This is a genomic window from Bacillus cereus group sp. MYBK108-1 (assembly GCF_051917185.1).
Lineage (GTDB): Bacteria > Bacillota > Bacilli > Bacillales > Bacillaceae_G > Bacillus_A > Bacillus_A cereus.
Window position 1 is genome coordinate 1 of sequence record NZ_JBQAHZ010000035.1, and the last position, 47,650, is coordinate 47,650.

Sequence of the window (47,650 nt, forward strand, 5' to 3'; positions counted from 1 at the left end):
GTATTAGGCACGCCGCCAGCGTTCATCCTGAGCCAGGATCAAACTCTCCAATAAAGTTAGTTTGTCTAGCATCTAAAATAAAAATTGACGTTTCACGTTGTTTGTTTCGTTTAGTTTTCAAAGTTCAACATCGCGTTTTAGCGACTTTTATAATATATCATACTATATTATTTTGGTCAACAAGTTTTTTTTGATAAGTTGTATCTCTCATTTGCTGACTCTGCCTATTATATAGGCTTTCTCTTCCCTATGCAAGTATTATTATAAAAAAATAAAGAGAGGGAAAATCCCCTCTCTTATTCTTCTGAAGAAACCTCGTCACTCGTTTCTTCCTCTTCATCTTTTTGTGCTTTTGCTACCGTCGCTACCTCTTGGTCTTCCTCTAATCGAATTAGACGAACACCTTGTGTATTACGTCCCATTTGAGAGATTTGATCAACTGGCATACGAATAATAACGCCTGCCGCTGTAATTAACATAATATCTTCTTCACCTGTAACAGACTTAACAGCTACTAATTTACCGTTCTTATCTGTAATGTTACAAGTTTTCAGACCTTTACCACCGCGACTTTGCAGACGGTATTCATCAATCGGTGTACGCTTTCCGTAACCATTTTTCGTTACAATTAGAACATTTACATCCTCTTCGACAATTTCCATACCTACAACTTGGTCTTCATCGCCCAACGTAATAGCTTTAACACCTGCAGCATTACGTCCCATAGAACGAACATCTTGTTCATTGAAACGAATTAGCATACCGTTACTTGTCCCGACAATAATATCCTTATCACCCGATGTTAAACGTACAGATATTACTTCATCCTCTTCACGAAGAGAAATTGCAATTAAACCATTTGTACGTATATTTGCAAATGATGAAAGTGGCGTTCTCTTAGAAACCCCTTGTTTTGTCGTAAAGAATAAGAACTGATCGTCACCAAATTCACGAATCGGAATAATAGCGTTAATCCACTCACCCTTATCTACCCCTAATAGGTTAATAATTGGTAGTCCTTTTGCAGTACGACTATACTCTGGAATTTCATATCCTTTCGTACGGTATACTTTACCCTTGTTTGTAAAGAATAAAATATGATCATGAGTAGACGTTGTTAATAAATGTTCAACAAAGTCATCATCATTCGTACCCATTCCTTGCACACCACGTCCCCCACGGTTCTGTGTTTTGTACGTAGAAGCTGGTAACCTCTTAATATAACCGTTATGAGTTAACGTAATCGCAATGTTTTGTTCAGGAATTAAATCTTCATCTTCAATAAATTCCATACCGCCAATTGTAATTTCTGTTCGTCTCTTATCATTGAAACGCTCTTTTACTTCTGTTAATTCTTCACGAATAATCTCAAGAACTTTTTCTTCATCTGCTAAAATCGCTTTTAATTCAGCAATTAACTTCATTAAGTCTTGATATTCTTGCTCAATTTTTTCACGTTCTAATCCAGTTAAGCGTTGCAGACGCATATCTAAAATCGCTTGCGCTTGTTTCTCACTTAAACCAAAACGTTCCATTAAGCCTTGCTTTGCAATATCTGCCGTTTTTGAACTACGAATTAACGTAATAACTTCATCAAGATGATCTAAAGCAATTCGTAATCCTTCTAAAATATGAGCACGTGCTTCTGCTTTTTCTAATTCATAAGCAGTACGTCTACGAATTACTACCTTCTGATGCTCTAAATAATGATATAGATTTTGTTTTAAATTTAGTACTTGTGGCTCCCCATTTACAAGAGACAACATATTAATACCGAAACTTGTTTGAAGCGCTGTATGTTTATATAGATTGTTTAATAGTACGTTTGCATTAGCATCACGACGTACTTCCATGACAATACGCATACCATTACGATCTGATTCATCACGTAAATCTGTAATACCTTCAATTTTCTTATCGCGAACTAATTCTGCGATTTTTTCAATTAATCGCGCCTTATTAACTTGATAAGGTAGTTCAGTTACGATAATAGATTGTTTACCGTTTGACTTCTCTTCAATTTCAACCTTAGCACGAAGCATAATGGAACCGCGACCTGTTTCATAAGCTCTTCGAATTCCACTTCTTCCTAAAATTAAACCTGCCGTCGGAAAGTCTGGACCAGGAATATATTCCATCAATTCTGCGATAGTAATATCAGGATTATGACTTAATGCCAGCACACCATCAATTACTTCGCCAAGCTGATGCGGCGGTATATTTGTTGCCATACCAACAGCAATACCTGTTGTACCATTTACTAATAAATTAGGGAAACGCGCTGGTAGTACTATCGGTTCTCTTTCGGAACCATCATAGTTATCTTGATAATCAATTGTATTTTTTGAAATATCACGTATTAATTCCATAGAAATCTTAGACATTCTTGCCTCTGTATAACGCATTGCTGCTGCTGAATCTCCATCTACAGAACCGAAGTTACCATGCCCATCTACAAGCATATAACGTTGACTAAAATCTTGCGCCATACGTACCATTGTTTCATAAACGGCTGAATCACCATGAGGGTGATACTTACCGATTACTTCACCGACAATACGTGCTGATTTCTTATACGCTTTATCAGCTGTAATTCCTAAATCATTCATCGCATATAAAACCCTACGATGCACAGGTTTTAATCCATCACGAACATCTGGTAATGCACGAGATACGATAACACTCATTGCGTAATCTAAAAATGAGGTACGCATTTCATGACTAATATTAATTTCTCGAATTCGTGCTTGTTGTTGATTGTCTGACATCAACGAGCACCTCCTCTTACATTTCCGTTACACATACATTGATTTATATGTAGAAGACAGGAATACTTAGATTCCTGTCATTACTCATTTAAATATCAAGGTTCTTCACGTATTTTGCATTCTCTTGGATAAAGTTACGACGCGGTTCTACTTTATCACCCATTAAAATTTCAAACGTTTCGTCTGCTTCTATTGCATCTTGAAGAGAAACTTGAAGTAACGAACGTACTTCTGGATCCATTGTCGTCTCCCATAGCTGAGTTGGATTCATCTCCCCAAGACCTTTATAACGTTGAATTCCTGGTTTCGGCTGGGCTGGTAGCTCAGCTAAGATTTTTTCAAGTTCCTTATCGTTGTAAGCATATTGAATTTTTTTACCTTGTTGTATTTTAAACAATGGCGGCTGTGCAATATAGATATAACCACACTCAATTATTTGACGCATATAACGATAGAAGAACGTTAATAATAGGGTACGAATATGTGCACCATCAACATCGGCATCGGTCATAATAATAACTTTATGATAGCGTGCTTTTTCAATATCGAAGTCTCCACCAATATTTGTACCGATTGCCGTAATAATTGTACGAACTTCATCATTTGATAAAATCTTATCTAAGCGCGCCTTTTCCACATTAATAATTTTACCCTTCAGCGGTAAAATCGCTTGGAAATGACGATCGCGTCCTTGTTTTGCAGATCCACCCGCAGAGTCACCCTCTACGATGTAAATTTCACTAATTGCTGGATCTTTCGAAGAGCAATCAGCTAATTTACCAGGTAAACTGGAAACTTCTAACGCACTCTTTCGACGTGTCAATTCACGCGCTTTTTTCGCAGCTACACGTGCACGTGCAGCCATCGTACCTTTTTCTACAATTTTTCGCGCTACATTAGGATTTTCTAGTAAGAACTTTTCAAATGCCTCTGAGAATACAGACTCTGTAATTGTTCTCGCTTCACTATTCCCAAGTTTTGTCTTCGTTTGTCCTTCAAATTGTGGATTTGGATGCTTGATTGATACAATTGCTGTTAAACCTTCACGAACATCCTCACCAGTTAAATTACTGTCCGCATCTTTTAAAATGCTATTTTTACGACCATAGTCGTTGATTACACGAGTTAAAGCTGTTTTAAAACCTACCTCATGTGTACCACCTTCATACGTATGGATGTTATTCGTAAATGAGTAAATATTATTTGTGTATCCTTCGTTATATTGAAGAGAAACCTCAACCTGAATACCATCTTTTGAACCTTCTACGTACACAGGCTCTTCATGAATCGGTTGTTTTGAGCGATTTAAATGCTCAACGTATGATTTAATTCCACCTTCGTAATGGAATTCTTTCTTTTGCTTATGTTCACGTTTATCTTCAATTGTTAATTTAATATTACGATTTAAAAACGCTAATTCACGCATACGAGTTGCTAGCGTATCAAAATCGTATACTGTTGTTTCTTGGAAAATTTCCGGATCTGGTTTAAATCGAGTTATTGTTCCTGTTTGATCGGTGTTACCAATGACTTTTAAATCCGCAACCGGAATACCTCTTTCGTATTTTTGGTAATGGATTTTACCTTCACGATGTACAAATACTTCTAATTCTGTTGATAGAGCATTTACAACCGATGCCCCAACACCATGTAAACCACCAGAAACTTTATAACCGCCACCGCCAAATTTACCACCGGCGTGGAGAACAGTCATAATAACTTCTACAGCTGGACGTCCCATTTTTTCTTGTATACCAACCGGAATACCACGCCCATTATCCGTTACACGAATACTATTATCTTCTTCGATACTAACATTAATTTCATCACAATAACCTGCAAGTGCTTCATCAATACTATTATCTACGATTTCCCAAACAAGATGGTGAAGCCCTTTTCCACTTGTAGATCCAATATACATACCAGGGCGTTTCCGAACTGCCTCTAGTCCTTCAAGCACCTGTATCTGACTTTCATCATATGCATTTTCTTGCATTTGCTTTTGTTCCATTGACACAAAGATCACCTACTTTTCCATTTAAACAGGGGTTATTCCCTATCTATTTCACAATCTACAGTGCCGTTCGTTACATGAATTGTTTTCGCTTCTTTTAATGTTTCGTGTTCAATTCCGTCGACACTCGTCGTTGTAACAAATGTTTGCACTTTTCCTTGAATTGTATTTAAAAGATGTGATTGACGATAATCATCTAATTCTGATAAAACATCATCCAACAAAAGGATTGGATATTCTTTAACCTCTGAATAAATCAATTCAATTTCAGCTAATTTTAGGGATAGTGCGGTCGTTCGTTGTTGTCCTTGCGAACCAAAGACTTGAACATTTTTACTATTAACGAAGAATTGTAAATCGTCACGATGAGGACCAATTAAAGTCGTACCACGGAAAATTTCACGTTGTTTCACAGATTGAAAACTTTCATAGTATACTTCTTTTATTTTCGACAAATCCATTGATTCTGATACATCTACACTTGGTTTATAGACAATTTCTAACTCTTCTAATCCACGGCTTATACCTCGATGAATTGGAGCTGCCCATTCCTGTAGCAAATGCAAAAATTCAAAACGTTTTTGCAGTATTTTCGCACCATGCTCAATTAGTTGAAGTGTAAATACATCCAACATCGTTTCCTCATTCTTACTATTCCCTTGCATTTTTTTCAACAAGTGATTTCGTTGCGTGAGCACCTTTTGATATTGACTTAATTCATACAAATATACAGGAGCTATTTGTCCTAATTCCATATCTAAAAAGCGTCTTCTTACTTGAGGGCTTCCTTTTACAAGATTTAAATCTTCTGGGGCAAACATGACAACGTTCATCACGCCAATATATTGACTTAACTTTTGTTGTTCAAGTTGATTTAATTTTGCCTTTTTACCTTTTTTCGAAATATTTAATTCCAAAGACAAAGAACTGTTTCTTTTTTGTAATTTCCCTTTTATTTGACCAAAATCTTCATCCCAGCGGATAAGTTCGCGATCATTAGAGGTTCTATGAGATTTCGCCATCGCTAAAACATAAATAGCTTCCATCAAATTTGTTTTCCCTTGCGCATTTTCGCCGATAATTACATTTACCTTATCTTCAAAGGAAAGCTCTAATTTTTCATAATTGCGATAGTTTTTTAATTGTATTTCTGAAATAAACAAAGGGCTCCCCCTTTATGCCTGAACTTGGAAAGTTCCGCTTCCTGGAATTTCAATAACATCATTCGCATATAGTTTGCGACCTCTTCTATTTTCAAGTTCGTTGTTCACGTACACTTCATATTCTTGTAAAAACCATTTTACAGCGCCACCTGTATCAATTACATCAGCTAACTTTAAAAATTGTCCTAGTGTAATATACTCTGTTGAAATTTTAATACGTTTCATAAAATCGCTCACTTTCTGAAAGTGTTCATTCTTTCATTGTACTAAATAAACTAGCATTAGGAAAGTAATACCCAAAAATCAAATAAGGGCCACTAGCATCTTTAAACTAGCAACCCTTATTCCTTACCTAGTAAGTACGAACCGGTAAAATTAATTGAATAATTGAATCATCATTTACTGTACGAATTAAGAACGGTCTCATCGCCCCAGTAAAGCTAACTTTAATCTCTGTACTATCCAAAGCTTTCAATGCATCCATCATATATTTTGCACTAAAAGATATTTTTAACTCTTCTCCATCTACTTTTTCGCATTGTACTTCTTCGACAACTTTTCCGATTTCTGGTGAATTCGAAGAAATCTCTAGCATTTCTTGCTCTAAAGTTGATAATTTAACAACGTTATTGCGGCCATCTCTTGCTAATAGTGAAGCGCGATCAATTGCTTGTAGGAATTCTTTTGTATTCACAAAAATATCCGTTTTACTCTCTGCCGGAATTAAACGTGTCGTATCAGGATAATTCCCTTCTAACAATCTTGAGAAGAATAATAAATGTTTTGTACGGAATAATACTTGATACTCCGTAATAACGATATCTACCATTTCTTCAGACTCATCTAAAATTTTACTTAATTCATTTAAGCTCTTACCTGGGATAACAACATTAGCTTGGAATTCATCTGCAATATTATGTCCTTCAATTTTTGCTTTTCGAAGTGCCAGCCTATGACTATCTGTTGCAATACAAGTTAACTCGCTGTTATATACCTTCCAGTTTACACCTGTCAAGATCGGTCTTGTTTCAGAAGTAGAAACTGCAAATACAGTTTGTCTGATCATATGTTTAAGTAAATCTGTTGGTATCTTAAATACATGATGTTCTTCAATCTGTGGCAATAACGGATATTCTGCAGAATCTAAACCATTTAAGTTAAACTCTGATTTTCCAGATTTTATTTTTGTCATAAAATGATTTTCTACAGAAATTTCGACAGTGTCTTTAGGTAGTTTTTTTACAATCTCACTAAAATATTTTGCCTGTAAAACAATGCTTCCTGATTGAGCTATTTCTACGATTTCTTTTCCATCTTCTTCGACTGGAATAAACGATTCAATAGAAATATCAGCATCGCTTCCTGTTAATGTAACTCCTTCTTCAGTTGCTACAACTTTAATTCCCGTAAGAATTGGGATTGTTGTACGAGAAGAAACTGCCTTCATTACATCTTGTACACCTCTTACAAGATAGTCTTTTTGTATTGTAAAACGCATAAAGAAAAACCTCCGGTAAGTATAAGATTTTATTTAATTAATAAAGATAAAAAATAGTAGTAATAGTAATAGGGCTTGTGGATATGTGGATAACCCCGCTAAAGGATGTAAAAACAGTCTATCTACATGTGGATAGACTGTGCGTAAAACAAGGTAAGTTATTCACACTATTCAGCTACTACTTTAAAATACCATTAATTTCTTCAACTTGCTTTTGTAATTGCGTATCGGTTTTTAGTAGTTTAGAGATTTTTTCATGGGCATGGATAACTGTTGTATGATCACGTCCACCAAATTCTTCACCTATTTTTGGTAAAGAGGAATCTGTAAGCTCGCGCGATAAATACATTGCAATTTGGCGAGGAAACGCAACTGATTTTGTACGTTTTTTCGCTTTAAAATCTTCTAATTTCACTTGATAAACGTCCCCGACAGCTTTTTGAATATCATAAATAGAGATAATTTTCGGCTTAGAATTTGGAATAATATCTTTAAGTGCTTCAGCTGCTAAATCAGCATTAATATCTTTATTAATTAAAGATGAATAAGCTACAACTCGGATAAGTGCACCTTCTAATTCACGAATATTTGAATCAATTTGATTTGCGATATAAAGCATAACTTCATTTGGTATATCAAGCCCTTCAGCTTTTGCTTTTTTGCGTAAAATCGCAATTCGTGTCTCTAAATCTGGCGGCGTAATGTCTGTAATAAGTCCCCATTCAAAGCGGGAACGAAGACGATCTTCTAAAGTTGGAATTTCTTTTGGTGGTCGGTCACTAGAAATTACAATTTGTTTACTTTCTTCGTGTAATGCATTAAATGTATGGAAAAACTCTTCTTGAGTCTGTTCTTTTCCAGCAAGAAATTGAATATCATCTATCAATAAAACATCTACGTTACGATATTTATTACGAAAATCAACAGCTTTATTATCACGAATAGAGTTAATAAATTCATTTGTAAATTTTTCTGATGATAAATATACAACTTTTGCATTTGGATTATGTTCAATTACATAATGACCAATTGCGTGCATTAAATGTGTCTTTCCAAGTCCAACTCCCCCGTAAATAAAGAGTGGATTATACGCTTTAGCTGGCGCCTCAGCTACAGCTAATGAAGCTGCATGGGCAAAACGGTTACCAGAGCCAATAACAAATGTATCGAATGTATATTTTGGATTTAACATGCTCTGTGGTAAATGAGCTGAATCATCTTGTGCTGGATTCGGCTTAACTGGAGGCAGATCAATGTCCTCTTCAGCTTGACTTTGGGGAATAATAAAGCGAATTGCTAATTTTGCCCCTGTTAAATCGTATAGTGTTTCTGAAATTAGTTCGGAGTAATGAGATTCTAGCCAGTCACGAGCAAATTCATTCGGAGCTGTAATCGTTAATACGTCTTTCTTCAAGTTATGAGCCGTTGTGGATTTTAACCATGTCTCATAACTAGGCTTGCTTACCTTTTTTTCTAATTCTTTTAAGGCACTATTCCATAAATCAGAGATATTTTCCAAAGGTGTCCCTCCTTTACTAAGTTGGTAAAAGAATAAGGTTGCGCAACAAATGTACAACCTAATAAATATAAAATGTATATTTATACGAAACGTATTTTAAAACCTAAAAACGTCGTTTGTATATGAGATAGGGTTTTCGACAAAAAAAGCAAATGTGGACAACTATTTACCCACATGTGATTAAAACTGTCCACATGTTATACACAAATTGTGGATAAGATAAAGATGTGGAAAACTTATTCAAAGTGAAAACACAACTATAATATCAAAAAAAAGTGGCTATAGCAATGAATTTAAGAAAGTTATCCACAAAATCAATACCTTGTGGAATAAACTTGTCCACAACACGATATACTGTGTAAAAGTGCGAAAAAAGTTTGTGGATATAAAAAGCGCGAAAAAATATTTATCCACAAGGAAATATAGGTGCTGTGAAAAAGTATGTGAATAGGTTCAAAATGAATATTTGATGAAAATTTCTAGAACCATTGACATTTTCCTAGTTAATTAACTATAATTTATAGGACTGTCTTTAACAGATATTCCTCAGGGAGGTGTCATATAATGAAAAGAACTTACCAACCAAATAAACGTAAGCGCAGCAAAGTACATGGTTTCCGCAGCCGTATGAGCACAGCGAACGGACGTAAAGTGCTAGCAGCTCGTCGTCGTAAAGGAAGAAAAGTATTATCTGCGTAGACCACTGATCGTTCAGTGGTCTTTTTTTCTAATAATAGTGAATTTCCGCTGATGAAATACAGGAGTGTCAATTGATATGAAGAAAAAACATCGTATAAAGAAGAATGATGAATTCCAGGCGGTTTTTCAACAAGGAAAATCAAATGCAAATCGTCAGTTTGTTGTATACCAATTAGATAAAGAAGAACAGCCAAACTTTCGCATCGGCCTTTCTGTTAGCAAGAAAATAGGAAATGCAGTAGTTCGTAATCGAATTAAGCGCATGGTCCGTCAGGCTATTACAGAGTTAAAAGATGAGATAGCTTCTGGAAAAGATTTTGTTATAATAGCAAGGAAGCCTTGTGCAGAGATGACATATGAAGAAGTAAAGAAAAGCTTAATTCATGTCTTTAAACGCTCTGGTATGAAAAGAATAAAAAAGTAGCGTAAGGAAATGAATTACACTATATACATACCGATACAAGGAGGAGTAGGCTTTGAAAAAGAAATTAGGTTTACTAGCCATGCTTATTGCATTAATGGCGATTACTGCTGGCTGTAGTGAAGTAAATCAGCCAATTACACCAAAAAGCACTGGAATTTGGAATGAATACTTCGTATACCCGCTTTCTCAGTTAATCACGTATTTTGCAAACTTATTTAACAGTAATTATGGTTTAGCAATTGTTGTTACGACTCTTATCATTCGTTTTGCGTTATTACCATTAATGATTAAACAAACGAAGAGTACGAAAGCGATGCAAGCGTTACAACCGGAAATGGTGAAGTTAAAAGAGAAATATAGCTCTAAAGATCAAGCGACACAGCAAAAACTGCAGCAAGAAATGATGCAGTTATACCAAAAAAATGGTGTAAATCCATTAGCTGGTTGTTTACCAATCTTTATTCAAATGCCAATTCTGTTCGCTTTTTATCATGCAATTATGAGAACAGCTGAAATTAAACAACATAGTTTCTTATGGTTCGATTTAGGACATGCAGACCCGTTCTATATCTTACCAGTCGTTGCAGCAATTACGACATTTATTCAGCAAAAGCTTGCAATGGCAGGAACAGCTGGTCAAAATCCACAAATGGCAATGATGCTTTGGCTTATGCCGATTATGATTTTAATCTTTGCAATTAACTTCCCAGCTGCATTATCACTTTACTGGGTTGTTGGTAATATCTTTGGTATTGCTCAAATGTACTTTATTAAAGGACCAGAGATTAAGGCTAGTAAGGCTGGTAAGGCTGGTAAGGCTGGAGGCTCAAGCAAGTGAGTGTAATTACTGCTAAAGGACAAACAGTCGAGCTGGCAGTAGAGGATGCTTTAAGGCAATTAAATACATCAAAAGATCGAGTAGATATAAATATTGTCGATGAGGGTAAAAGGGGATTCTTAGGTTTATTTGGGAATCGCCCTGCAGTAGTAGAAGTTGTATTGAAGAAAGATCCAATTCAAGAATGTGAAGAATATTTAAGAAATGTTATTCACGATATGGGTGTGGAAGTCGAGATTAGTAAAATTGTAAAAGGACGCGAAATCGAATTTATAATTTCTGGTGATAATGTAGGTGTTTTAATTGGGAAAAGAGGTAATACATTGAACTCTTTACAGTATTTAACAAAACTTGTCGCGAATCGTAACACGAAGCAGTATATCGGTATTACACTAGATGCTGAAAATTATCGTAGTAAAAGAAAAAGTACGTTAGAATCACTTTCTTATCGATTAGCGAAACAAGTATTTAATACGAAAAAAAGAGTTATTTTAGAACCGATGCCATCTTTTGAACGAAAAATTATTCATCAGGCATTATCAAATCATCAAGGTATCAATACAACTTCTGAAGGAAATGAACCACATCGGCATGTTGTAATATCTCCTAAATGACCGGTTGCTCAAATGAGTGCCGGTTTTTTTGAGCGGAAAATAGATGTGGATAACTAAAAAACACTAAACTTATCCACTGTGAATAAGTTTAGTGTTTTTTACATGGGGATATAATAAAATGAGTTATTCTTCTTTTGTAGATAGGTTCGTTATGGTATCCTAATAATTTAGTGAAAGAAATAATCATGTTGAAATAGAGATAAATAAGCAAGTGAGGTGAAAGGACATGGAATTTGATACAATTGCTGCGATTTCCACAGCGCTTGGAGAGGGTGCAATTGCCATTGTTCGAGTAAGTGGGGATGATGCGGTTGAGAAAGTTGATCGTATTTTTAAGGGGAAGGATTTAACAGAGGTTCCTTCTCACACTATTCATTATGGTCATATTGTTGATTTAGATACAAATCAAGTTATTGAAGAAGTTATGGTGTCTATTATGCGCGCACCAAGGACCTTTACACGTGAAAATATAGTGGAAATTAACTGTCACGGTGGACTTGTTTCAGTAAATAAAGTATTGCAACTTATTCTAGCACAAGGAGTACGATTGGCAGAACCGGGCGAATTTACAAAACGTGCTTTTTTAAATGGACGTATCGACTTATCACAAGCAGAAGCTGTTATGGATTTGATTCGAGCAAAAACAGATCGTGCGATGAATGTAGCAATTAATCAAATGGAAGGGCGATTATCTAAATTAATTGGTCTTTTGCGTCAAGAAATATTAGAAACATTAGCTCATGTTGAGGTAAATATAGATTATCCAGAATACGATGATGTAGAAGAGATGACACATAATATTTTAATTGAGAAAGCGACGCATGTTCGTTCGGAAATCGAAAAAATATTAGAAACATCAAAACAGGGGAAAATTTTACGTGAAGGTATTGCTACAGCAATTATCGGTAGACCTAACGTTGGGAAATCATCGTTATTAAATAGTCTTGTTCAGGAGAAAAAGGCAATTGTAACTGATATTGCAGGAACAACTCGTGATGTTATTGAAGAGTACGTTAACGTGCGTGGTGTACCTCTTAAACTTATAGATACAGCCGGTATTCGGGAGACAGAAGATGTTGTTGAACGAATTGGTGTGGAACGTTCAAAAGAAATGATGAGCCAAGCGGATTTAGTATTAGTTGTTGTCAACTATAGCGAGGCTTTAACAAATGAGGATGAAGATCTATTCCGTGCGGTACAAGGAAAAGACTTTATTGTTATTGTGAATAAGACTGATTTACCGCAAGCGATTGATATGGAACGTGTTACAGAGTTAGCCGCGGGAAATCGTGTTATTACAACATCCTTAATTGAGGAACAAGGAATAGATGAACTCGAAAAGGCAATAGCTGATTTATTCTTTGAAGGAACAATCGATTCTGCAGATATGACATATGTTTCTAATGCGAGACATATTGGATTATTAACACAAGCAGGAAAAACAATCGGTGATGCAGTTGAGGCGATTGAAAATGGTGTACCAATTGATATGGTACAAATTGATTTAACAAGAACGTGGGAAATACTTGGTGAAATTACTGGGGACACAGTGCATGAAAGCTTAATTGACCAGTTGTTCTCTCAATTTTGTTTAGGAAAATAATATAGTGAAGTTGTAGAAAGATAGAGATTATTAGGAGGAATAAACAATGGGATACAATGCCGGTTCATACGATGTCATAGTAATCGGTGCAGGTCATGCAGGATGTGAAGCTGGTCTTGCGGCAGCACGAATGGGCTCAAAAACATTAATGTTAACAATTAACTTGGATATGGTAGCATTCATGCCATGTAACCCTTCTGTTGGTGGACCAGCAAAAGGGATTGTTGTTCGTGAAATTGATGCATTAGGCGGAGAAATGGGACGTAATATTGATAAAACTCATATTCAAATGCGTATGCTAAATACAGGTAAGGGACCAGCCGTACGTGCACTTCGAGCGCAAGCTGATAAATTCGCTTACCAACATGAATTAAAGAAAACAATTGAAGAAACACCAAACTTAACGTTGTTCCAAGGAATGGTAGAGCGTTTAATCGTTGAAGAAGGTGTATGTAAAGGGGTAGTTACACAAGCTGGTGCAGAATATACAGCAAAAACCGTTGTAATTACAACTGGAACATTTTTACGCGGCGAGATTATCATGGGCGACTTAAAATATTCAAGCGGTCCAAATAATCAGCAACCGTCTATTACATTATCTGAGCATTTAGAGGAACTTGGATTTGATCTTGTTAGATTTAAAACAGGGACACCTCCGCGTGTAAACAGTAATACAATTGACTACAGTAAAACAGAAATTCAACCAGGTGATGATAAGCCACGTGCGTTCTCTTTTGAAACAACGAAATTTATTATGGATCAAATTCCATGTTGGTTGACATATACAAGTACAGAAACACACCGTTTAATAGATGAAAATTTACATCGTTCAGCTATGTATTCTGGTATGATTAAAGGAACAGGCCCTAGATACTGTCCTTCTATTGAAGACAAAGTAGTAAGATTTAATGATAAACCACGCCATCAAATTTTCTTAGAGCCAGAAGGGCGTAATACACAAGAAGTATATGTACAAGGTTTATCCACAAGCTTACCAGAAGATGTACAACGTGACATGCTTAGAACAATTCCAGGCCTAGAAAATGTTGAAATGATGCGTACAGGTTATGCAATTGAATATGATGCAATTGTGCCAACACAACTATGGCCAACACTTGAAACGAAAAAGATTAAAAATTTATATACAGCAGGACAAATTAATGGAACTTCTGGTTACGAAGAGGCGGCAGGACAAGGGCTTATGGCTGGAATTAATGCAGCATGCCGTTCTTTAGGTAAAAAAGAAGTTGTTTTAGGTCGCGAGGATGCTTATATTGGCGTCTTAATTGATGATCTTGTAACGAAAGGTACAAATGAACCATATCGTTTATTAACGTCTCGTGCAGAATACCGTCTATTATTACGCCACGATAATGCTGATCTTCGTTTAACTGAAGTTGGTCGTGAAATTGGATTAATTAAAGAAGAGCGCTATGAGCGATTTACAAATAAAAAATTACAAATTGAACAGGAAAAGGAACGTTTAAGCAGCATTATTATTAAACCACGTCCTGAAGTTCAAGAATTAATTCGCAATATTGGCGGAAGTGAATTGAAAGATGGAATACGTGCAAGTGACTTATTACGTCGTCCAGAGATGACATATGAGCATATTCATCTTTTAGTACCAAGTGAAGTAGAATTAAGTGATGAAGTTAAAGAACAAGTTGAAATTCAGATTAAGTATGAAGGGTATATTGAAAAATCTTTACAGCAAGTAGAGCGTATGAAGAAAATGGAGAGTAAAAAAATCCCTGTAGATATTGATTATGATGCGATTTCTAGCCTTGCTTCAGAAGCTAGACAGAAATTGAAAGATGTTCGTCCACTTTCAATGGGGCAGGCTTCACGTATTTCTGGCGTAAATCCAGCGGATATTTCCATTTTACTTGTGTATATAGAACAAGGAAAAATTGCACGCGTATCGAACCAATAAATAGTAAGGAGATATTGCTAGATGAACATAGAACAATTTCAATCTATGCTAGAAGAGAAGGGAATCACCCTCTCTTCTAGACAGTTAGAGCAGTTCAAAATCTACTTTGAAACATTAGTAGAGTGGAATGAAAAAATGAACTTAACGGCTATTACAGAAAAAGAAGAAGTATATTTAAAACACTTTTTTGATTCCATTACAGCTGCTTTTTATTATGATTTTTCAAAACCATTCTCAATTTGTGATGTTGGTGCAGGGGCTGGATTCCCAAGTATTCCTTTAAAAATCTGTTTCCCGCACTTAAAAGTAACAATTGTAGATTCATTGCAAAAACGTATTAATTTCTTAAATCACTTAGCCCAAAAGTTAGAATTAAGTGATGTTGCATTTTGTCACGATCGTGCAGAAACATTTGGGAAAAAAGAAGGTGTACGTGAATCATACGATATTGTAATGGCACGTGCAGTTGCGCGTCTTTCTGTATTAAGTGAGCTATGTTTACCACTTGTAAAAGTTGGAGGAACATTCATTGCAATGAAAGGTGCAGCAGCAAACGAAGAAATTGAAAATGGCAAGTATGCTTTAGAGGTGCTAGGCGGAGAGTTGAAAGAGATGTCTACTTTCCAATTACCATTTGAAGAGAGTGAACGTAATATTTTATTAATCGAGAAAAAGCGCAAGACACCAAAGAAATATCCACGCAAACCGGGAACACCCAATAAATTACCTATTGAAAAATAAATCTTATTAGACGTAAGATTAAATTATATAAATGAAAACGTAAATGTTTCATAGGAAACATTTTATGGAGAATAGTCAATAGGCCTAAAAGGTGGTGGAATATGTATGAAAAATACGTTTTCTCGTTTATTTGGCTTTGGAGATAAAGAGAGCGAATTCGAATTACAAGACGAAAGCCATGAAGAGATAGATAAAAAGGTATATGAAGAAATACAAGAAATTCCGATAGTAAATATTACCCCTAACCGTTATCAACCAAGAACAGTTTTTGATGATGCGCGTATTGATGAGCTAGCATTAACAATTCGTACACATGGACTTATTCAACCGATTGTTGTAAGGCAATATGAGGATGATAAGTACGAGATTATTGCTGGAGAAAGACGTTTTCGCGCGGCAACAAAGTTAGGTTGGGAAAAGGTTCCTGCAATTATAAAGAATTTAAATGATACAGAGACAGCTTCTGTAGCTTTAATTGAAAACTTGCAACGTGAGGAACTAACGGCAATCGAGGAAGCTGTGGCATATCAAAAGCTGATTGAGTTACATAATTTAACACAAGAAGCATTGGCACAACGACTTGGAAAAGGACAATCTACAATCGCAAATAAGTTGCGCTTGTTAAAGTTGCCTGAAGAAATAAAAAGTGCATTATTAGAAAAAAGCATTACAGAACGTCATGCCCGCGCTCTCATTCCTTTAAAAAATGAGGAATTACAACTGAAGGTTTTACAGGAAATTGTTGAGAAACAACTAAATGTAAAGCAAACAGAAGAACGAATTGCGAAGTTACTAGAGGAAGCGAAACCGAAGCGTAAGGCAAAGCAAAAAGCAGTAAGTCGAGATACGAGGATTGCTATGAATACAATTAGACAATCTTTACAAATGGTTACTGAAAGTGGTTTGAATGTTAATTCTGAGGAAGAAGAATTTGATGAGTACTATCAAATTACAATTAAAATTCCAAAGAAAAAATAATAATGACGTGCTAGAGACCTTATCCTATTGGAGAGGTCTCTTTTACTATATTTTCTTGTTAAATGAAGAAGGAGTTTAGAAATAAATTTTGAAGTTTAATAAAGGACGTAAAAGAAAAAGTTTTATTTCATGTTACAATAAACGTAATTGTTACTAGAATAAGATAGAAAGGTTGAAAGTAGGTGACATCATGGGAAAAATCATTGCTATTGCTAATCAAAAAGGCGGTGTTGGAAAAACAACAACATCTGTTAATTTAGGGGCTGGATTGGCGCAAGTAGGTAAAAAAGTCCTTCTTGTAGATATTGATGCTCAAGGAAATGCAACGACTGGTGTGGGAATTGAAAAATCTGAATTAGATCAATGTATTTACAACGTTCTTGTGGAAGATGCAGATGTTCAAGGGGTTATACAGAAAACCGCAACTGAAAACTTAGATGTTCTACCCGCTACAATTCAATTGGCTGGTGCTGAAATTGAATTGGTACCGACTATTTCCCGGGAAGTACGTTTGCAAAGAGCATTACAGCCAGTTCGTGATGAATATGACTATATTATTATCGACTGTCCCCCATCTTTAGGGTTATTAACGATTAATGCATTAACAGCAGCAGATTCTGTTATTATTCCTGTACAGTGTGAATATTACGCACTAGAAGGGTTAAGTCAGCTATTAAATACAGTTCGACTTGTACAAAAACATTTAAATAAAAATTTAGCAATTCAAGGTGTATTGTTAACAATGTTGGATGCCCGTACAAATTTAGGGATTCAAGTTATAGATGAAGTGAAAAAGTATTTTAGGGATAAAGTATATCGCTCGATTATTCCGCGTAATGTACGCTTGAGCGAGGCTCCAAGTCATGGGAAACCTATTATGCAGTATGACGCTAAATCAAGAGGAGCAGAAGTGTATATAGATTTAGCAGAGGAAGTGATTGCAGGTGGCTAAAGGATTAGGAAGAGGAATTAATGTGTTTTTTCCTGATTTAGATGTGAAAGAAGAGGAAACAATTCAGGAGATTCTTGTAACTGAATTAAGGCCGAATCCATATCAACCGCGTAAACACTTTAATAAAGAGGCGATTCAGGAATTAGCAATTTCGATTAAGGAACACGGTATTCTACAACCATTAATTGCTAGGAAGAGTATTAAAGGATATGAAATTGTTGCAGGTGAAAGACGATTTCGTGCTGCAAAAGAGGCTGGTTTAGAAAAAGTACCTGCGGTTGTAAGACAATTAACTGAACAGCAAATGATGGAATTTGCTTTGTTAGAAAACTTACAACGAGAAGATTTAAATCCTATGGAAGAGGCAATGGCATACCAGATGTTAATGAATGAGCTAAATGTAACGCAAGAACAATTAGCGAAACGTCTTGGTAAAAGCAGACCTTACATTGCAAATTATACTCGGTTATTAAGCCTACCTTCTTTCGTACAAGATATGATTGCAAATGGTCAACTTTCAATGGCTCATGGGAGAACTTTACTTACGATAAAAGATGAAGAACAATTGAAGTCCTTATTGAAACGCATTGAAAAAGAAGGATTAAATGTTCGTCAATTAGAGAAAATCGTCCAAGAGATTAATCAACACGTTTCACGTGAAACAAAAAAAGTGAAAAAAGAGCGAAATATATTTTTCGTAGAACGTGAAACGTTCTTAAGAGAAAAGTTTGGCACAGATGTGAAAATTAAAGAGACGAAAAAAGAAAAAGGTAAAATCGAAATTGAATTTTTTAATAAAGAAGATTTAAATCGTATTTTAGAACTATTAGCACAGAAAAATTAAAAAGCAAACCATCTTATTATTTATAGATGGTTTGCTTTTTTTAATGCGGATAATTTTTGATCCGTCTCTTTTATACTTTTTGCGATTACATCAGCCATTTTCATGACTAAACTTAATCTTGTATTTTGAAGAACGAAAAACTCCATAAACCCATTTAGATTGACGATACCGTGTATGTGCAAATCACCAACTGCAGGTAATTTCTTATTCATAGCAGCTCCAGGTTTACTAGGTCCCTTTCCAGTAGTGATTGATCCGATATTTTGGGACTTTCCTAAACATGCATCAACAGCAATTATAAATGCAGTAGGATATTCTTTCTGTATATTCTGAATTTTCTCTTCTAAATTTAGCGCATGTACTGGCTCATCTAGTGTACCGAATACTTGGAGGTTTTGGATGTCTATTTGTTCAAGTTTTGTACCAACTAATGGGCCGAGTGCGTCACCTGTAGAGCGATCTGTGCCGATACAAACGAGAATGAGTGGTATATTAGTTTTAATAGGAATATGGGTAAGTAAGAAATTACTGATTATCTCAGAGGCTTCTAGATCTTGGTGCATAACGTTTTGAGTTTCTTTCTCAAAAAATGGTAAGCGAAAACTTCCAATATTCATGAAGCACCCATCCTTTTAATAAATTTTCAATATATGTTATATGGTGAGGAAAATGGAAAGTTATAAGTGCGTAATTTTTGCAAAATGTGAATGAAAACGGAAATAATAGTACTAGTATATATATATTCGTTCCATTTTATACCTGGATGTCGGGGATAAAATAGGATTAAAATCATAAAATTTTTTCAGCAATTAGGGGACTTCTGATACAATAATAAGGGTAACTAAAAAGAAATTTTAGCTAGAGAGGTAGAGGTACATGGATTTATTAGCGAAGTGGTTTAATTCTATGAAACAGTATTTATTAGATGCTGATCGTTGGGCTCATATTGGAGTTGCGACATTAAAAATATGTATTATTTTAACAATTGGTGCAGTTGTTGTGCGAATTGCAAGGGCGGTTGTACGAAATGCGTTTCGTATGGGGAGTCGTTCTCCAATTCAAATTTCAGAACGTCGTACAGTTACAGTAGCGAAATTACTTGAAAATATTGTAGCGTACGTTGTTATGTTCATTATGCTAATTGCGATTTTAGGTGTATTTGATATTAATGCATCAGGTTTATTAGCGGGTGCTGGGGTAATTGGTTTAGCAGTCGGATTTGGTGCTCAGAGTTTAGTGAAAGACGTTATTACAGGTTTATTTATTTTGTTAGAAGATCAGTTTTCAGTTGGCGATTATGTTAAAATCGGTCAATTTGAAGGAGTCGTTTTAGAAATTGGACTTCGTACAACGAAAGTAAAGAGTTGGACAGGTGAAATTCATACTTTACCAAATGGAAGTATTATTCAAGTTACTAACTACTCAGTTAGTAATAGTGTAGCGTTTGTTGATGTATCTATTTCATATGAGGCTGATATTGCGAAAGCAGAGCAAGTTATTGAAGAGTTATTAGTAGAATTACCTTCAAAGTACGAAAAAATGGTAACAACGCCTCAATTATTAGGTGTGCAAACATTAGCTGCATCAGAAGTTATATTACGTGTTATTGCTGAAGTAGAACCGATGCAACATGCAGTTATTGCAAGGGCACTTCGTAAAGAGATTAAAAATCGTCTTGATTTACATGGAATTGAAATTCCATATCCACGTATGGTTTTATATAATCGTGAAGAATTAGTTAGTGGAAAAGCAATTTAGTATGGAGAGGAGTTTGGAGAATGGAGCAAAAGGAATATAACTTGTATGATGTTGTGGAAATGAAGAAAGCCCATCCATGTGGCGAGAATCGTTGGAAAATTATTCGTATGGGAATGGATATCCGCATTAAGTGCGAGGGGTGTGACCATTCAGTAATGATTCCTCGAAGAGAGTTTGATCGTAAGGTGAAAAAAATACTTGTGAAGCACGAAGAATAGAGGGAGAGTAACAGTTACAGTAGGTAACTGTTACTTTTTTTCGTTTGGCGGAAACTTGTCATTTTTTTCGTTACTATCTATAATGATGAAAGATTGAGACATAGGAGTGAAAAATATGGGATTAACGGCTGGGATTGTTGGATTACCTAACGTAGGGAAGTCCACTTTATTTAATGCAATTACACAAGCAGGAGCAGAATCTGCGAACTATCCATTCTGTACAATTGATCCAAACGTAGGGATTGTAGAAGTACCAGATGAGCGTTTAAATAAATTAACGGAATTAGTAGAACCGAAAAAGACTGTTCCGACTGTATTCGAGTTTACTGATATTGCAGGTATCGTAAAAGGTGCTAGTAAAGGTGAAGGTTTAGGAAATAAATTCTTATCTCACATTCGTCAAGTAGATGCAATTTGCCAAGTTGTTCGTTGTTTTGAAGACGAAAATATTACGCACGTTTCAGGGAAAGTAGATCCAATTGATGATATTGAAACAATCAATTTAGAGCTAATTTTAGCGGATTTAGAGTCTGTTGATAAGCGTATCGAGCGTGTTGCGAAATTAGCAAGACAAAAAGATAAAGAAGCGGTATATGAGCATGAAATTTTAGTTCGTTTAAAAGAAGCTTTTGAAGAGGGAAAACCAGCTCGTACTGTTGAATTTACAGAAGAGCAGATGAAGATTGTTAAAGGCCTTCATTTACTTACAACAAAAGAAATGTTATACGTAGCGAATGTAAGTGAAGACGATATTATCGATCCTTCGGAAAATAAATACGTACAAATGGTAAAAGAATTTGCAGCAAATGAAAATTCTCAAGTAATCGTTGTATGTGCAAAAATTGAATCAGAAATCGCTGAATTAGACGAAGAAGAGAAAAAAGTATTCCTTGAAGAATTAGGAATTGAAGAGTCTGGTTTAGATCAATTAATTCGTGCAGCATATGACCTATTAGGACTTGCTACGTACTTTACAGCTGGCGTTCAAGAAGTACGTGCTTGGACATTTAAACAAGGAATGAAGGCACCACAATGTGCTGGTGTTATTCATACAGACTTTGAGCGTGGATTTATTCGTGCAGAAACAGTTTCTTACGATGATTTAATGACAAACGGTTCTATGACAGCTGCAAAAGAAGCTGGAAAAGTACGTTTAGAAGGAAAAGAATATATCGTAAAAGACGGAGATGTTATGCACTTCCGTTTTAACGTTTAATTTAATATTTCCTAGGAAAAATAAAGATATGAACTTGGCAAATATATTATATGTTTGCCAAGTTTTTTATGTATTGGTGAGTTGATTCATATAACTTACTATGATATAATCTAAACTCGTGAGTAATTACTATAAATTAATTGCTCCTTGCCCATTACGGGCCGTTTAGACCAAAAGGAGGTGAAAGTGTAATGAGAAAGTACGAAATTATGTACATCATTCGTCCTGGCGTTGAAGAAGAAGCTCAAAAAGCTTTAGTTGAACGTTTTGCAGGTGTTTTAACAAACAATGGTGCAGAAATCATTAACACGAAAGAGTGGGGTAAGCGTCGTTTAGCTTACGAAATCAACGACTTACGTGAAGGTTTCTACATGATCTTAAACGTGAAATCTAACGCAGAAGCGATTAACGAATTCGACCGTTTAGCTAAGATCAACGAAGACATCCTTCGTCATATCGTTGTTAAAGAAGAAGAAAAATAATTGATATATAAGGGAGAGTGGTTCGATTGATGAATCGTGTTATCCTCGTTGGTCGTTTAACTAAGGACCCTGACTTACGTTACACGCCCAATGGTGTCGCAGTAGCTACTTTTACGTTAGCTGTGAATCGCGCATTTGCCAATCAGCAAGGTGAGCGTGAAGCTGACTTTATTAATTGTGTAATATGGCGTAAACAAGCAGAAAACGTAGCAAATTATTTGAAAAAAGGTAGCTTAGCAGGCGTAGATGGGCGTCTTCAAACTCGTAATTACGAGGGACAAGATGGTAAACGTGTATACGTAACAGAAGTTCTTGCGGAAAGCGTGCAATTTTTAGAGCCGCGTAATGGCGGTGGGGAGCAACGTGGTTCATTTAATCAGCAACCATCAGGAGCTGGTTTCGGTAACCAAGGCTCTAACCCATTTGGTCAATCTAGTAATTCAGGTAACCAAGGTAACTCTGGATTTACGAAGAATGACGATCCATTTTCAAATGTAGGTCAACCGATCGACATTTCCGACGACGATTTACCGTTCTAATACAGTAAATTTGTTAGTTTTAACAAAGAATGGAGGGAAATAGACATGGCAGGACGCAAAGGTGGACGTGCGAAACGTCGTAAGGTGTGTTTCTTCACAGCTAACGGCATCACTCGCATTGACTATAAAGATGTTGATTTATTAAAACGTTTCGTTTCTGAGCGTGGTAAAATTTTACCTCGTCGTGTAACAGGAACAAGCGCAAAATACCAACGCAAACTTACAGTTGCAATTAAACGTGCTCGTCAAATGGCACTTTTACCATATGTTGGTGAATAATAGCGTATGAAATGCACAGTAGAGTCGGACTCTACTGTGCATTTTGCTATGCTTTTCTTTTTGAAAGAGAGGTTAAAATGTGAAACAAACAAAGTTTATTACAGAAGGTGCAGCATTATTAGCTATATATGCAATTTTATTGCTTATATCTATGTATGTTCCGATTTTGGGTACAGTTGTAACTTTTGCGTTGCCGTTACCATTTATACTATTAATGATAAGACATAAACTATCTAATGTGCTCGTGGTTTTTGTAGCAGCACTTTTTGTTACTATTATTGTGAGTCAACCGCTGAATTTAGTGAAGACAATTATGTTTGGATTGATAGGGATTGTTTTAGGATATATGTATAAAACAAGAAAAAAGCCAGTTGAAATCTTAATAGCGGGGACGCTTGCATACTTAATTGGTTTTGTACTTATTTATGTTGCGAGTATAAAGTTTTTCAACATAGATATAATGAAGCAAATGCAAAGTATGTTTAGTGAAAGTATGGCGAAAAGCGAAAAGATAGTAAGTGCTACAGGTATGCCGATTAGTAAGGAACAAAAAGAGCTACTTGCACAAATGAATGATATATTACAATCGTTACTTCCAAGTATACTTGTGCTAGTTTCAGTATGTTTTTCTTGGATTACAGTGATAATATCAGGTAGTGTTTTGAAAAAGTTAAAACATGAAGTTATATCTTGGCCTAAATTTAAAGATATACAATTACCAAAGAGTATCATTTGGTATTACGTTATATTTATTTTGTTAGCAACTTTTATAAAAGTAGAACCAACATCATATTTACATATGGTATTTTCTAACCTAAATGTCATATTTGCACTATTGCTTGTACTGCAAGGTCTGACATTTATCGCCTTTTTAGCGTATAGAAAAGGTTTTACTAAAGGGGTTCCTATTATTAGTTTTATTGCATGCATGTTTATTCCGATGCTGTTTCCTCTTGTGACAATCTTAGGTATAATTGACTTAGGGATTTCATTGCGTTCTAAAATAGGGGGATAAAATAATATTCCTTATACTATTTTAATCTGTTTAACTAACTGGAAGGTAAGTTAGTTTTACTTTATAGGAGTTGTATACATGCCTGAATTTGATAAGAAACAGTGGTTTTTATATCCTGTTTATGTATTGGCATTTTTTGTGTTTGTGCTCATTTCAATTCTCTGTTATTTTCATTTAATTATGGGTATAGCTGCTTTTGTCATTTTTTGTATCGTATTCTTTATCGTTATACGATTTGAACTTAATTTTCAAAGGAATTTCGAAAAGCATACGACAGATATGATTACAAGAGTAAAGAAAGTAAGTAATGAAGCATTTAACCAAATGCCGATTGGTATTTTGTTATACAATAAGGATTATGGGATTGATTGGGCAAATCCTTATTTATCTTCATGTCTGGGACAGCACGCATTAGCTGGATGGCACCTTTACGATGTATCAGAAACATTACTTCTTTTCATTAAAGGAGAAACTTCTGATGATATAGTCTCTTTAAATAATCGAAAGTTTCGCGTTTTTGTAAGGAAAGAAGAAAAGTTAATTTATTTCTTTGATGTAACGGAACAAACAGAAATTGAAAAGATGTACGAGGATCAAAGGACTGTTTTAGCTGTCATCTATTTGGATAATTATGATGAAGTTACACAAGGATTAGATGATCAATTACGTACGAATATAACAAGTCTTGTGACATCGCGACTAAATGAATGGGCACTTAAGTATGGTGCTTATTTAAAACGTGCATCTTCAGAAAGATTCTTCGTTGTGCTAAATGAAAGTATTTTGACGCAGATGGAGAAAGGGAAATTTAGCATTTTAGATCAGGTGCGTGAAGAAACATCTAAAAGGAATATACCACTTACATTAAGTGTGGGTGTCGGATCAGGTGATTTACCTTTATCAGAGCTTGGAGCAATGGCTCAATCTGGTTTAGATCTTGCGCTTGGGCGTGGGGGAGACCAAGTAGCTATTAAACAAGCGACAGGTAAAGTTAAGTTCTATGGAGGTAAGACAAATCCGGTTGAAAAACGTACCCGTGTACGCGCCAGGGTCATTTCGCATGCGTTAAAGGATTTAGTATTAGAAAGTAGTAATGTCATTATTATGGGGCATAGGGCTCCCGATATGGACGCAATTGGTGCTGCGATTGGTATTTTAAAAGTGGCTCAATTAAATGAGCGTAAAGGATATATTGTGTTAGATGAAAATGATTCCGATAAAGGAATTAAGCGTTTGATGGACAAAGTGAAACAAAATGAGGAGTTATGGTCTCATTTTATTACTCCAGAGCAAGCGATGGAATTTGCAAATGATGAGTCGTTACTTGTTGTTGTCGATACGCATAAACCTTCTATGGTGATGGAGCAAAAACTGTTACATAAAATTGAAAATGTGGTAGTTATTGATCATCATCGCCGTGGAGAAGATTTTATTGAAGACCCATTGCTAGTTTATATGGAACCATATGCTTCTTCAACGGCAGAATTGGTTACAGAATTACTTGAGTATCAACCTAAAAATTTAAAGATGACAATGTTAGAAGCGACGGCATTGTTAGCGGGTATTATTGTCGACACGAAAAGTTTCACATTCCGGACAGGGGCTCGTACATTTGATGCTGCTTCTTATTTACGCTCACATGGTGCAGATACTGTACTTGTACAAGAACTTTTAAAGGAAGATATGGATCAGTATTTACGGGTTGCAAAAGCTATAAAAAATGCGTACATTTATAAAAATGGAATTGCGATTGCTAAAGTTGATAGTGATGATTACTACGATCAAGTGCTTATTGCGCAATCGGCAGACACGTTATTAACGATGACAGGGATTATTGCATCATTTGTTGTTGCGAAACGTGGCGAGAATCTCATTGGAATTAGCAGCAGGTCTTTAGGTGAAGTAAATGTGCAGCTAATTATGGAAAACTTAGGCGGTGGCGGGCATTTGACGAATGCAGCCACACAGATGAAAAATGTTACAGTAGATGAAGCTGAGGAGAAGCTTCGATTTGTTATTGATGACTATTTACAGGGAGGCACACAATCATGAAAGTAATTTTTCTAAAAGACGTAAAAGGTAAAGGTAAAAAAGGAGAAGTAAAAAACGTACCAGATGGCTATGCAAATAACTTCTTACTAAAACAAGGATTAGCTGCTGAAGCAACAAATAGCAGTATGAAAACTTTAGAAGCTCAAAAGCGTAAAGAAGAAAAAGATGCAGCAGCAGAGCTTGAAAATGCAAAAGAGTTAAAAGAGACTTTAGAGAAATTAACTGTAGAATTAAAGGCGAAATCTGGAGAAGGTGGCCGTTTATTTGGTTCTATCACAAGCAAACAAATCGTAGATGCAATGCAAAAATCACACAAGATTAAACTTGATAAACGTAAATTTGAAATGGACGATGCAATCCGCGCGTTAGGTTATACAAACGTTACTGTGAAATTGCATCCACAAGTAACAGCAACAGTAAAAGTTCATGTTAGTGAACAATAAAAATAAATTAAGCAAGGAGGATTGCGTATGAGTGATGTACTTGCTGATCGTACCCCTCCGCATAATATAGAGGCTGAGCAGGCGGTTTTAGGGGCCATATTGATTGATCAAGATGCGTTAACTTCAGCATCAGAGTTATTGGTACCTGATTCGTTCTATCGAACGAAACATCAAAAGATTTTTGAAGTCATGCTTGGGCTATCTGATAAGGGAGAGCCGATTGACTTAGTAATGATGACATCAGCAATGGCTGATCAAGGATTACTAGAAGAGGTTGGTGGGGTTTCTTACTTAGCAGAGTTAGCAGAAGTTGTGCCAACTGCAGCTAACGTAGAATATTACGCACGCATCATCGCTGAAAAGGCGCTTTTACGTCGTTTAATTCGCACGGCGACTCATATTGTATCGGATGGATACGAGAGAGAAGATGATGTGGATGGTCTTTTAAACGAGGCTGAGAAAAAAATATTAGAAGTATCCCATCAAACGAATGCAAAAGCATTCCAAAATATTAAAGATGTTCTTGTAGATGCTTATGACAAAATTGAACTTTTGCATAATCAAAAGGGTGAAGTTACTGGGATACCAACTGGGTTTACTGAATTAGATAAGATGACAGCAGGTTTCCAACGAAATGATTTAATTATCGTGGCAGCACGTCCATCAGTAGGGAAAACGGCATTTTCATTAAATATTGCACAAAACGTAGCGACGAAAACGGATGAAAATGTAGCGATTTTTAGTTTGGAGATGGGTGCTGATCAGCTTGTTATGCGTATGCTTTGTGCAGAAGGGAATATTGATGCACAAAGACTTCGTACTGGTTCATTAACTTCCGATGATTGGGCAAAATTAACAATGGCAATGGGGAGTCTCTCAAATGCTGGTATATATATTGATGATACGCCAGGTATTAAAGTAAATGAGATTCGAGCAAAATGTCGTAGATTAAAGCAAGAACAAGGTCTTGGTATGATTTTGATTGACTATTTGCAGCTTATTCAAGGAAGTGGGAAATCAGGAGAAAACCGTCAGCAGGAAGTATCTGAGATTTCTCGTACCTTAAAAGGGATTGCGCGTGAATTGCAAGTGCCTGTTATTGCTTTATCACAGTTATCTCGTGGTGTAGAATCCCGTCAAGATAAACGCCCGATGATGTCTGATATTCGTGAATCTGGAAGTATTGAGCAGGATGCTGATATTGTAGCTTTCCTATATCGTGAAGACTACTATGATCGAGAAACGGAAAACAAAAATACAATTGAAATTATTATTGCAAAACAACGTAACGGTCCAGTAGGTTCAGTGGAACTTGCATTCGTCAAAGAGTTCAATAAGTTCGTTAACTTAGAACGTCGTTTTGAGGATGGACATGCTCCACCGGCATAAAGGCAGTATAAAAAAGAAACACATTTCTTATAATAAGATGTGTTTCTTTTTTTTTATAAGAAAGATAAGGCTTTCATAAGTTAAATATATAATTCTTACGAACGAAAATGTTTTTTTGTGAAAAAATGTTCGCTTTTCGGTTGACTTCTCTTTCGGTTTTGGTACAATTATATTGTTTGAATAGATCGTTTGAAAATTGCGGAGGTGCTTTAATAATGTCTTCAGTAGTAGTTGTAGGAACACAATGGGGCGACGAAGGAAAAGGTAAAATCACTGATTTTCTTTCTGAGCATGCGGAAGTAGTTGCAAGATATCAAGGTGGAAATAACGCGGGACATACAATTGTTTTCGGCGGAGTTAAATATAAATTACACTTAATTCCATCTGGTATTTTCTATAAAGAGAAAATTTGTGTAATCGGAAACGGATTAGTAGTAGATCCAAAAGCATTACTTGAAGAGTTAAAATACTTACACGATCGTGGTGTAAGTACTGATAATTTACGTGTAAGTAACCGTGCACATGTTATTTTACCTTACCACTTAAAACAAGATGAGTTAGAAGAAGCAAGTAAAGGTGATAACAAAATCGGTACAACGAAAAAAGGTATCGGTCCTGCATATATGGATAAAGCTGCTCGTATTGGTATTCGTATGGCTGATCTTTTAGACCGTGAAGCATTTAAAGAGAAGCTTGAGCGCAATTTAGTAGAAAAAAATCGTTTATTTGAAAAAATGTACGATACAGAAGGTTTCACTGTAGAAGAAATTTTCGAAGAGTACTTCGAGTACGGGCAACAAATCGCGCAATATGTATGTGATACGTCTGTTGTATTAAATGATGCATTAGATAATAATCACCGTGTATTATTTGAAGGTGCGCAAGGTGTTATGCTTGATATTGACCACGGTACGTACCCGTTCGTTACATCTTCTAACCCAATTGCTGGTGGTGTAACAGTTGGAACTGGAGTTGGTCCTGCGAAAGTTACTCGCGTTGTAGGTGTATGTAAAGCATATACAAGCCGCGTTGGTGATGGTCCATTCCCTACTGAGCTTCATGATGAAATTGGTCATCAAATTCGTGAAGTTGGTCGCGAGTATGGAACGACAACTGGTCGTCCACGCCGCGTAGGTTGGTTCGATAGCGTTGTTGTAAGACATGCACGTCGTGTTAGTGGTTTAACGGATCTATCATTAAATTCTATCGACGTTTTAACAGGTATTCCAACTCTTAAAATTTGTGTAGCTTACAAATACAATGGCGAAGTTATTGATGAAGTTCCAGCTAACTTAAACATTTTAGCGAAATGTGAGCCTGTATATGAAGAGCTTCCAGGTTGGGAAGAAGATATTACTGGTGTAAAATCATTAGATGAACTTCCTGAAAATGCACGAAAATACGTAGAACGTGTTTCTGAGTTAACAGGAATTCAAATATCTATGTTCTCAGTTGGACCAGATCGTAACCAAACAAATATTGTTCGTAACGTATACGAAGCTTAATTAACATTTTTTAGAAAAAACTCATGTCTGCATGAGTTTTTTCTTATTCTTTTATAAAAAACAAAAAAAGTATTGCAATAAATACAGAATACATGTTATGATACATCTTGTCGTCACGAAAATATGACGTTGGTGAGTATGAGCCATTAGCTCAGTTGGTAGAGCATCTGACTTTTAATCAGAGGGTCGAAGGTTCGAGTCCTTCATGGCTCACCATTTTATTTTTCGTGGCCCGTTGGTCAAGTGGTTAAGACACCGCCCTTTCACGGCGGTAACACGGGTTCGAATCCCGTACGGGTCATGTTTTTTTTGCTTATTTTTGGTCCCGTGGTGTAGTGGTTAACATGCCTGCCTGTCACGCAGGAGATCGCCGGTTCGACCCCGGTCGGGACCGCCACTTTTGTTTATACCACCATTAGTGGTTTTATATATAGTTTTGGCTCGGTAGCTCAGTCGGTAGAGCAGAGGACTGAAAATCCTCGTGTCGGCGGTTCGATTCCGTCCCGAGCCACTCTCAGGATATTAAGTGGGCCCACTTAATATCCTTTTTATTTATGTAATTTTACAAAACTGAGTAGTTATTTTAAAATAGAACGAGGAGCCTCTAGCAGTTGAAGCTAGAGGTTTTTCTATAGATCGTATAGGATGCCGTGTAAAAGTGGATCATACATGAGTCTATGAGAATAGAGGAGAAAATACTTAAACAAAGGATGCGGTCATATAGGACATACTATGTAAACATCAATATGTTTAGGGATTATTGACCATATTTTTATAAGGAGGAAATAGACGATGATGGGAAAGAAAATTTTAGTAGTTGATGATGAAAAGCCGATTGCAGATATTTTGAAGTTTAACCTAGAAAAAGAAGGTTTTGAAATAGTAATGGCGCATGATGGTGATGAAGCAATTGAAAAGGCTAATGAAGAGCAACCAGATATGGTTTTATTAGATATTATGCTACCAGGTAAAGATGGCTTAGAGGTTTGCCGTGAAATACGTAAAAGCTCAGAAATGCCGATTATTATGCTTACAGCAAAGGACTCTGAGATTGATAAAGTATTAGGGCTCGAGCTTGGGGCAGATGATTATGTAACGAAGCCATTTAGTACGAGGGAATTGCTTGCTCGTGTGAAGGCGAATTTACGCCGCCATCAACAAGGTGGTGCTGCGGAAAAAGAAGAAAATACAGAAATGGTTATTGGACCAATTGTGATCAATCCAAATGCATATAGTGTAACGAAGCGCGAGGAAAATATCGAGCTTACACATCGTGAATTTGAGTTGCTACATTATTTAGCGAAACATTTAGGACAAGTTATGACACGCGAACATTTATTACAAACAGTTTGGGGTTATGACTATTTTGGAGATGTGCGCACAGTAGACGTTACAGTACGTCGTTTGCGTGAAAAAATTGAAGATAATCCAAGCCATCCTACTTTAATTGTAACTAGACGTGGAGTAGGGTATTACTTGCGTGACCCAGAGCAGGAATAGTATATGAAGAAAGTTGGTTTTTTTCAATCTATTCATTTAAAATTTGTGCTTATATATATGCTATTAATATTAATAGCGATGCAAGTTATTGGAGTATATTTCGTAAGGGAATTAGAGAAGAGCTTAGTACAAGGTTTTAGGGATTCTTTAACGCAGCAAACAAACTTATTATCATATAATTTGAAGCAAGAGTTTAAAAAAAGTTATACAAAAGCAGAAACAGAGTCAACAGATGAAACGATTAAAACTTCAATTCGAAAATTTGCCTCTGATCAGAAGAAAGTTATACAAGAGGTAAGTGTATTTGATTCGCACAGAAAGTTACTGGCTATTTCAGATGAATCAAAGCAGAATAAGGTGAATCGAACATCAACTGATATAGCTGTTCAGCGAGTGTTAGTACAAAAAAAGCCGGAAGTGAAAATTGAGAAGGATGGTAGTACAGGTCATCGTGTTCAAGTTATGCTTACTCCGATTCTAGATGATAACGGTAAGGATGCGCTTGGTGTTATTTACATTGTGGCATCTATGGAAGATGTATATAAACAAATGAAGGATATAAATCAAATTTTTGCTACGGGAACAGTAATTGCTTTATTAGTAACGGCCGTACTTGGGATTTTATTGGCTCAAACAATTACAAGACCAATTTCAGATATGCGGAGACAAGCAATCGAAATGGCAAAAGGAAATTATTCGAGAAAAGTAAAAGTGCATAGCCATGATGAAATTGGACAACTGGCATTATCCTTCAATAATTTATCAAAAAAATTACAACAAGCTCGTTCTTCTACAGAAAGTGAAAGGCGTAAATTATCATCTGTTTTATCACATATGACAGATGGAGTAATTGCTACTGACCGAAAAGGGGATATTATTTTACTAAATGATCCTGCGGAAAAGATGTTAAATGTTTCTCGTGAAACAGCGCTCGATCAATCTGTTTTAGAGGTATTAGGGATACAGGAAGAATTTACGCTCGATCATTTATATGAAGAGCCAGATTCTGTTTTATTAGATTTTAGTACGAGAAACGAACCATATATTTTACGTGCTAGTTTCTCTGTTATTCAAAAAGAAACAGGGAAGGCAAACGGCTTAATTGCTGTACTATATGATGTAACAGAGCAGGAGCGTATAGAACGGGAACGCCGTGAGTTTGTGGCGAATGTCTCTCATGAATTAAGGACGCCATTAACGACGATGCGCAGTTATTTAGAGGCACTTACAGATGGAGCATGGCAGGATCCAAATATTGCACCACAATTTTTAACGGTTACACAAGAAGAAACAGAAAGAATGATTAGACTTGTAAATGCGTTGTTACAGCTATCTAAACTTGATAGTACAGAGCATCGTTTAATGAAAGAATGGGTCGACTTTACTGATTTCTTTAATAATATTATTGATCGCTTTGAAATGTCTAAAGAGCAAAATGTAAGTTTCAAACGATCTTTCTCTAAGAAATCTAGATTTATTGATATGGATACTGACAAAATTACTCAAGTGCTGTATAACATTATTTCTAACGCATTAAAGTATTCACCAGAAGGTGGAACAGTAACATATCGTTTACGTGATCGCGGTGATTTATTAGAAATTAGTGTAAGTGACCAAGGAATGGGTATTCCAAAAGAAAACGTTGATAAAATCTTTGAACGTTTTTATCGCGTAGATAAAGCTCGTTCAAGACAAATGGGTGGTACTGGGCTTGGATTAGCAATTGCAAAAGAAATGATTGAGGCACATGGTGGCTCTATTTGGGCGAAGAGTGAAGAAGGAAAAGGGACAACTATTTATTTCACGTTACCAATGGCAGCAGATGAAGAGGACGATTGGGAATGAGTATGGAAAACTTTAAAACAATAGTTTTAATTAACCTAGTTGTAATTAGCCTATTTCTTACTTTTAACCTATGGACGTATGTGCCAGATTCTACATCCATGCAAAACGCGAAATTTGTGCAGGGAAATGAAGGAATGAACCAAACTAAAATTTCCGATGTTGTCCGTCCTACTTCTATCATCGTGCATAAAGATAAAAATCATTATGGGAGCAGAAGAGAGGCAGATATAGAATCAATCTATAAGCCTCTGGAAGTAGGGGAACTACATGATTTTAAAGAGATATCAATCACTAAGGGTGATTTCCTTTCATATGTGCATGGTGAAGGGAAAGTTGAACTTGTTTTCCCTACCGATATCCCATTTGATGCAGTAAAATCCATGTTTAACATGAAAGAGAAGAGTACAGATAAGCCTAAACATTTTAATCGTATTCTCCTCGATCCTTCTCGAAGTAAGGATCAAGAAATTAAAATTAACTTTGTTTCTGATGGTGATAACTTTAAAATATACGAGGCAAAATTAAGTGGCGTGTATTTAAAAGATATTGTAAATGCCCAAAATCAATTTATAGTATCAGCAAAGCCTTATTTTGATTATCAACTTAATGATATGAAAAAGTTATTTTTACCAGATGGAACGACAGAGTTAAACAATATAACATATATTTCATCTAATTTAGCAGTTGATACGTTTAAGAATGCTCTGTTTAGTGATCCTCGTTATTTAAGTCCGATTACCGAGATGTCGAAAGAAACATTTACAGATGGTATTAGATCCATGGAAATTGAAAACGATCGTCACATGCTAAAGTATAAAAACTCTTCTGTCTTAACTGAGAAAACGATAGATAATTTAATGCTTTTACAAAAAAGCTTTGAATTCGTAAGTGGTCACAGTGGAAGTTTGGATTCATATCGTTTGGACTATATGAATAAAGGAGAGACAGTATTTCGTTTAAATGAAGATGGATATTCAGTATTCAATGAAGATGGATTAGCTGAATTGAGACAAATATGGGGATCAGAAGAAGTAATGGAATATGAAAGACCGTTGCTGTCTTTAAATACTAAAGGTATAGAACAGAAGGTTACTCTTCCGTCAGGGCATGTTGTAATAGCATCCCTAGAAAATAATCCAGAGATAAAGAAACAAGTAATTAAGGATATTGGTATTGGATACAAGTTATCACTAGATGGACAAGTAGTTCGATTACAACCAATTTGGTATGTAAAGCTTGTTGAAGATGAAACAGGTAAACAGAAAATCTATGAGTGGAGTGAGGGAGGACTAAATGGATTGGGATCGGATTAAAACCATATTTATTGTGACCTTTTTTGTTTTGGACCTCTTTCTCATTTTCCAATTCATTCAAAAGCAAGATAGTAATCAATTGGAGCTTATTGCAGAAACAAAGATAGATCAAGAATTAAAAGCAAACAAAATTACGATGGGAAATATCCCTAAAGAACCGAAAAAAGAGTCATTTATTAGAGCGGAAAATAAAGCCTTTAAAGAAGAAGATATACAGTCTTTGAAAAATCAAACGGTGCATATACAAAATATGTACAAGATAGAAAGTAAGCTAAAAGAGCCTTTTTTAAATACGAAATCATTATCAAAAGATAAGTATAATGAATTTTTGAAGAACTATGTATTGGATGGACAAAAGTATGAATTTGGAGCGGTGAAAGACTCTAAAATTTATTTCTTCCAAAAATATAAAGATAAGCCTATTTTCTATAATAATCAGGCGATGATTGTTGTGGAATTAAATGAAAAAAATGAACTTGTTTCATATACGCAGACAATGCTAACTGATTTAAAAGAAATGGGCGAAGGTGAAAAAACGAAAGAGCAAGAAATTATTACGGCTCAAACAGCTTTAGAAAATTTGTATTTAAAAAATAAAATTCATGGAAATACGCATGTTAAAGAAGCGCAAATTGGTTATGCCACTCTTACCGCATCTACTTCTAATAACCAAGTACTGGCTCCAACGTGGAATTTGAAAACGGAGCAGAAGCAGGACTTCTTTGTGAATGCAATTGAAGGACAAGTTATGGAATTAGGAGAAAAGGAAAATCAAGTGGTTGATGAACATACTGGAGTGAGAAAGAATGGGGTTGCATTTTAGCGTACTTGCAAGTGGAAGTACAGGAAATATGCTATACGTAGGAACCGATGAAAAAAAATTACTAGTCGACGCAGGTTTAAGTGGTAAAGCAACAGAGGCTTTATTTAAACAAGCAGAACTGAATATAAATGATGTATCAGGTATTCTTGTAACGCATGAGCATAGTGATCATATTAAAGGTTTAGGTGTACTGGCACGTAAATATGATTTACCTGTTTATGCGAATGAGAAAACATGGAATGCAATGGAACATTTAATAGGAAATATCCCAACTGAACAAAAGTTTATTTTCTCAGTTGGTGATGTGAAAACCTTTGGTGATATTGAAGTCGAGTCATTTGGAGTTTCTCATGATGCGGCAGAACCGATGTTTTATGCTTTCCATAACAATAATAGGAAGTTAGCGCTTATTACAGATACGGGATACGTAAGTGACCGTATGAAAGGCGTTATTAAGGGAGCTAATGCTTTCGTATTTGAAAGTAATCATGATGTAGAAATGCTTCGTATGGGACGTTATCCATGGAGCATTAAACGACGTATTTTAAGTGACGTTGGGCATGTTTGTAATGAGGATGCTGCATTAGCGATGGCAGATGTAATTACAGATGAGACAAAGCATATTTATTTAGCCCATTTAAGCTTAGATAATAACATGAAAGAACTAGCGCGTATGTCAGTATCACAAGTACTAGAGGAAAAAGGATTTGGAGTGGGTGAATCCTTTGAAATTCACGATACAGATCCAAAAATGCCTACAAAAATTCAATACGTATAATTCTTCATTTTAGTAAACAATAAAGGTGAATATAGTTGTTTTCAGGAAGATAGGTGAACAAATATGTCCTTTATTGATGAAGAAAATTATCGTATGAAACGTGCAGGAAAAAAGAAGCACAAAGGTATAGTTCTTTCTAGTATAGCGGGAACAATTGTAGGAGCTTCTTTATTCGCGTTTGGAGCGCCTTTATTTTCAAATTCTGCTGATACGCTTCCGCAAGCTGAAGCAAGCGGAAGTAATATGGCCGAAGCTCAAGGGATTAAACAGATTAGCTTTGTAGATGCTGTTGATCGTGCATCTGAAGCTGTTGTGGGTGTTATTAACATTCAACGAGATAACTTTTCAGAGGCAGATTCAGAGGCCGGTACAGGATCAGGAGTAATTTATAAAAAGACAGATGGTCAAGCTTATATTGTAACGAATAATCATGTTGTAGCTGGAGCGAATCGTATTGAAGTAAGTCTAAGTGACGGTAAGAAGGTTCCTGGAAAAGTATTAGGAACCGATGTAGTCACAGACTTAGCTGTATTAGAAATAGATGCAAAGCATGTGAAAAAAATAATTGAAATTGGCGATTCTAATACTGTTCGCAGAGGAGAGCCAGTTATTGCGATTGGAAACCCGCTTGGACTGCAATTTTCTGGAACAGTTACACAAGGTATTATTTCAGCTAATGAACGTATTGTCCCTGTAGATTTAGATCAAGATGGACATTATGATTGGCAAGTAGAAGTGTTACAAACAGATGCAGCGATTAATCCGGGGAATAGTGGCGGTGCGCTTGTAAATGCAGCAGGACAATTAATTGGTATTAATTCAATGAAAATTGCTGCAAAAGAAGTAGAAGGAATCGGCCTTGCTATTCCGGTGACTAGAGCTGTTCCGATTATGAATGAACTTGAGAAGTATGGAAAAGTAAGAAGACCATATGTTGGGATTGAACTTAGGTCATTAAATGAAATTCCAAACTATTATTGGTCAAAAACATTACATTTACCAGGTACTGTAACAGAGGGAGTTTGTATTTTGGATGTGAAAAGTCCTTCGCCAGGTGCGGATGCTGGTTTAAGAGAACATGATGTTATTGTGGCGGTAGATGGAAAACCGATTCGCGATATTATTGGATTCCGTACGGCCTTATATGATAAGGAAATTAATGATAAAATGACTCTTACGTTTTATCGTGGCACAAAAAGAGTAACAACAACAGTGAAATTAGGCATTCAAAAGTATTAAAAACAGGAGGGCCTACCTCCTGTTTTCTATTGTAGAAAAGTGAGGTGAAGAAAATGAATTTACCTTGTTGTTTAGAGCATGTTGAATTAGCGTTAGATATTATTGTGGATGAGTGTGAAGTTGCGCCAGTTATCAACAATGTGGATAACCCGGAAAAAGAGAAAAAAACATGTGAATTTTGTCAAAATGAGGCGACATATGTTGTATCGAACACAGATTCTCACACAATATGTGGGTAGTATTTGTGGATATGTGGATAAGTTTTGTGGATAACATGTTTGTAAGGTGGAGGATACGTGTGAATATCTCGATTATTTCAATTGGGAAATTAAAAGAAAAATATTTGAAACAAGGTATAGCAGAATACTTAAAACGATTATCTGCATACGCAAAAGTAGAAGTAATTGAATTGCCTGATGAAAAGGCGCCAGAAAATTTAAGTGAAGCAGAAATGTTAATTGTAAAGGAAAAAGAAGGTATACGTATACTGGATAAAATTTCGGATGACACGCATGTGATTGCATTAGCTATAGAAGGAAAGCAAAAGTCATCAGAAGAATTCGCGATAAGTCTAGATCGCCTTGCTACATACGGAAAGAGTAAAGTCGCATTTGTAATTGGTGGATCACTTGGACTAAGCTCAGAAGTGATGAAGCGTTCAAATGAATCACTCTCTTTTTCAAAGATGACATTACCACACCAATTAATGCGATTAGTGTTGCTTGAGCAAGTGTATAGAGCGTTTCGGATTAATCGTGGTGAACCGTATCATAAGTGATGTATTCTATATAAAACACTGATATTATCATATTTATTTTATTATGCCTATAACTGGAGGCTATGTGAATGGTAAGTGATCAGACGAGATATTCTAGGCTCGCGAATATAACAAAAATAATAAATACGAAATTAGAACTACGTGACGTATTGCAGCGTGTGACAATGGCGATATCAGAGGAGATTGTTAGGTGCGACGCTGTTGGAATTTATTTACCCCAGGAAGATGGAACATTTAGAGGGTTTGCAGGAAAACCAGAGACTATAAATGGTGTAACGCTCGATACTCAAGTAATTGATCCTGAAATAGACTTACTGGCAAAAGAAGTTATTGAAACGAAAAGAACCATCTATATTCCTGATACCTCAAAGGATCATCGACCAGATCCGAGACCGGTTAATGCATTCAAAATTAAGTCCTTATTAGCTCTGCCTATCTCATTTGGGCAAGAGTTATTTGGTCTGGTTTTTTTATTTGATTATGGAATTCCGATGAACTTAACAGATTCAGAAATTCAAAGTGTTGAAGCTTATGTAAATATGGCTGCGGTTGCAATTCAAAACGCAAATAATTTAAAACAAAAGGAAAACCTTATTGCTGAGAAACAACTGTTACTAAATGTTACACGTGATTTATCGATGTGTTCCTCGATACAGGAGAGTTTTGATAAATGCTTTTTTTACCTAGAACAGATTTTAGAGAGTAAAAATATGACTGCTCATCTTCTAGATCCGCTAGACAAAACAACAATTAAAACAACGAAATTAAGTAAGGACTGTCATTGGACAGAAGCGGATTGGACAGAGAAAAGCTATGAAGCCAAGATCCAAGAGGTTATTCAAACAAAAAATATAGATAGTAAGGGTCTATTGATGATTCCATTGGTTTCAATGGGAGAAGTATTAGGGGTAATCGTCGTTGGCAAAGAAGGAAAAGCTCACAATTATGATGATTCCCAACTTCAACTAGCAAAATCTATCGTTGATGCCACAGCCCCTACGTTTTCGAATTTGTTGTATATGGATCAACTAGAGAGCATAGTGGAAGAGCGAACGAGAGAGCTAGCTGCTGCTAATGAAAAAGTTACAAGTGTGATTGAATGTATTACGGATGGATTTTTTATTTTAAATAATAAATGGGAATTTACGTACGTAAATAAGCACCAATATTTTCCGAAAAGAAAAACAGCAAAAGATGTATTAGGAAAGAATATATGGAATGTTTTCCCGAGTGAAATTGAAACAGTTATGTATAAGGAATTTCATCGTGCGATGTCAGAGCGAACTACAGTTCATTTCGAATTTCTTTCTACTGCAGATGAATATTGGCACGAAGTTATTGCATACCCATATGATGATGGTATTTGTTGTATTTTTAAAAACATAACGGAAAAAAAGAAATATGAACAGGAATTGAAAAGATTATCCAATATAGATTTAATAGGGCAAATGGCAGCAGGTATCAGCCATGAAATTAGAAATCCAATGACAACAGTACTGGGATTTTTACAGTTATTAAAAGAAGAGAATACCTATGAGAAACATAATAAGTACTTTCATTTAATGATTGAAGAACTTAACCGTGCCAATTCTATTATTACTGAATTTCTCTCAATGGGTAATACAAGGAAATTGGATTTGCAGATGTTAGATTTAAATTCAATTATCCGCGATATTATTCCTTTAATAAAGATTGATACGTACAATCAAAATAAATATATTCAAGTCGATACAAATGACATTCCAGAATTACTTTTAAATCGTAATGAGATACGGCAATTATTAATGAATCTATATCGTAATGGCTTAGAAGCGATGAATACAGGGAAAGTTCTAACCATTAGCACTTACAAGGAAGGTCAAAATTGTGTGGTGCTTGCAGTGCGGGATCAAGGAAAAGGTATCAGGCCTGAAGTATTAGAGAAACTGGGTACGCCGTTTTACACGACCAAAGATAATGGAACTGGATTGGGGTTAGGTGTATGTTATGCCATTGCTGCCCGCCATAATGCAAAAATAGAAATTCAAACAGGATCGGAAGGCACTACCTTTTTTGTTAAATTTAATTATGAAAATAATAAAAAATAACCTTATTTAGAATAGTTACGATGAGCCGTATCATAAATAAATTTATTCTTTGTATATAAAAGGATAAAAAGACCATTGGACAAAAATTACCGATGGTCTTTTAAATATTATTAGATGGTGTGTAGATTTCCTAAAATAAGTATGTTTCTATTTCCATAAAAATATGCTGTAATATGAAGAGGAAAAAGTATAAGTAGTTAGAGAAGTGAGGAATTAAAGGTGAAGAAGTTTAAGAAGTTTTACTTGGAGATTACGAGTGTATGTAATCTTGCGTGTAGCTTTTGTCCGCCGACGGAAAGGCAGAAGCAATTCATTTCTGTGGAGGATTTTGCTAAAAGATTAGACCAAATTAAACCTCACACAGACTACATTTATTTGCACGTGAAGGGTGAGCCGTTGCTCCATCCGAAAATAGATCAACTATTAGACTTAAGTCATGAAAAAGGATTTAAAGTTAATATTACAACGAACGGAACGTTAATTAATAAGAGAAGACATAGGCTGTTAAATAAGCCTGCGTTAAGACAAATGAATTTTTCACTGCATAGTTTTGATGGACATCCAGGTTCGCAAGATAAAGAGGGCTATGTAAGGAGTATACTTTCCTTCATTAGGGAAGCGACAAGTCAATCAGATTTAATTGTATCGTTAAGGTTATGGAATTTAACTCAGGATAATAAAACAAATGCTGAAATCCAGAAAAATAGAGAGTTATTATCTATAATTGAAAATGAATTTGATCTAGCTTATCAAATTGAAGAGAAGCTTACACCAGGAAAAGGTATAAAAATTGCAGAACGTGTCTTTATTAATCAAGACTATGAATTCCAGTGGCCAGCATTACATGAGGAAGAGGATGATGGGAAAGGATTCTGTCATGGACTTCGTAATCAAGCGGGTATTTTAGCGAATGGAACAGTTATTCCTTGTTGTTTAGATGGTGAAGGGATTATTAACCTTGGGAATATTAATAATGATTCATTTTCTAACATTATTGAAGGTGAAAGGGCAACAAACATTGTCGATGGATTTTCGAAAAGAGTTGCGGTTGAAGAACTTTGCAGGAAATGTGGATATCGCAAACGTTTTGGGAAGTAAATATGAAATAAGCCCTCATTAAAGCGAGGGCTTATTTTTTTATTCTTGATAAGAATGCTCTAATTCATCAATTAATGAACCAACGTAAGAAACAGCTTTACGGATTGCATCTGGTTTTGACATATCTACTCCGGCATGTTTCATTAGTTCAAGTGGTTTCATTGTACCACCAGCACGAAGCACATCTAACCAGCGATCAATAGCAGGTTGTCCTTCCTCTTTAATCATTTGAGCTACTGCAGTGGATGCAGTGAGGCCTGCGGAATATGTATAAGCATATAGACCCATATAATAATGAGGCTGACGCATCCAAGTTAAGCCCGCACCTTCATCGATTTCTACAGAATCTCCCCAGAATGTCGAAAGGACATTTGTTTTAATTTCAGTTAAAGTTGTAGCTGTAAGGGCCTGTCCTTTTTCTGCTAGAGCATATACTCTACGTTGATATTCACCCTCAAGTAAATGAGTAACAAAGTTGTGATAATATGTGCCAAGTAGTTGTAGAATGACCCATCTGCGCATTCTCTTATCGTCAGTAGTCGCTAGTAAATGCTGAGCTAATAGTAATTCATTCATGGTTGATGGTGCTTCAACAAAGTACATAGATGGGCGTACGTTCATGATACGTTGGTTTTTATTTGCTAAATAGAAATGACCAGCATGTCCAAATTCATGTGCTAATGTAAAGCATCCACGCATCGTATTTTGCCATGTAATTAAAATATAGGGATGAGAGCCGTATGGACTTGAGCAAAATGCCCCTGTTGATTTGCCTACGTTATCTGCAAGATCTACCCATCTTTCTTTGAATCCTTTTTGGATTATGGAACTATATTCATCGCCTAATACTTTTAAAGAATCTTGAATGAGCGTGCCTGCTTCTTCATAAGTAATCGCCGGATTAAATTCGGGATCTAAAGGTGCATGTAAGTCACAGAAAAGCATTTGATCGAGTCCTAATACTCTCTTTTTTAAATCTGCAAAACGGCGCATATGAGGTGCTAGTTCTTTATAAATAATATCAAGTTGGTTGTTATACATTTCAAGTGGAACCTTTTGTGGTTCTAATAGCATATGAGTAACGGATTCATATTTACGTAAACGAGAAAGTGTTACTTGTTTTTTTACTTCAGTAGCATATGTTGTGGCAATTGTATTTTTATATCGTTTTAGTGTGGAAACAAATGATGAATATGCTTTTCGACGTATATATGTGCTTGGAGAAAATTCATATTTGCTTTCAAATAATGAGAATGAAACAGGAAGTTCGTTTCCTTGTTCGTCTTGTATAGAAGTGAAATCCATATCGGCCAATTTAGTCATGCCGTAAATTTTGTATGGAGAACTATGAACTTCGCCAAGTGCAGCAAGTGCTTCTTCTGTTTCAGGAGAGAGTGTGTGCTGTCTTTTTTGTAGTATTTCTAGTAAAGATTTACGGAAAGGTTCGAGTTTTGTTTCTTCAGTTAAACATCTTTCAATTGTTCCTTCGTCGAATGAGAGGATTTCATTATGAATAAAGGATAGTGCAGTATGTACTTTCGTCCATAAAGCAGAAATTTTGGAAGAGTTCGCTTGAATACTTGGATTTGTACGATCAGTAGCTTCTTTTAAATTTGCATATGAGTACAGTTTTGTTAACGTCATTAAAAGCTCTTCTTCTAAAAGTAGGCAATTTAATAAAGTGTGGGAGCTAGTATGTAAATGCCCTTTAAATGAATCAAGTTTCTGTATATCATTTTCCAATGCGTTTAATGCAGTATGCCATTCGGCATCAGAATTATACAAATCGGATAAATCCCATGTTAGTTCAGCGGGTACCTCTGCGCGATTAAGGCGATTTTCTATTACATTTTTCAAGTCGTATCTCCCCCTTATTAAGACTATCTAAACACATAATACTAGAAAATTTAGTTAAATTAAAATATTTTACATTTTCATATACAAAAAAGAAGGACAAGCATGAAAATGCTTGTCCTTCGAGTTAATTTAAGAATTAATATACTTTGTCACCATTGAAAATCGAGTTTTTCACGACAACATAATCTACAGTACGAATAGCGTCTAATTTTGTTCCGCCAGCGTAAGAGATAGAAGATTGAAGATCTTGTTCCATTTCGATTAACGTATCTTCTAAAGAACCTTTATGCTCAACGAACATTTTCTTACCTTCAACGTTTTTCTTCTCACCCTTTTGGAATTCAGAAGCAGAACCGAAGTATTCTTTATAAAGTTTTCCATCTCTTTCAATTGTTTCCCCTGGAGACTCTTCGTGACCAGCAAATAGAGAACCGATCATGACCATAGTTGCCCCAAAGCGAATAGATTTAGCTACGTCGCCGTGTGTACGAATACCACCATCAGCGATAATTGGCTTACTTGCAGCTTTTGCACACCAGCGAAGTGCAGCTAGCTGCCAACCACCAGTTCCGAAGCCTGTTTTAATTTTAGTAATACAAACTTTACCAGGTCCAATACCAACTTTTGTTGCATCGGCACCAGCATTTTCTAATTCTCTTACCGCTTCTGGAGTTCCAACGTTTCCAGCGATAACGAAGCTCTCTGGTAAATGTTTTTTAATATGTTGAATCATGTTGATCACAGCATTAGAATGACCGTGTGCGATATCAATCGTGATATATTCAGGTGTAAGTTGCTCAGCAGCTAATTGTTGTACGAATTCATATTCGTCCTCTTTTACACCAACGCTGATAGAAGCGATTAATCCACGTGATTGCATATCTCTAATGAATGAGATTCGTTTCTCTGGTTGGAAACGATGCATGATATAAAAGTAGTTGTTCTCAGCTAAATAAGTTGCAATTCTTTCATCAATAATCGTTTGCATATTTGCAGGCACGACAGGTAATTTAAATTTATGTTTTCCTAAAGTGACAGTTGTATCACATTCAGAGCGGCTATTTACAATACATTTTGCAGGAATTAATTGAATATCTTCATAGTCAAATACGTTTTCCATCATTTACACCCCTAAAATACGAATATTTTATTTTTATTAATCAAAAATGTTCGTCCATAGGATAATTTACATTATTTTTATTAAGAAGTCAAAGGATTTCTTAACATTTTTTAAAAAAGTAGATTTTACATCTGAAAAAAAACGTTAAAAACGAATTTAAAACATTTTTTTGTTTTTATTGTTCGTTTATGGGAAGGGTTGAAAAATTAAGATAATTATACAAGGTTGTATGTATTCTTTTTATTTTTTTGATTGGATGTAGGATACTATAAAAAGGTTAATGCTAACAATACGAGCAAAAGATGTTATCAAGTAGTTGAACAATATATGAAATGAAAAGGTTTATTTCTATATAAAAAGATGAATCTGGCATGATTCACCTTTTATGTGAGGTTTCAAGTATAATAAGTAGGGTGATAGTAACGTATACAAAAGATAAAAAAGAAAATAATACAGAATAAAATGAGGTTAATATATGAGTAAAAAAAGTTTTTCTGATTATAAATTAAGTAAGGAAATTGTAAGGGCACTTACTGGGTTAGGGTATGATCATCCAACAGAAGTACAAGGTGAGGTTATTCCAGTTGCATTACAAAAGAAGGATCTTGTTGTGAAGTCCCAGACTGGAAGTGGAAAAACAGCTTCATTTGGTATTCCACTTTGTGAAATGGTGGAGTGGGAAGAGAATAAACCACAAGCATTAGTTTTAACACCAACGAGAGAGCTTGCGGTACAGGTAAAAGAAGATATTACAAATATAGGTCGATTCAAAAGGATTAAGGCTGCGGCAGTTTATGGGAAATCTCCATTTGCACGTCAAAAATTAGAATTAAAGCAAAAGACACATATTGTAGTTGGGACTCCTGGTCGTGTGTTGGATCATATTGAGAAGGGTACCCTTTCTTTAGATTGTTTGAAGTATTTAGTTATTGATGAAGCAGATGAGATGCTAAATATGGGCTTTATCGATCAAGTAGAGGCAATTATTGATGAATTACCTACAAAAAGAATGACGATGTTATTTTCAGCAACACTTCCAGAAGATGTTGAGAAATTGTCTCGTACATATATGAATTCACCAACTCATATTGAAATTAAAGCGGCTGGGATTACGACGGATAAAATTGAACATACTCTTTTTGAGGTGATAGAAGACGAGAAGCTTTCACTACTTAAAGATGTAACAACGATTGAGAATCCTGATAGCTGTATTATTTTCTGCCGTACACAAGAAAATGTAGATCATGTATATAGACAATTAAAACGAGCTAACTATCCCTGTGACAAAATACATGGTGGTATGGTACAAGAAGATCGTTTTGAAGTCATGGATGATTTTAGAAAAGGAAAATTCCGTTATTTAGTAGCAACAGATGTAGCTGCGAGAGGAATTGATATTGATAATATTACACATGTTATTAATTATGATATTCCACTTGAAAAAGAAAGCTATGTACATCGTACTGGAAGAACGGGACGAGCTGGAAATAGTGGAAAAGCTATTACATTTATAACACCATATGAAAATAGATTTTTAGAAGAGATTGAGGAGTATATTGGATTTGAAATTCCAAAGGCAATTGGACCTTCAAAAGAAGAAGTTATGAAAGAGAAAGCTGCATTTGAAGAAAAGATACATGCTAAACCAATTATAAAGAAAGATAAAAATGCAGACATCAACAAAGGCATTATGAAGCTGTACTTTAATGGCGGGAAGAAAAAGAAAATTAGGGCGGTAGATTTCGTCGGTACAATTGCTAAAATTAAAGGTGTTACAGCAGAAGATATAGGTATTATTACGATACAAGATAATGTTTCTTATGTTGAAATATTAAATGGAAAAGGACCACTCGTCTTGAAAGTCATGAAGACTACAACGATTAAAGGGAAACAACTAAAAGTTCATGAAGCAATTAAGTAAATAAAAAACTATCCACTTTAATAGGTGGATAGTTTTTTATTTATGATTCTTTTAAATCATCCACTAGTTGCTCCGCTAAACGTCTATACATATTACTCATAGTCACGAAGGATGTTAGTAGTAGAAATTTTTCTAGCTTTGTATCTTCTAAGGAAGAAATCTCATTTACTTCTGTAACACGGTTATTTACGTCTTGTTTAAAGCTTTCGACATTGCTTTCAGTAAGAGCAAGATAATTTTTGTATAACGTATTTAATTCGAATGAATCATCATTTAATAAGGAGTCATTTATAGTTTCTAATGAACTTTTTATATCGTTAATGGAGAGAGCTCCCTTTAATTGATAAATTAGGCTAATTAAAATCATATGCTCTTTTGAATACTTTTTATTTTTGATGGGGATAAATAGTTTTCCTTTTGCGTAATTATTAATCATGGTTTTAGTTAATACTTTTTCATCATCAGTTCTCGTTGTATCTGCATAAGTATTCTCAAATAGTTGAACAACTTGATCTACATATAAGTCAACATTTGGAATATCCTCAAGTTTAATGTTTTTTTCTAAATGCAATGTCTCAAGTAATTCATTTATATTTTCCACGTAGAATCCCTCACTTTTATAACTTAGTGGAACTTAATGTTTAATATATCTTTAAATATGGTATTACGAAACAAATGAATTGTAAATGTTGACCTTAAAAAGAAATGTGTATATAATTACATGTAGTTATCAAAACTACATGTAATTATATGAGGGGTGTTATTATGAATGCTTATGTAAGGGAACCGGTTAATGCATTTACTCACTTAGGTGGAGCAATATTATCATTTATTGCCTTATTAGCTATGCTTGTGAAAGTTTCTATCAAGATGCCATCATTTGCTGCAATTACAGCTGTTATTTTGTTTGGTATTGGAATGATGGTCCTTTATACGGCGTCAGCTGTGTATCATAGTGTTGTGGCCAATGAACGTGTTATTTACTTCTTTAGGAAGCTAGATCATTCTATGATTTTTATATTAATTGCAGGTACATATGCACCCTTTTGCTTAATTACATTAAATTCAGCAAGTGGTTTACTATTATTTTGTTTAGTCTATGCAACTGCGATTTGTGGCATTGTATTTAAAATGTTTTGGTTTAATTGTCCAAGATGGTTATCGACAGCAATTTATATTACGATGGGTTGGTTAATTGTGTTATTCTTTGCACCGTTAGCTGAGAATTTAAGTACAGGAGGCATTATTTTCTTAGTACTTGGGGGCATTTTTTATACAATTGGTGGATTTATTTATGGAACAAAGCCAAAATGGTTAGAGTTTAAATATATGGGGCATCATGAAATTTTTCATGTTTTTGTATTATTAGGTAGTCTTGCGCATTTTCTAAGTGTATATTGTTATGTAATTTAATAAAAAAACGCCACATAATAAAAATTATGTGGCGTTTTTTTATTACCTGATTAGAATCGTATATGTTATAAATTTATTATGGGATAAAATGTAAGTTTCTGTGTTCGCATGTTAAACATAGGATAAGAAATATGTGATATACTTTGAGAAGTTTATAATGAATGAAATATGGAGGACTATAATTATGGCAATACTTGTAACAGGTGGAGCAGGATATATTGGTAGTCATACATGTGTAGAATTACTAAATAGCGGTTACGAAGTTATAGTAGTGGATAATCTTTCGAATAGCTCGGTAGAATCTATAAATCGAGTGAAAGAAATAACAGGAAAACAATTTAAGTTTTATAAAGAAGATGTTTTAAATCGCGAAGCGATTGACGCAATTTTT

General features: G+C 35.4%; 44 protein-coding genes and 4 tRNA genes. 38 read left to right on the forward strand and 10 right to left on the reverse strand.

Annotated features, from left to right (window positions below):
- Positions 1-296: 296 nt before the first annotated feature.
- From gyrA to dnaA, 6 genes are all read right to left on the reverse strand, one after another.
- Positions 297-2,768, reverse strand: a complete 2,472-nt coding sequence (gene gyrA, locus ACTFSL_RS28135; protein WP_440042779.1) for a DNA gyrase subunit A — start codon at positions 2,766-2,768, stop codon at positions 297-299.
- 88 nt (positions 2,769-2,856) lie between these two features.
- Positions 2,857-4,779, reverse strand: a complete 1,923-nt coding sequence (gyrB, locus tag ACTFSL_RS28140) for a DNA topoisomerase (ATP-hydrolyzing) subunit B (protein WP_440042781.1) — start codon at positions 4,777-4,779, stop codon at positions 2,857-2,859.
- 38 nt (positions 4,780-4,817) lie between these two features.
- Positions 4,818-5,945, reverse strand: a complete 1,128-nt coding sequence (gene recF, locus ACTFSL_RS28145; RefSeq protein ID WP_000470745.1) for a DNA replication/repair protein RecF — start codon at positions 5,943-5,945, stop codon at positions 4,818-4,820.
- Positions 5,946-5,957: 12 nt separating this feature from the next.
- A complete protein-coding gene (yaaA, locus tag ACTFSL_RS28150) occupies positions 5,958-6,170 on the reverse strand; it encodes a S4 domain-containing protein YaaA (protein WP_000821364.1) in 213 nt (70 codons plus the stop codon).
- Between the two features lie 127 nt (positions 6,171-6,297).
- Positions 6,298-7,443, reverse strand: coding sequence for a DNA polymerase III subunit beta (gene dnaN / locus ACTFSL_RS28155; RefSeq protein ID WP_001212884.1), 1,146 nt, complete (start codon positions 7,441-7,443; stop codon positions 6,298-6,300).
- A gap of 178 nt (positions 7,444-7,621) precedes the next feature.
- On the reverse strand, positions 7,622-8,962 hold the full coding sequence (gene dnaA, locus ACTFSL_RS28160) for a chromosomal replication initiator protein DnaA (RefSeq protein WP_000428017.1): 1,341 nt from the start codon (positions 8,960-8,962) through the stop codon (positions 7,622-7,624).
- Positions 8,963-9,526: 564 nt separating this feature from the next.
- Between dnaA and rpmH the strand changes: the two genes are divergently transcribed.
- The 10 genes from rpmH (at position 9,527) to spo0J (ending at position 18,591) form a co-directional block, all read left to right on the forward strand.
- Positions 9,527-9,661, forward strand: a complete 135-nt coding sequence (gene rpmH, locus ACTFSL_RS28165) for a 50S ribosomal protein L34 (protein ID WP_000831901.1) — start codon at positions 9,527-9,529, stop codon at positions 9,659-9,661.
- Between the two features lie 76 nt (positions 9,662-9,737).
- Complete coding sequence (rnpA, locus tag ACTFSL_RS28170; RefSeq protein ID WP_440042782.1) at positions 9,738-10,085, forward strand: ribonuclease P protein component; 348 nt, start codon at positions 9,738-9,740, stop codon at positions 10,083-10,085.
- Positions 10,086-10,137: 52 nt separating this feature from the next.
- Positions 10,138-10,923, forward strand: a complete 786-nt coding sequence (spoIIIJ, locus tag ACTFSL_RS28175; protein ID WP_205173196.1) for a YidC family membrane integrase SpoIIIJ — start codon at positions 10,138-10,140, stop codon at positions 10,921-10,923.
- Positions 10,920-11,537 (forward strand): RNA-binding cell elongation regulator Jag/EloR, encoded by a 618-nt coding sequence (gene jag / locus ACTFSL_RS28180; RefSeq protein WP_098518615.1) that lies wholly within the window; start codon positions 10,920-10,922, stop codon positions 11,535-11,537. Before spoIIIJ ends, jag begins: the two co-directional genes overlap by 4 nt.
- Before the next feature lie 226 nt (positions 11,538-11,763).
- Positions 11,764-13,140, forward strand: a complete 1,377-nt coding sequence (gene mnmE / locus ACTFSL_RS28185; protein ID WP_000393757.1) for a tRNA uridine-5-carboxymethylaminomethyl(34) synthesis GTPase MnmE — start codon at positions 11,764-11,766, stop codon at positions 13,138-13,140.
- Between the two features lie 46 nt (positions 13,141-13,186).
- On the forward strand, positions 13,187-15,076 hold the full coding sequence (mnmG, locus tag ACTFSL_RS28190; RefSeq protein WP_000541031.1) for a tRNA uridine-5-carboxymethylaminomethyl(34) synthesis enzyme MnmG: 1,890 nt from the start codon (positions 13,187-13,189) through the stop codon (positions 15,074-15,076).
- 21 nt (positions 15,077-15,097) lie between these two features.
- Complete coding sequence (rsmG, locus tag ACTFSL_RS28195) at positions 15,098-15,817, forward strand: 16S rRNA (guanine(527)-N(7))-methyltransferase RsmG (RefSeq protein WP_001019628.1); 720 nt, start codon at positions 15,098-15,100, stop codon at positions 15,815-15,817.
- A 105-nt stretch (positions 15,818-15,922) separates the two neighbouring features.
- Positions 15,923-16,795 (forward strand): nucleoid occlusion protein, encoded by an 873-nt coding sequence (gene noc, locus ACTFSL_RS28200; RefSeq protein ID WP_000799016.1) that lies wholly within the window; start codon positions 15,923-15,925, stop codon positions 16,793-16,795.
- 190 nt (positions 16,796-16,985) lie between these two features.
- Complete coding sequence (gene soj, locus ACTFSL_RS28205; RefSeq protein ID WP_000516114.1) at positions 16,986-17,747, forward strand: sporulation initiation inhibitor protein Soj; 762 nt, start codon at positions 16,986-16,988, stop codon at positions 17,745-17,747.
- Positions 17,740-18,591, forward strand: coding sequence for a stage 0 sporulation protein Spo0J (gene spo0J / locus ACTFSL_RS28210; protein WP_001051832.1), 852 nt, complete (start codon positions 17,740-17,742; stop codon positions 18,589-18,591). Before soj ends, spo0J begins: the two co-directional genes overlap by 8 nt.
- A gap of 20 nt (positions 18,592-18,611) precedes the next feature.
- Here spo0J and yyaC read toward each other — a convergent pair whose 3' ends face one another.
- Positions 18,612-19,208, reverse strand: a complete 597-nt coding sequence (gene yyaC / locus ACTFSL_RS28215) for a spore protease YyaC (RefSeq protein WP_001020714.1) — start codon at positions 19,206-19,208, stop codon at positions 18,612-18,614.
- Positions 19,209-19,467: 259 nt separating this feature from the next.
- Here yyaC and ACTFSL_RS28220 point away from each other — a divergent pair, with 259 nt between their 5' ends.
- The 25 genes from ACTFSL_RS28220 (at position 19,468) to ACTFSL_RS28340 (ending at position 40,948) form a co-directional block, all read left to right on the forward strand.
- Positions 19,468-20,349, forward strand: a complete 882-nt coding sequence (locus ACTFSL_RS28220; RefSeq protein ID WP_330939794.1) for a mechanosensitive ion channel family protein — start codon at positions 19,468-19,470, stop codon at positions 20,347-20,349.
- 20 nt (positions 20,350-20,369) lie between these two features.
- The gene (locus ACTFSL_RS28225; protein ID WP_000435485.1) at positions 20,370-20,567 is read left to right on the forward strand and encodes a DUF951 domain-containing protein; all 198 of its coding nucleotides are present in this window, start codon (positions 20,370-20,372) and stop codon (positions 20,565-20,567) included.
- Between the two features lie 115 nt (positions 20,568-20,682).
- Positions 20,683-21,783 (forward strand): redox-regulated ATPase YchF, encoded by a 1,101-nt coding sequence (gene ychF / locus ACTFSL_RS28230; RefSeq protein WP_000524657.1) that lies wholly within the window; start codon positions 20,683-20,685, stop codon positions 21,781-21,783.
- A gap of 191 nt (positions 21,784-21,974) precedes the next feature.
- Positions 21,975-22,265, forward strand: a complete 291-nt coding sequence (gene rpsF / locus ACTFSL_RS28235; RefSeq protein WP_001233778.1) for a 30S ribosomal protein S6 — start codon at positions 21,975-21,977, stop codon at positions 22,263-22,265.
- 26 nt (positions 22,266-22,291) lie between these two features.
- Complete coding sequence (ssb, locus tag ACTFSL_RS28240) at positions 22,292-22,804, forward strand: single-stranded DNA-binding protein (RefSeq protein WP_000981966.1); 513 nt, start codon at positions 22,292-22,294, stop codon at positions 22,802-22,804.
- A gap of 45 nt (positions 22,805-22,849) precedes the next feature.
- Positions 22,850-23,083, forward strand: coding sequence for a 30S ribosomal protein S18 (gene rpsR / locus ACTFSL_RS28245; RefSeq protein WP_000918873.1), 234 nt, complete (start codon positions 22,850-22,852; stop codon positions 23,081-23,083).
- A 79-nt stretch (positions 23,084-23,162) separates the two neighbouring features.
- The gene (locus ACTFSL_RS28250; protein WP_000814840.1) at positions 23,163-24,098 is read left to right on the forward strand and encodes a YybS family protein; all 936 of its coding nucleotides are present in this window, start codon (positions 23,163-23,165) and stop codon (positions 24,096-24,098) included.
- A 78-nt stretch (positions 24,099-24,176) separates the two neighbouring features.
- On the forward strand, positions 24,177-26,150 hold the full coding sequence (locus ACTFSL_RS28255; RefSeq protein ID WP_001113785.1) for a DHH family phosphoesterase: 1,974 nt from the start codon (positions 24,177-24,179) through the stop codon (positions 26,148-26,150).
- Positions 26,147-26,593: a 50S ribosomal protein L9 gene (rplI, locus tag ACTFSL_RS28260; RefSeq protein ID WP_000864228.1), complete on the forward strand. Its 447-nt coding sequence runs from the start codon at positions 26,147-26,149 to the stop codon at positions 26,591-26,593. The genes ACTFSL_RS28255 and rplI overlap by 4 nt, the downstream gene beginning before the upstream one ends.
- 27 nt (positions 26,594-26,620) lie before the next feature.
- A complete protein-coding gene (dnaB, locus tag ACTFSL_RS28265) occupies positions 26,621-27,982 on the forward strand; it encodes a replicative DNA helicase (RefSeq protein ID WP_001286148.1) in 1,362 nt (453 codons plus the stop codon).
- 215 nt (positions 27,983-28,197) lie between these two features.
- Positions 28,198-29,487: an adenylosuccinate synthase gene (locus tag ACTFSL_RS28270; RefSeq protein ID WP_000100238.1), complete on the forward strand. Its 1,290-nt coding sequence runs from the start codon at positions 28,198-28,200 to the stop codon at positions 29,485-29,487.
- Between the two features lie 140 nt (positions 29,488-29,627).
- Positions 29,628-29,703 (forward strand) — tRNA-Lys (locus ACTFSL_RS28275).
- A gap of 13 nt (positions 29,704-29,716) precedes the next feature.
- Positions 29,717-29,788: transfer RNA gene (locus ACTFSL_RS28280), tRNA-Glu, on the forward strand.
- A gap of 20 nt (positions 29,789-29,808) precedes the next feature.
- A tRNA-Asp gene (locus ACTFSL_RS28285) sits at positions 29,809-29,884 on the forward strand.
- A 41-nt stretch (positions 29,885-29,925) separates the two neighbouring features.
- Positions 29,926-29,998, forward strand: a tRNA-Phe gene (locus ACTFSL_RS28290).
- A 281-nt stretch (positions 29,999-30,279) separates the two neighbouring features.
- Positions 30,280-30,987, forward strand: coding sequence for a cell wall metabolism DNA-binding response regulator WalR (gene walR, locus ACTFSL_RS28295; protein WP_000971865.1), 708 nt, complete (start codon positions 30,280-30,282; stop codon positions 30,985-30,987).
- A gap of 3 nt (positions 30,988-30,990) precedes the next feature.
- Positions 30,991-32,832: a cell wall metabolism sensor histidine kinase WalK gene (gene walK, locus ACTFSL_RS28300; protein WP_000755367.1), complete on the forward strand. Its 1,842-nt coding sequence runs from the start codon at positions 30,991-30,993 to the stop codon at positions 32,830-32,832.
- Positions 32,829-34,145 (forward strand): YycH family regulatory protein, encoded by a 1,317-nt coding sequence (locus ACTFSL_RS28305; protein ID WP_000061560.1) that lies wholly within the window; start codon positions 32,829-32,831, stop codon positions 34,143-34,145. Before walK ends, ACTFSL_RS28305 begins: the two co-directional genes overlap by 4 nt.
- Positions 34,126-34,968, forward strand: a complete 843-nt coding sequence (locus ACTFSL_RS28310; RefSeq protein ID WP_000383740.1) for a two-component system regulatory protein YycI — start codon at positions 34,126-34,128, stop codon at positions 34,966-34,968. The genes ACTFSL_RS28305 and ACTFSL_RS28310 overlap by 20 nt, the downstream gene beginning before the upstream one ends.
- Entirely contained in the window at positions 34,952-35,746 is a 795-nt protein-coding gene (locus ACTFSL_RS28315; RefSeq protein WP_000522837.1) for an MBL fold metallo-hydrolase, read from the forward strand. The genes ACTFSL_RS28310 and ACTFSL_RS28315 overlap by 17 nt, the downstream gene beginning before the upstream one ends.
- Positions 35,747-35,809: 63 nt before the next feature.
- Positions 35,810-36,985 (forward strand): S1C family serine protease, encoded by a 1,176-nt coding sequence (locus tag ACTFSL_RS28320; RefSeq protein WP_000008031.1) that lies wholly within the window; start codon positions 35,810-35,812, stop codon positions 36,983-36,985.
- Positions 36,986-37,038: 53 nt separating this feature from the next.
- Entirely contained in the window at positions 37,039-37,224 is a 186-nt protein-coding gene (locus ACTFSL_RS28325) for a CxxH/CxxC protein (protein WP_002144578.1), read from the forward strand.
- A gap of 59 nt (positions 37,225-37,283) precedes the next feature.
- A complete protein-coding gene (rlmH, locus tag ACTFSL_RS28330) occupies positions 37,284-37,763 on the forward strand; it encodes a 23S rRNA (pseudouridine(1915)-N(3))-methyltransferase RlmH (protein WP_001027000.1) in 480 nt (159 codons plus the stop codon).
- Between the two features lie 68 nt (positions 37,764-37,831).
- Positions 37,832-39,850, forward strand: a complete 2,019-nt coding sequence (locus ACTFSL_RS28335; protein ID WP_065381951.1) for a GAF domain-containing sensor histidine kinase — start codon at positions 37,832-37,834, stop codon at positions 39,848-39,850.
- A gap of 219 nt (positions 39,851-40,069) precedes the next feature.
- Positions 40,070-40,948 (forward strand): radical SAM/SPASM domain-containing protein, encoded by an 879-nt coding sequence (locus ACTFSL_RS28340; RefSeq protein ID WP_000713630.1) that lies wholly within the window; start codon positions 40,070-40,072, stop codon positions 40,946-40,948.
- A gap of 39 nt (positions 40,949-40,987) precedes the next feature.
- On the opposite strand, the gene pepF is transcribed toward ACTFSL_RS28340, so the two are convergent.
- Both pepF and guaC read right to left on the reverse strand, forming a co-directional pair.
- Positions 40,988-42,805 (reverse strand): oligoendopeptidase F, encoded by a 1,818-nt coding sequence (gene pepF, locus ACTFSL_RS28345; protein WP_000800003.1) that lies wholly within the window; start codon positions 42,803-42,805, stop codon positions 40,988-40,990.
- A gap of 136 nt (positions 42,806-42,941) precedes the next feature.
- Positions 42,942-43,925, reverse strand: coding sequence for a GMP reductase (gene guaC, locus ACTFSL_RS28350; RefSeq protein WP_000432447.1), 984 nt, complete (start codon positions 43,923-43,925; stop codon positions 42,942-42,944).
- 475 nt (positions 43,926-44,400) lie between these two features.
- Here guaC and ACTFSL_RS28355 point away from each other — a divergent pair, with 475 nt between their 5' ends.
- Positions 44,401-45,846 carry a DEAD/DEAH box helicase gene (locus tag ACTFSL_RS28355; protein WP_440042785.1) on the forward strand — a complete coding sequence of 482 codons (1,446 nt, stop codon included), beginning with the start codon at positions 44,401-44,403 and terminating at the stop codon, positions 45,844-45,846.
- 40 nt (positions 45,847-45,886) lie between these two features.
- On the opposite strand, the gene ACTFSL_RS28360 is transcribed toward ACTFSL_RS28355, so the two are convergent.
- Positions 45,887-46,447, reverse strand: a complete 561-nt coding sequence (locus ACTFSL_RS28360; RefSeq protein ID WP_000427879.1) for a DUF1836 domain-containing protein — start codon at positions 46,445-46,447, stop codon at positions 45,887-45,889.
- A 164-nt stretch (positions 46,448-46,611) separates the two neighbouring features.
- Here ACTFSL_RS28360 and trhA point away from each other — a divergent pair, with 164 nt between their 5' ends.
- Both trhA and ACTFSL_RS28370 read left to right on the forward strand, forming a co-directional pair.
- Entirely contained in the window at positions 46,612-47,259 is a 648-nt protein-coding gene (gene trhA, locus ACTFSL_RS28365) for a PAQR family membrane homeostasis protein TrhA (protein WP_000995363.1), read from the forward strand.
- A 184-nt stretch (positions 47,260-47,443) separates the two neighbouring features.
- On the forward strand, positions 47,444-47,650 hold a 207-nt coding region (locus ACTFSL_RS28370; RefSeq protein ID WP_440042788.1), incomplete at its 3' end, for an SDR family NAD(P)-dependent oxidoreductase.

What these genes read in the sequence shown, in the direction of transcription:
- gyrA (WP_440042779.1), bottom strand. Translation starts at nt 2,768, where the DNA reads ATGTCAGACAATCAACAACAAGCACGAATTCGAGAAATTAATATTAGT.
- gyrB (WP_440042781.1), bottom strand. Translation starts at nt 4,779, where the DNA reads ATGGAACAAAAGCAAATGCAAGAAAATGCATATGATGAAAGTCAGATA.
- yaaA (WP_000821364.1), bottom strand. Translation starts at nt 6,170, where the DNA reads ATGAAACGTATTAAAATTTCAACAGAGTATATTACACTAGGACAATTT.
- dnaN (WP_001212884.1), bottom strand. Translation starts at nt 7,443, where the DNA reads ATGCGTTTTACAATACAAAAAGACTATCTTGTAAGAGGTGTACAAGAT.
- rpmH (WP_000831901.1), top strand. Translation starts at nt 9,527, where the DNA reads ATGAAAAGAACTTACCAACCAAATAAACGTAAGCGCAGCAAAGTACAT.
- rnpA (WP_440042782.1), top strand. Translation starts at nt 9,738, where the DNA reads ATGAAGAAAAAACATCGTATAAAGAAGAATGATGAATTCCAGGCGGTT.
- mnmE (WP_000393757.1), top strand. Translation starts at nt 11,764, where the DNA reads ATGGAATTTGATACAATTGCTGCGATTTCCACAGCGCTTGGAGAGGGT.
- mnmG (WP_000541031.1), top strand. Translation starts at nt 13,187, where the DNA reads ATGGGATACAATGCCGGTTCATACGATGTCATAGTAATCGGTGCAGGT.
- rsmG (WP_001019628.1), top strand. Translation starts at nt 15,098, where the DNA reads ATGAACATAGAACAATTTCAATCTATGCTAGAAGAGAAGGGAATCACC.
- noc (WP_000799016.1), top strand. Translation starts at nt 15,923, where the DNA reads ATGAAAAATACGTTTTCTCGTTTATTTGGCTTTGGAGATAAAGAGAGC.
- soj (WP_000516114.1), top strand. Translation starts at nt 16,986, where the DNA reads ATGGGAAAAATCATTGCTATTGCTAATCAAAAAGGCGGTGTTGGAAAA.
- yyaC (WP_001020714.1), bottom strand. Translation starts at nt 19,208, where the DNA reads ATGAATATTGGAAGTTTTCGCTTACCATTTTTTGAGAAAGAAACTCAA.
- ACTFSL_RS28220 (WP_330939794.1), top strand. Translation starts at nt 19,468, where the DNA reads ATGGATTTATTAGCGAAGTGGTTTAATTCTATGAAACAGTATTTATTA.
- ACTFSL_RS28225 (WP_000435485.1), top strand. Translation starts at nt 20,370, where the DNA reads ATGGAGCAAAAGGAATATAACTTGTATGATGTTGTGGAAATGAAGAAA.
- ychF (WP_000524657.1), top strand. Translation starts at nt 20,683, where the DNA reads ATGGGATTAACGGCTGGGATTGTTGGATTACCTAACGTAGGGAAGTCC.
- rpsF (WP_001233778.1), top strand. Translation starts at nt 21,975, where the DNA reads ATGAGAAAGTACGAAATTATGTACATCATTCGTCCTGGCGTTGAAGAA.
- rpsR (WP_000918873.1), top strand. Translation starts at nt 22,850, where the DNA reads ATGGCAGGACGCAAAGGTGGACGTGCGAAACGTCGTAAGGTGTGTTTC.
- ACTFSL_RS28255 (WP_001113785.1), top strand. Translation starts at nt 24,177, where the DNA reads ATGCCTGAATTTGATAAGAAACAGTGGTTTTTATATCCTGTTTATGTA.
- rplI (WP_000864228.1), top strand. Translation starts at nt 26,147, where the DNA reads ATGAAAGTAATTTTTCTAAAAGACGTAAAAGGTAAAGGTAAAAAAGGA.
- dnaB (WP_001286148.1), top strand. Translation starts at nt 26,621, where the DNA reads ATGAGTGATGTACTTGCTGATCGTACCCCTCCGCATAATATAGAGGCT.
- ACTFSL_RS28270 (WP_000100238.1), top strand. Translation starts at nt 28,198, where the DNA reads ATGTCTTCAGTAGTAGTTGTAGGAACACAATGGGGCGACGAAGGAAAA.
- walR (WP_000971865.1), top strand. Translation starts at nt 30,280, where the DNA reads ATGATGGGAAAGAAAATTTTAGTAGTTGATGATGAAAAGCCGATTGCA.
- walK (WP_000755367.1), top strand. Translation starts at nt 30,991, where the DNA reads ATGAAGAAAGTTGGTTTTTTTCAATCTATTCATTTAAAATTTGTGCTT.
- ACTFSL_RS28305 (WP_000061560.1), top strand. Translation starts at nt 32,829, where the DNA reads ATGAGTATGGAAAACTTTAAAACAATAGTTTTAATTAACCTAGTTGTA.
- ACTFSL_RS28310 (WP_000383740.1), top strand. Translation starts at nt 34,126, where the DNA reads ATGGATTGGGATCGGATTAAAACCATATTTATTGTGACCTTTTTTGTT.
- ACTFSL_RS28315 (WP_000522837.1), top strand. Translation starts at nt 34,952, where the DNA reads ATGGGGTTGCATTTTAGCGTACTTGCAAGTGGAAGTACAGGAAATATG.
- ACTFSL_RS28320 (WP_000008031.1), top strand. Translation starts at nt 35,810, where the DNA reads ATGTCCTTTATTGATGAAGAAAATTATCGTATGAAACGTGCAGGAAAA.
- ACTFSL_RS28325 (WP_002144578.1), top strand. Translation starts at nt 37,039, where the DNA reads ATGAATTTACCTTGTTGTTTAGAGCATGTTGAATTAGCGTTAGATATT.
- ACTFSL_RS28335 (WP_065381951.1), top strand. Translation starts at nt 37,832, where the DNA reads ATGGTAAGTGATCAGACGAGATATTCTAGGCTCGCGAATATAACAAAA.
- guaC (WP_000432447.1), bottom strand. Translation starts at nt 43,925, where the DNA reads ATGGAAAACGTATTTGACTATGAAGATATTCAATTAATTCCTGCAAAA.
- ACTFSL_RS28355 (WP_440042785.1), top strand. Translation starts at nt 44,401, where the DNA reads ATGAGTAAAAAAAGTTTTTCTGATTATAAATTAAGTAAGGAAATTGTA.
- trhA (WP_000995363.1), top strand. Translation starts at nt 46,612, where the DNA reads ATGAATGCTTATGTAAGGGAACCGGTTAATGCATTTACTCACTTAGGT.